The 57,671-nt window shown below is 51.2% G+C and carries 50 protein-coding genes and 1 tRNA gene (2 of these 51 only partly in view); 29 read left to right on the top strand and 22 right to left on the bottom strand.

The features are described from left to right. The 7 genes from ACM5QY_RS00535 to ACM5QY_RS00505 form a co-directional block, all read left to right on the top strand. Nucleotides 1–798: the 3' portion of a glycosyltransferase family 4 protein gene (locus ACM5QY_RS00535; RefSeq protein WP_416118774.1), read on the top strand. 186 nt of this gene lie to the left of the window's left edge; only the last 798 of its 984 coding nucleotides appear in the window; its start codon lies beyond the left edge, outside the window; it ends in the stop codon at nt 796–798. Nucleotides 799–887: 89 nt separating this feature from the next. Further along, nucleotides 888–2,405, top strand: coding sequence for an MATE family efflux transporter (locus ACM5QY_RS00530; RefSeq protein ID WP_416118773.1), 1,518 nt, complete (start codon nt 888–890; stop codon nt 2,403–2,405). A 35-nt stretch (nt 2,406–2,440) separates the two neighbouring features. Further along, nucleotides 2,441–3,421: a polysaccharide pyruvyl transferase family protein gene (locus ACM5QY_RS00525; RefSeq protein WP_416118772.1), complete on the top strand. Its 981-nt coding sequence runs from the start codon at nt 2,441–2,443 to the stop codon at nt 3,419–3,421. Nucleotides 3,422–3,541: 120 nt separating this feature from the next. Then, nucleotides 3,542–4,963, top strand: coding sequence for a mannose-1-phosphate guanylyltransferase/mannose-6-phosphate isomerase (locus ACM5QY_RS00520; protein WP_416118771.1), 1,422 nt, complete (start codon nt 3,542–3,544; stop codon nt 4,961–4,963). A 14-nt stretch (nt 4,964–4,977) separates the two neighbouring features. Further along, nucleotides 4,978–6,357, top strand: coding sequence for a phosphomannomutase CpsG (gene cpsG / locus ACM5QY_RS00515; protein WP_416118770.1), 1,380 nt, complete (start codon nt 4,978–4,980; stop codon nt 6,355–6,357). 145 nt (nt 6,358–6,502) lie between these two features. Then, nucleotides 6,503–7,657 (top strand): glycosyltransferase family 4 protein, encoded by a 1,155-nt coding sequence (locus ACM5QY_RS00510; protein ID WP_416122791.1) that lies wholly within the window; start codon nt 6,503–6,505, stop codon nt 7,655–7,657. Between the two features lie 144 nt (nt 7,658–7,801). Then, the gene (locus ACM5QY_RS00505) at nt 7,802–8,887 is read left to right on the top strand and encodes a GDP-mannose 4,6-dehydratase (protein ID WP_416118769.1); all 1,086 of its coding nucleotides are present in this window, start codon (nt 7,802–7,804) and stop codon (nt 8,885–8,887) included. Between the two features lie 183 nt (nt 8,888–9,070). Here ACM5QY_RS00505 and ACM5QY_RS00500 read toward each other — a convergent pair whose 3' ends face one another. Then, entirely contained in the window at nt 9,071–9,613 is a 543-nt protein-coding gene (locus ACM5QY_RS00500; protein WP_416118768.1) for a PadR family transcriptional regulator, read from the bottom strand. A 218-nt stretch (nt 9,614–9,831) separates the two neighbouring features. Between ACM5QY_RS00500 and ACM5QY_RS00495 the strand changes: the two genes are divergently transcribed. The 3 genes from ACM5QY_RS00495 to ACM5QY_RS00485 all read left to right on the top strand — a co-directional run bounded on the left by ACM5QY_RS00495 (nt 9,832) and on the right by ACM5QY_RS00485 (nt 14,125). Beyond that, complete coding sequence (locus ACM5QY_RS00495) at nt 9,832–11,073, top strand: L-lactate MFS transporter (RefSeq protein ID WP_416118767.1); 1,242 nt, start codon at nt 9,832–9,834, stop codon at nt 11,071–11,073. 19 nt (nt 11,074–11,092) lie between these two features. Beyond that, the gene (locus ACM5QY_RS00490) at nt 11,093–13,048 is read left to right on the top strand and encodes an NAD(P)/FAD-dependent oxidoreductase (RefSeq protein WP_416118766.1); all 1,956 of its coding nucleotides are present in this window, start codon (nt 11,093–11,095) and stop codon (nt 13,046–13,048) included. Between the two features lie 87 nt (nt 13,049–13,135). Then, complete coding sequence (locus ACM5QY_RS00485; RefSeq protein ID WP_416118765.1) at nt 13,136–14,125, top strand: alpha/beta hydrolase fold domain-containing protein; 990 nt, start codon at nt 13,136–13,138, stop codon at nt 14,123–14,125. Nucleotides 14,126–14,318: 193 nt separating this feature from the next. On the opposite strand, the gene ACM5QY_RS00480 is transcribed toward ACM5QY_RS00485, so the two are convergent. Further along, nucleotides 14,319–14,394: transfer RNA gene (locus tag ACM5QY_RS00480), tRNA-Phe, on the bottom strand. Between the two features lie 682 nt (nt 14,395–15,076). On the opposite strand from ACM5QY_RS00480, the gene speF reads away from it, so the two are divergent. Continuing rightward, nucleotides 15,077–17,239 carry an ornithine decarboxylase SpeF gene (speF, locus tag ACM5QY_RS00475; RefSeq protein WP_416118764.1) on the top strand — a complete coding sequence of 721 codons (2,163 nt, stop codon included), beginning with the start codon at nt 15,077–15,079 and terminating at the stop codon, nt 17,237–17,239. Nucleotides 17,240–17,313: 74 nt separating this feature from the next. Here speF and mltC read toward each other — a convergent pair whose 3' ends face one another. The 3 genes from mltC to mutY all read right to left on the bottom strand — a co-directional run bounded on the left by mltC (nt 17,314) and on the right by mutY (nt 19,823). Further along, nucleotides 17,314–18,393 carry a membrane-bound lytic murein transglycosylase MltC gene (gene mltC, locus ACM5QY_RS00470; RefSeq protein ID WP_416118763.1) on the bottom strand — a complete coding sequence of 360 codons (1,080 nt, stop codon included), beginning with the start codon at nt 18,391–18,393 and terminating at the stop codon, nt 17,314–17,316. Nucleotides 18,394–18,459: 66 nt separating this feature from the next. Beyond that, nucleotides 18,460–18,732 (bottom strand): oxidative damage protection protein, encoded by a 273-nt coding sequence (locus ACM5QY_RS00465; protein ID WP_104923222.1) that lies wholly within the window; start codon nt 18,730–18,732, stop codon nt 18,460–18,462. Further along, complete coding sequence (gene mutY, locus ACM5QY_RS00460) at nt 18,729–19,823, bottom strand: A/G-specific adenine glycosylase (RefSeq protein ID WP_416118762.1); 1,095 nt, start codon at nt 19,821–19,823, stop codon at nt 18,729–18,731. Before mutY ends, ACM5QY_RS00465 begins: the two co-directional genes overlap by 4 nt. A 219-nt stretch (nt 19,824–20,042) precedes the next feature. Here mutY and trmB point away from each other — a divergent pair, with 219 nt between their 5' ends. The 4 genes from trmB to ACM5QY_RS00440 all read left to right on the top strand — a co-directional run bounded on the left by trmB (nt 20,043) and on the right by ACM5QY_RS00440 (nt 22,849). Then, complete coding sequence (gene trmB, locus ACM5QY_RS00455; protein ID WP_416118761.1) at nt 20,043–20,762, top strand: tRNA (guanosine(46)-N7)-methyltransferase TrmB; 720 nt, start codon at nt 20,043–20,045, stop codon at nt 20,760–20,762. Next, a complete protein-coding gene (locus ACM5QY_RS00450; RefSeq protein ID WP_416118760.1) occupies nt 20,762–21,088 on the top strand; it encodes a YggL family protein in 327 nt (108 codons plus the stop codon). The genes trmB and ACM5QY_RS00450 overlap by 1 nt, the downstream gene beginning before the upstream one ends. A 75-nt stretch (nt 21,089–21,163) precedes the next feature. After that, nucleotides 21,164–22,090: a glutaminase B gene (gene glsB, locus ACM5QY_RS00445; protein ID WP_416118759.1), complete on the top strand. Its 927-nt coding sequence runs from the start codon at nt 21,164–21,166 to the stop codon at nt 22,088–22,090. Nucleotides 22,091–22,114: 24 nt separating this feature from the next. Continuing rightward, on the top strand, nt 22,115–22,849 hold the full coding sequence (locus ACM5QY_RS00440; RefSeq protein ID WP_416118758.1) for a YggN family protein: 735 nt from the start codon (nt 22,115–22,117) through the stop codon (nt 22,847–22,849). A gap of 571 nt (nt 22,850–23,420) precedes the next feature. Here the strand turns inward: ACM5QY_RS00440 and hemW are convergent. The 6 genes from hemW to ACM5QY_RS00410 form a co-directional block, all read right to left on the bottom strand. Beyond that, nucleotides 23,421–24,557: a radical SAM family heme chaperone HemW gene (hemW, locus tag ACM5QY_RS00435; RefSeq protein WP_416118757.1), complete on the bottom strand. Its 1,137-nt coding sequence runs from the start codon at nt 24,555–24,557 to the stop codon at nt 23,421–23,423. Further along, the gene (locus ACM5QY_RS00430; RefSeq protein ID WP_416118756.1) at nt 24,550–25,158 is read right to left on the bottom strand and encodes an XTP/dITP diphosphatase; all 609 of its coding nucleotides are present in this window, start codon (nt 25,156–25,158) and stop codon (nt 24,550–24,552) included. The genes hemW and ACM5QY_RS00430 overlap by 8 nt, the downstream gene beginning before the upstream one ends. Before the next feature lie 33 nt (nt 25,159–25,191). Continuing rightward, a complete protein-coding gene (gene yggU / locus ACM5QY_RS00425) occupies nt 25,192–25,497 on the bottom strand; it encodes a DUF167 family protein YggU (RefSeq protein WP_416118755.1) in 306 nt (101 codons plus the stop codon). Beyond that, nucleotides 25,482–26,036, bottom strand: a complete 555-nt coding sequence (locus ACM5QY_RS00420) for a YggT family protein (RefSeq protein ID WP_416118754.1) — start codon at nt 26,034–26,036, stop codon at nt 25,482–25,484. Before ACM5QY_RS00420 ends, yggU begins: the two co-directional genes overlap by 16 nt. Nucleotides 26,037–26,057: 21 nt before the next feature. Beyond that, nucleotides 26,058–26,879 carry a pyrroline-5-carboxylate reductase gene (gene proC / locus ACM5QY_RS00415; RefSeq protein WP_416118753.1) on the bottom strand — a complete coding sequence of 274 codons (822 nt, stop codon included), beginning with the start codon at nt 26,877–26,879 and terminating at the stop codon, nt 26,058–26,060. A 78-nt stretch (nt 26,880–26,957) separates the two neighbouring features. Then, nucleotides 26,958–27,677, bottom strand: coding sequence for a YggS family pyridoxal phosphate-dependent enzyme (locus tag ACM5QY_RS00410; protein WP_416118752.1), 720 nt, complete (start codon nt 27,675–27,677; stop codon nt 26,958–26,960). A gap of 22 nt (nt 27,678–27,699) precedes the next feature. Between ACM5QY_RS00410 and ACM5QY_RS00405 the strand changes: the two genes are divergently transcribed. After that, nucleotides 27,700–28,722 carry a type IV pilus twitching motility protein PilT gene (locus tag ACM5QY_RS00405; protein ID WP_416118751.1) on the top strand — a complete coding sequence of 341 codons (1,023 nt, stop codon included), beginning with the start codon at nt 27,700–27,702 and terminating at the stop codon, nt 28,720–28,722. On the opposite strand, the gene ruvX is transcribed toward ACM5QY_RS00405, so the two are convergent. The 8 genes from ruvX to metK all read right to left on the bottom strand — a co-directional run bounded on the left by ruvX (nt 28,713) and on the right by metK (nt 35,990). Then, the gene (ruvX, locus tag ACM5QY_RS00400; RefSeq protein WP_416118750.1) at nt 28,713–29,141 is read right to left on the bottom strand and encodes a Holliday junction resolvase RuvX; all 429 of its coding nucleotides are present in this window, start codon (nt 29,139–29,141) and stop codon (nt 28,713–28,715) included. The genes ACM5QY_RS00405 and ruvX overlap by 10 nt on opposite strands. Further along, a complete protein-coding gene (locus tag ACM5QY_RS00395; RefSeq protein ID WP_416118749.1) occupies nt 29,141–29,704 on the bottom strand; it encodes a YqgE/AlgH family protein in 564 nt (187 codons plus the stop codon). The genes ruvX and ACM5QY_RS00395 overlap by 1 nt, the downstream gene beginning before the upstream one ends. Before the next feature lie 126 nt (nt 29,705–29,830). Further along, nucleotides 29,831–30,781 (bottom strand): glutathione synthase, encoded by a 951-nt coding sequence (gene gshB / locus ACM5QY_RS00390; protein WP_416118748.1) that lies wholly within the window; start codon nt 30,779–30,781, stop codon nt 29,831–29,833. An 11-nt stretch (nt 30,782–30,792) separates the two neighbouring features. Next, nucleotides 30,793–31,524, bottom strand: coding sequence for a 16S rRNA (uracil(1498)-N(3))-methyltransferase (gene rsmE, locus ACM5QY_RS00385; protein ID WP_416118747.1), 732 nt, complete (start codon nt 31,522–31,524; stop codon nt 30,793–30,795). Nucleotides 31,525–31,623: 99 nt separating this feature from the next. Beyond that, the gene (gene endA, locus ACM5QY_RS00380) at nt 31,624–32,337 is read right to left on the bottom strand and encodes a deoxyribonuclease I (protein WP_416118746.1); all 714 of its coding nucleotides are present in this window, start codon (nt 32,335–32,337) and stop codon (nt 31,624–31,626) included. A 93-nt stretch (nt 32,338–32,430) separates the two neighbouring features. After that, nucleotides 32,431–32,952 carry a SprT family zinc-dependent metalloprotease gene (locus ACM5QY_RS00375; RefSeq protein WP_416122790.1) on the bottom strand — a complete coding sequence of 174 codons (522 nt, stop codon included), beginning with the start codon at nt 32,950–32,952 and terminating at the stop codon, nt 32,431–32,433. A gap of 75 nt (nt 32,953–33,027) precedes the next feature. After that, a complete protein-coding gene (locus ACM5QY_RS00370) occupies nt 33,028–34,422 on the bottom strand; it encodes a sugar porter family MFS transporter (RefSeq protein ID WP_416118745.1) in 1,395 nt (464 codons plus the stop codon). Nucleotides 34,423–34,835: 413 nt separating this feature from the next. Then, nucleotides 34,836–35,990 carry a methionine adenosyltransferase gene (gene metK, locus ACM5QY_RS00365; RefSeq protein WP_104923205.1) on the bottom strand — a complete coding sequence of 385 codons (1,155 nt, stop codon included), beginning with the start codon at nt 35,988–35,990 and terminating at the stop codon, nt 34,836–34,838. Between the two features lie 870 nt (nt 35,991–36,860). Between metK and speA the strand changes: the two genes are divergently transcribed. Then, nucleotides 36,861–38,840 carry a biosynthetic arginine decarboxylase gene (gene speA / locus ACM5QY_RS00360; protein ID WP_416118744.1) on the top strand — a complete coding sequence of 660 codons (1,980 nt, stop codon included), beginning with the start codon at nt 36,861–36,863 and terminating at the stop codon, nt 38,838–38,840. A gap of 108 nt (nt 38,841–38,948) precedes the next feature. Here the strand turns inward: speA and loiP (ACM5QY_RS00355) are convergent, their stop codons facing one another. Beyond that, nucleotides 38,949–39,707, bottom strand: a complete 759-nt coding sequence (loiP, locus tag ACM5QY_RS00355; protein WP_416118743.1) for a metalloprotease LoiP — start codon at nt 39,705–39,707, stop codon at nt 38,949–38,951. 215 nt (nt 39,708–39,922) lie between these two features. Then, nucleotides 39,923–40,675: a metalloprotease LoiP gene (loiP, locus tag ACM5QY_RS00350; RefSeq protein ID WP_416118742.1), complete on the bottom strand. Its 753-nt coding sequence runs from the start codon at nt 40,673–40,675 to the stop codon at nt 39,923–39,925. A 248-nt stretch (nt 40,676–40,923) separates the two neighbouring features. Between loiP (ACM5QY_RS00350) and tkt the strand changes: the two genes are divergently transcribed. The 10 genes from tkt (at nt 40,924) to ACM5QY_RS00300 (ending at nt 55,304) form a co-directional block, all read left to right on the top strand. Continuing rightward, the gene (gene tkt, locus ACM5QY_RS00345) at nt 40,924–42,918 is read left to right on the top strand and encodes a transketolase (RefSeq protein ID WP_416118741.1); all 1,995 of its coding nucleotides are present in this window, start codon (nt 40,924–40,926) and stop codon (nt 42,916–42,918) included. 495 nt (nt 42,919–43,413) lie between these two features. Further along, the gene (epd, locus tag ACM5QY_RS00340; RefSeq protein WP_416118740.1) at nt 43,414–44,430 is read left to right on the top strand and encodes an erythrose-4-phosphate dehydrogenase; all 1,017 of its coding nucleotides are present in this window, start codon (nt 43,414–43,416) and stop codon (nt 44,428–44,430) included. A gap of 72 nt (nt 44,431–44,502) precedes the next feature. After that, nucleotides 44,503–45,666 carry a phosphoglycerate kinase gene (gene pgk / locus ACM5QY_RS00335; protein WP_104923198.1) on the top strand — a complete coding sequence of 388 codons (1,164 nt, stop codon included), beginning with the start codon at nt 44,503–44,505 and terminating at the stop codon, nt 45,664–45,666. Between the two features lie 128 nt (nt 45,667–45,794). Then, complete coding sequence (gene fbaA, locus ACM5QY_RS00330) at nt 45,795–46,874, top strand: class II fructose-bisphosphate aldolase (protein WP_104923197.1); 1,080 nt, start codon at nt 45,795–45,797, stop codon at nt 46,872–46,874. 136 nt (nt 46,875–47,010) lie between these two features. Beyond that, nucleotides 47,011–48,093, top strand: coding sequence for a LacI family DNA-binding transcriptional regulator (locus ACM5QY_RS00325; protein WP_416118739.1), 1,083 nt, complete (start codon nt 47,011–47,013; stop codon nt 48,091–48,093). Nucleotides 48,094–48,229: 136 nt separating this feature from the next. Then, complete coding sequence (locus ACM5QY_RS00320; RefSeq protein WP_416118738.1) at nt 48,230–51,328, top strand: beta-galactosidase; 3,099 nt, start codon at nt 48,230–48,232, stop codon at nt 51,326–51,328. Nucleotides 51,329–51,388: 60 nt separating this feature from the next. Beyond that, entirely contained in the window at nt 51,389–52,657 is a 1,269-nt protein-coding gene (locus ACM5QY_RS00315) for an MFS transporter (protein WP_416118737.1), read from the top strand. A 135-nt stretch (nt 52,658–52,792) separates the two neighbouring features. Beyond that, on the top strand, nt 52,793–53,674 hold the full coding sequence (mscS, locus tag ACM5QY_RS00310) for a small-conductance mechanosensitive channel MscS (protein WP_416118736.1): 882 nt from the start codon (nt 52,793–52,795) through the stop codon (nt 53,672–53,674). A gap of 170 nt (nt 53,675–53,844) precedes the next feature. After that, nucleotides 53,845–54,462, top strand: coding sequence for an arginine exporter ArgO (gene argO / locus ACM5QY_RS00305; RefSeq protein WP_416118735.1), 618 nt, complete (start codon nt 53,845–53,847; stop codon nt 54,460–54,462). A gap of 122 nt (nt 54,463–54,584) precedes the next feature. After that, the gene (locus ACM5QY_RS00300) at nt 54,585–55,304 is read left to right on the top strand and encodes an oxidative stress defense protein (protein ID WP_416118734.1); all 720 of its coding nucleotides are present in this window, start codon (nt 54,585–54,587) and stop codon (nt 55,302–55,304) included. A 60-nt stretch (nt 55,305–55,364) separates the two neighbouring features. On the opposite strand, the gene ACM5QY_RS00295 is transcribed toward ACM5QY_RS00300, so the two are convergent. After that, nucleotides 55,365–56,267: a LysR family transcriptional regulator ArgP gene (locus ACM5QY_RS00295; RefSeq protein WP_056773177.1), complete on the bottom strand. Its 903-nt coding sequence runs from the start codon at nt 56,265–56,267 to the stop codon at nt 55,365–55,367. 215 nt (nt 56,268–56,482) lie between these two features. Here ACM5QY_RS00295 and rpiA point away from each other — a divergent pair, with 215 nt between their 5' ends. Both rpiA and serA read left to right on the top strand, forming a co-directional pair. Continuing rightward, nucleotides 56,483–57,145 (top strand): ribose-5-phosphate isomerase RpiA, encoded by a 663-nt coding sequence (rpiA, locus tag ACM5QY_RS00290; protein WP_152327761.1) that lies wholly within the window; start codon nt 56,483–56,485, stop codon nt 57,143–57,145. Between the two features lie 340 nt (nt 57,146–57,485). Then, nucleotides 57,486–57,671, top strand: the start of a protein-coding gene (serA, locus tag ACM5QY_RS00285; protein WP_416118733.1) for a phosphoglycerate dehydrogenase. The gene runs 1,053 nt beyond the window's last position; only the first 186 of its 1,239 coding nucleotides appear in the window; the start codon lies at nt 57,486–57,488; its stop codon lies off the right edge, out of view.

Raw genomic sequence — 57,671 nt, 5'->3', positions numbered from 1 at the left:
GGGTATATTCCTCCATTGTATTCCTGCTCTCCTTATGTAATTACTATTCATGATCTAAATCATCTCGACAGAGAAGATAATTCAAGTGTACTAAAAAAATTATTTTACAATACTATTATCCTTCGAGGATGCAAAAAAGCTAAATATATTTTTACGGTTTCAGAGTTTTCCAAAAAAAGGATAGTTGATTGGTCAGGCGTACCGAAGGAAAAGGTAATCAATGTAGGCAATGGTGTATCAAATGATTTTTCTCCTGAAGGAGAAGGAATAGGGTATCCTTTTGAGTACTTTCTTTGTGTAAGTAACAGGAAATCACATAAAAATGAGATTAGAACCTTGTTGGCATTTAGAGAATCAAAAATTCCAAGCACAATAAAACTTGTATTTACTGGTGAGGAAAATACTACCTTAAAGAATAAAATTGCAGAACTCGGGATGTCTGAAAGAGTTATTTTTTCGGGTTTTCTTAAGAAAGTTGATTTGCCAAAAATCTATAGAAGTGCCAAGGCTCTTGTCTTCGTATCCTTGTACGAAGGGTTTGGATTGCCAGTACTTGAGGCAATGGCGAGCGGCGTTCCTGTTATTACATCTTCGACAACCTCATTGGGTGAAATCGCTGGAAATGCTGCATATTTGGTTGATCCAGAAAATGTCGCTCAAATCGCAGAAGCGATTAATATCCTTAATCGAGATGAGTTTGTGAGGTCGGATTTAATTCATAAAGGATTATCCCATGTACAAAAATACTCTTGGGAAAAGGCAGCGAGTGAAATAAATTATCATTTGTCTTTAATATAAATATATTACCTTTTCCCATAAGCGTAATTTTTCGTATTTTCACGGTAATTAATATACAACTTAAGAGTTTTAGAATAAGAGAGAATTCCGTGGTTGATAAAAAACTAATGGCAAGAAATACTCTTATGCTTTATGCCAGAATGTTACTCATTATGTTTGTAACATTCTATACATCAAGGATGGTGTTGGAGGCGTTAGGTGTTTATGATTTTGGTTTATATAGTGTTGTTGGTAGTATTATTATCTTGTTTTCATTTATCCAAAACGTATCTGCTTTGGCGACTCAGAGATTCTTATCTGTTGGTTTAGGAAGGAACGACCATGCCTGGACTAATAAGGTTTTTAATACAAGTTTTTTAGTGCATTTAACTATCTGCGCGTTTGTTCTATTTTTTGCAGAAACAGCCGGGTTATGGTTTATTTCACATAAAATGAATATACCAGCAGGCAGAGTGTCTGATGTTTTTTGGGTATATCAAATATCAATAATTTCCCTTCTTTTCCAAATAATGCAAACGCCGTTTATGGCTGCTTTGATAGCTCTGGAAAAAATGGATGCCTTCGCGAAAATAGGTATTTTCGATGCTTTCCAGCGATGGTTTATGGTCTTTATATTTACGCTTTTTAACTTTAATCATAAAATAGTATACTATTCTTTATTTTTATTGATCGGTTATTTTCTTGTATTTATTTTATATTTCGTATTTTGTGTTAATAAATTGGATGTTTGTAAGATAAAACCAAAAATATCTGAAAGCAAAGACCTTTTTAAAGAAATACTATCATTCTCAAGTTGGTCCATGATTGGGTCATTGAGTGTTGTTGGTTTATCACAGGGTATAGCATTGCTAACCTATTTCTTTGTAGGTGTTGTTGCAAATGGCTCTGTCTGGCTAGCTGAACAAATAATGGTTGCCTTTAATAGAATTATAGGGACTCTTCAGACAGCATTTAACCCACAAATTATTAAGCAACAGTCGGTTTTACAAACTCAGGAGGTCTCCTCCTTAATTAAATTATGTTGCAAGCTGACAGCATGTATTGTACTGATCTCTGCAATTCCTGTTTTCGTAGATACTAAAGTAATTGTAAATTTATGGCTTTCTCAGGCGCCTCCATATTTGGAGGGCTTAATAAAAATAGTCGTTGTATACATACTTATAGATGCATTATCTGGACCATATATTACTGCAATATATGCAGTTGGAAGACTGCAAAAATATCAAGTTACCGTTTCTATAATCATGATTTTATCGCTGACTTTATCATTCGTGCTTTATTCGCTCGGGTTCTCTATTTATGTTGCTTACTCGGTTAGGGTAGTTTGTTCTTTTGCATTACTTTTATATAGAGTTTTGTTAGTTAGCCGCATTGCCAATGTGGGATATAAATCGTTTTTATATAATGACTTTCCCAGACTTGCTTGTGTTACAGTAATTTCTATTTTGTTTAGTGAATTTATAAATGGATATTTACCTAATGGTTTGAGTGGGTTGATATTCTTAGTGATTATTAATGCTTTATTTGTCCTTGTTATGCTTTCTATATTTTCTATAAATTCAACTGAAAGACGTTTTATCGTCAATTTGATAAAAAAACGTTTTTAATTTGGTGTTGCGCTTTCTGTTTATAAGGTGACGTTATGAATAATAAGTTTGGGGTTATGACATACGAGAGTGATATTTATATAAAAAGGAATTGGATTAATTTAGGTGACTATGTACAAAGTACTGCTGCAAAACAGTTTTTAAATTCCGTCGACTCATTTATTCCTCGCGACCACATGAATACTTATAGCGGGGATGCAGTAAAAATGATCATGAATGCTTGGTATATGGACATTCCAGATAATTTCCCCCCAGCAAGAAATATTGAGCCGTTATATGTTTCTATTCATATTAACTCTACTATCGTAGATGCTATTTTTTCTAAAGAAACCATACAACATTTCAAACAGCACGAACCAATTGGTTGTCGCGATTTCTATACGAGAGATTTATTAAATTCTAAAGGTATTGAAGCATATTATTCCGGTTGCATGACTCTTACACTTGGTGAAACCTATAAAAGGGACAATGTTACTGATGACGTTTACTTTATTGATGTAATGTATGATTCCATGACTATCCCAGAATTACTACGTAAACCCTTAAGATTGGGGAAGCGTATTTTAAATGGAAGGGCATTTGAATTTAACCATAGGAATCGGGTCCTAAATAAATACTTTGAACCCGACTTAATTAAAAACGCCAAGTTTGAAACTCAAATTATACCTTACGTGACTGCAAAAGAAGGTTTCAAACTTGCTGATGATTTTCTGAGGCGTTTAGCTAATGCCAAATTAGTTGTGACATCACGTATTCATACTGCTCTTCCATGTCTTGCTATGGGGACGCCAGTTATTTTTGTTAATGGCGGTTTTAAAAACAAAGTAGATAACTGTCGTTTTGATGGGCTGTTTGATTTCTTTAAAAGAATAGATGTTGATGCAAAGGGTGAATCTGTCGCTAATTTCAATTTTGCAGGTGATAAAATCGGCCTCAATACGAAGATTAAGAACTTGGACACCCACCTTGAGTATTCTCGTCAGCTTATTGATAAGTGTAATTCATTCGCGAGATAGATTATATAAACGCTCCTTGTATGGTTGTCATATCTTAACTTTATCAAGCTAAGCATTACCTAATGCCAAAGGACGTTAATCTTTCTTAGATTAACGTGGAATTATTACGTCGAGGTAATCATGATCCTTCCAGTAATCATGGCTGGCGGCACCGGTAGCCGTTTGTGGCCAATGTCTCGTGAGCTTTATCCAAAACAATTTCTTCGTCTGCATGGCGATAATTCCATGTTGCAGGAAACGGTCTCCCGTTTAAAAGGGCTGGACGTTTCTGCACCGCTGGTTATTTGTAATGAAGAGCATCGCTTTCTTGTTGCCGAACAATTACGGCAAATAAACCAGCTCTCCGACAATATTATTCTTGAGCCTGTCGGCCGCAATACGGCGCCTGCTATTACGCTGGCTGCGCTCAGTGCCATCGAAAACGGTTCTGATCCGTTACTGTTGGTGCTTGCTGCCGACCATGTTATCGAGTCTCCGGATGCCTTCCATCAGGCCGTGCAGAATGCTATTCCGTTCGCTGAGGAGGGGAAACTGGTCACGTTCGGTATCGTGCCAACAGGCCCTGAAACCGGTTACGGTTATATCCAGCGGGGAACAGAATTCAGCAGTGATGCCGATCCTGTTTTTCGGGTGCAGCGTTTTGTCGAGAAACCGAATCTTGAGACCGCACTGCAATATCTGGAAAGCGGCGAGTATTACTGGAACAGCGGTATGTTTTTGTTCCGCGCCAGACGTTTTCTTGAAGAGATGGCGAAATTCAGGCCGGACATACTCGAAGCCTGTCAGAAAGCGATTGAGACTTCGCATACTGATGAGCAGCAAGATTTTATCCGTGTAGATAAAGCGGCATTTATTTCCTGCCCGGATGAATCGGTTGATTATGCCGTAATGGAAAAAACCACGGATGCGATTGTTGTTCCGTTAGATGCGGGCTGGAATGATGTGGGTTCCTGGTCGGCGCTTTGGGACGTGAATGATAAAAACGCCGAAGGGAATGCCATCAATGGCGATGTATTTACCCATAATGCGAACAATTGTTATATCAACACCGATGAGAAATTGGTGGCCGCCATTGGTGTGGATAATCTGGTCATCGTAAATACGAAAGATGCCGTTTTAGTGATTGATAAAAACCAGGTGCAGGACGTTAAAAAAGTCGTCGAATATTTAAAAAATAATAAACGACGGGAATATCGTTTGCACCGCGAATCCTATCGCCCGTGGGGCCGTAACGATAATGTCGTGACTGCACCTCGTTATCATGTGAACCGCATCACCGTTAAACCGGGCGGACAGTTCTCATTACAAATGCACCATCACCGCGCGGAGCACTGGGTTATTCTGTCGGGCACCGCCAGAGTTATTCTCGAAGATAAAAATTATCTGCTCAGTGAAAATGAATCAACGTTTATCCCTATTGGGGCTCAGCATATGTTAGAGAACCCGGGAAAAATTCCTCTGGAACTTCTGGAAATTCAGTCGGGATCCTATCTGGAAGATGACGATATTATCCGTATAAAAGATCACTATGGTCGCTGCTAATTTGGGGATGAAATATGTCAGGTACATTAACTTGCTTTAAAGCTTACGATATCCGCGGTGAATTAGGCGTCGAATTAAATGAAGATATTGCCTATCGCATAGGGCGTGCTTACGGGGAATATTTAAAACCTAATAAAATGGTATTGGGGGGCGATGTACGTTTAACCAGCGAAGCATTAAAACTTGCGCTGGCGAAAGGTTTGCAGGATGCGGGAACGGACGTTGTTGATATCGGCGTGACCGGCACAGAAGAAATCTATTTTGCGACGTCTTATTTGTGTCTTGATGGCGGCATAGAAGTGACGGCCAGCCACAATCCGATGAACTACAACGGCATGAAACTGGTGCGTGAAGATTCCCGTCCGATCAGCGGCGATACAGGCTTACGTGATATTCAGGCGCTGGCGGAAGCTAATAATTTTCCACCGGTCGATCAGGCTAAGCGCGGCAGTTACGAGAAAGCCTCTGTGCTGGATGAGTATGTTGATAAGCTGCTCAGCTTTATCAATGTAGAGAACTTTACCCGCCCTTTAAAACTGGTGTTTAACTCCGGTAATGGTGCGGCGGGCCATGTTGTCGATGCCATTGAACAGCGGTTTATTGCAGCCGGTGTGCCGGTTGAATTTATCAAAGTTCACCATGAGGCAGACGGCACATTCCCGAACGGTATTCCTAACCCGTTATTGCCGGAGTGCCGTCAGGACACAACGGATGCCATCATTAAGCACAAAGCAGATATGGGGATCGCTTTTGACGGTGATTTTGACAGATGTTTTCTCTTTGATGATGCCGGTAATTTTATCGAAGGGTATTACATCGTCGGTCTGCTTGCCGATGCCTTCCTCGAAAAATATCCCAACTCAAGAATTATCCATGACCCGCGTCTGAGCTGGAATACCATTGATATTGTCACCGGTGCGGGCGGCGTGCCTGTTATGTCGAAAACCGGCCATGCTTTTATTAAAGAACGTATGCGTCAGGAAGATGCGGTCTATGGCGGTGAGATGAGCGCCCATCATTACTTCCGCGATTTCTATTATTGCGACAGTGGGATGATCCCCTGGCTGCTGGTCGCTGAATTATTGCATCTGAAAGGCAAGTCTCTGCGGCAACTGATTAATGACCGGATCACGGCCTATCCTGCGTCCGGCGAAATTAACAGCTATTTGCAGCAGCCTAAAGAATCCATCGCCCGTGTGCTGGCAGTTTATGAAGATGAAGCCATCAATGTGGACCATACGGACGGTATCAGCCTTGAGTTTGACGAATGGCGGTTTAATCTTCGCAGTTCAAATACCGAACCGGTAGTGCGTCTGAACGTGGAATCCAGGGCGAATTCCAAATTAATGCAGGAGCAGACCCGGAGGATCCTTTCTATTCTCCGCAGTATGTAATTTCTCATTAATAAATTTCTGGTGAGTAATAACCACTCACTGTTGAGTCCGTGTTACTCACTTTTATCATTCGGAAGACTTCACGTTCACCCTTAATTGTATTTGTTATCATCATACTAAAATAATAATTCATGAGGTTTTAATGATGTCACATGAAGTGAGTGTTGGGATTGTCGCTGACTGGTTAGTGACTTTTGCCGGGGCAGAAAAGGTTATTGCAGAATTTATCAAACTTTACCCTGAATCAGAACTTTACTCAGTTGTTGATTTTCTTTCTGATGAATCCAGAAAACAATTTTACGGTAAAGATGTCACGACTTCATTTATTCAACGCCTGCCGTTTGCAAAAACAAAGTACCAGCAATATTTACCGCTGATGCCTTTAGCTATCGAGCAGCTAGATGTCACAAAACATAATATTATTCTTTCCAGCAGCCATGCCGTGGCAAAAGGGGTTCTCACGGGGCCCGATCAGCTGCACATTAGTTATGTCCACTCTCCGATACGTTATGCCTGGGATTTTCAACATCAGTACCTCAGAGAGGCCGGATTAAATAAAGGGCTTAAGGGTAAACTTGCCCGCTGTTTTTTGCACAAAATACGAATCTGGGATTACCGTACAGCAAACGGTGTAAATCATTTTATTGCTAATTCACATTTCATCGCGAGAAGAATTAAAAAAGTCTACGGGCGTGATGCCGATGTTATTTACCCGCCGGTGAGCGTGGATCGCTTTACGTTGCAGGAAAATAAAGAGGACTTTTACTTTACTGCATCCCGCATGGTGCCCTACAAACGCATCGACATCATTGTGGAAGCTTTCAGCCTGATGCCGGACAAAAAACTGGTGGTCATTGGCGACGGTTCTGAGATGGCCAAAATAAAGGCGAAGGCGGGCAAGAATGTTAAGATTCTGGGTTATCAGCCTGACGATGTCATGGAGGACCACATGCGTCGCGCGAAGGCATTTGTCTTTGCTGCTGAAGAGGATTTTGGTATTACGCCGGTTGAAGCACAGGCCTGCGGGACGCCGGTCATTGCCTTTGGTAAAGGCGGTGTGCTGGAGTCGATTCGCCCCTATGGTGAAACCAATCCGACCGGTATTTTCTTTGCAGAGCAAACGGCAGAGTCCCTGATACGGGCTGTTTTGTTATTTGAGACCATACAAGATTCGTTCCTGCCGGTGAATTGCCGCAACAATGCATTACGGTTTTCTGAAGAACGTTTTCACAAAGAATTAGATGAGTACATCAAAACAAAATGGCAGGAGTTTAATGAAAGTAAGAAGGTTATTTATTAATTTTTACGAATTGACCCATGCTGTTTATTACCGGATTCTGCATCTTATCTCTGGTTCGCTATTCCTATTTCGGTGAATAACCTTACGATTATAATCGGGCATCAGCCATGATGCGTTTATTAAATTGTAATCAAAGGATCTTATATGTCTAAAGTCGCACTGATTACCCCTATAACCGGGCAGGATGGCTCTTATCTTGCCGAGCTTTTATTAAAGAAAGGTTATACTGTTCACGGTATCGGCGGAAATGTTATTCCGTTAAATACCGGGATTCCGGGCAGTAGTTTTCAAGATAAATCCTCTGATCTTCATATTTATGCCTATGCTGATATCAGTACGGGAACGGCCCGCGATTTGCTCGCTATTATCCGGCCAGACGAGATTTATAATCTGGGTGGTACGGGGCAGTCGTCTGAATTCTCTGATCCTACAGATGATCTGTTTTCCACGGGAGAATTCAGCGCTTTAAAAGTACTCGGGGCTATCCGTACTCTCGGGCTGGAAACGAAGACGCGTTATTATCATGCCTCACCTTCTGCGTTATGCGGGCTGGTGAATGGCATTGCGATTAATGAAATGGTGAGCCTGAATATTTATCCTTCCTGGTATGCCACTGGTATCTCTGATTTCTGGACGATTGTGAATTACCGCGAGACGTTCGGAGTCTATGCGTGCAGCGGGATTCTTTTTAATCATGAATCACCGCATCGCAGTGAAAATTTTGTCACGCGTAAAATTACCCGCTGTCTGGCCAATATTACGCAGGGGCTGGAGAAGTGCCTGCATCTGGGGAATCTGAATGCGCTGCGAGACTGGGGCCATGCCAGGGATTACGTCAAAATGCAGTGGCTGATGTTGCAGCAGGATACCCCTGAGGATTTTGTGGTTGCCACCGGCGTGCAATATACCGTTCGCCAGTTTGTGACGTTCGCTGCGCTGGAGCTGGGGATTAAGCTGCGCTTTACTGGCAAAGGTGTGGAAGAGAAGGGGATTATTACCGCGATTATCAGCCCGGTGGCGGCCGCCCTGAAAGTGGGGGATGTGATTGTCGCGGTCGATCCACGTTATATCCGGCCTGCCGAAGCGTGCGAGGTCAGCGCTAATCCTACCAAGGCGCGTCGCAAACTCGGCTGGGCACCGGAAACCTCTTTGCAGGATATGGTCATTGAGATGGTTCAGGCGGATCTTGCTTGCGCGAAGAAGGCTGCGCGGCTGAAATTGTACGGATAACGTTTCTCGGATACGCTGAATGCAGTAATCGTAAGGCCGGTGAATGAGATAAACATTCACCGGCCTTTTTTTATTGGCTTCTCAAAGTAAAAAAGAACCGTCACAGGAGATAAAAAATCAGTTTTGTATTTTCACCAATCGGGCGGGTTGGGAGGTATTTCATCCCTTGCCAGCCCCGATGCCTTACGTGTTCTGACTGCAATAGCCAATACATTTATCAACCCAGCATAGCAAACTCTCCTGACGGTAAATCGCCCCTTCCAGCACGATATAATCGCCAAATCGATCACTATCCAGCGGCGGGACTTGCGGATATTGCTCCATGGTTTTTTGCAGAGTCGTTAACCGCTCAAGATGCTGTCGGCGCTGGTTTTCCAGTAAGTGGATCCGCGTCGATAAATCCAGATAATTGGAGAAATACATCCGCACCCGAAAGACGTCTTTTGCTGTTTGTTCTATCGGTTCATCTTTGCAAAGCCACTTAAGCAACTCATTTCGCCCGATTTCGGTGAGGCTGTATTTTTTCTTTTCAAGGATCTCGCCACTAATTTCAATGTCATAGGTCACCAACCCGTCGTTAAACATGTTTTTCAGCTCACCGTAAATCTGGCTGTGCTTTGCATGCCAGAACTTCGCCAGTTCATGGTTAAACGCCTTGCTGATGTCATAACCCGTCATTGCAGTACGGTTGAGCAAACCAAGAATGGCATAGGTTAATGTTTTCATTGTACTTCGCCTGTTGATGTATCCCCGCGCAGTATATCACGCCCCCTCATCCCCTTATTGCCCTCCGGAACGTTGACAATCATTCCACATAAAACATGTAAACATTGACATGTTTGTTTGTGTGGTTTAGCGTCTTTGGAGAATATCTGACCAATGCGATTGTTAATAATATATTGATTTTGTTAAAAATAATTAAAATTCCGGGCTGAGGGGTAAAAATGGACTATTCAAGGAGACGGTGGCAAATCCTTATTGCGAGTTGTTTTATTAATCTCTGTGTCGGGTCGATGTATGCCTGGAGCGTTTTCGCCTCACCTATGGCGGATTACCTGTCGCAGCTTCATGGAACGACTGTCACGTCAGCCGATCTGGCCATTGTGTTTGTTATTTGTAACTCCGTCGGCCCTATCACTATGATCACCGGCGGGAAAATCAACGATACGCTGGGCCCGAGACTGGTCATTTTTGTCGGAGGATTGATGTTCGGTGGCGGGATGATACTCTGCGGTTTTGCGACACAAATTAGCCAATTAATCTGGGCTTACGGCATTTTTACCGGCCTGGGGCTGGGGATGGTTTATGGCGCAACCATCAGCACCTGTATCAAATTCTTCCCGGATAAGCGCGGTTTTGTCGGCGGTATCACCACGGCGCTGTTCGGTGTCAGCTCAGTCATTATTCCTCCCGTGGCGGCGCTCATTACCGCGCATGCGGGTATTTTGTCTGCCTTCAAAATCATCGGGCTGATTTTTGCCGTTATCGTCTGCGCGAGCGCTTTTATTATCGATAAGTGCCCCGATGGCTTTGCGCCTCAGGGGTGGCACCCCGCACAACCCCACCGGGCTGGCTCACCATCAGTGAATAAAAACTGGCGGCAGATGATGACGAGTCCCCACTTCTACATCATGTTGGTCATGCTGACCTGCGGTGCAGTCTCAGGGTTAATGTGCATCTCGCTGGCCGCGCCGCTGGCGAAAAACATGATTGGTATGTCGGCGGCGGCGGCGGCACTGGCGGTATCGGTTCTCGCGTTGTTCAACGTACTGGGGCGGATAATCGCGGGCATTATTTCGGACAAGATCGGCAGGATAAACACGCTGATGCTGGCCTGCATTCTCCCGATCCCGGGCCTCGGTATTCTCTACCTCGCAGGCATCGGCGATGTTGCCTTGTTTTATACCGGTATTTCCATTATTGGCCTCTGCTTTGGCGCTTTTATGGGCATCTTTCCCGGCTTTACGGCCGACCAGTTCGGCACTCAGCACAACAGTGTCAACTTCGGCATCATGTTTTGTGGCTTTGCCATCGCCGGCTATGTCGGGCCAACCCTCATGAGTTCAGCTTTCGCCAGCGCACAGAGTTATAAAAGCGCGTTTCCGGTCGGTATCGGTTTCAGTATCGCCGCGCTGGTGCTCACTCAGGTTTTCCGTCTGATGAGTAGAAATTCTCAATTTAAATAAATCTACCGGAGCAGAACGCATGTCTTTTACCAGAAAATATCCCCACCTTTGTCAGCCAATCAAAATTCGTAACGTCTATTTCAGAAATAGAATGTTCGGCGCCCCGATGGGAGGCACGGATATTACCGCTGACTGTACCATTGGCCCGGCATCCACCGCTTTTTATGAAAACCGTGCAAAAGGCGGCGTGGCGAATGTCACTGTCAGCGAACTGGTCGTGCATCCGCAGACGGAAGGGTCCCATATGTATCATCTCGACCTCCAGACGCCGGGTTCGCTTGCCAGCTTCACTTACACCGCAGATGCCATTCGCCGGCACGGTGCGATTGCCAGTGTCGAGTTATCCCATTCGGGGCAGTACGCCGGTACCTATCTGACGGATAAAAACAAGAAAGCAGACATGTTTCAGTGGGGGCCGAGTGAAGGGACTCGCCCGGATGGACGACAAGTCCATGAACTGACCCCCGGGCTTATCAAAGAGATCGTTGACGCCTACGGCGAAAAAGCCCTGCTGGCCAAAAGAGCCGGATTCGAAATGGTCATGGTTCACGGTGGTCACGGCTGGCTTATCAATCAGTTTCTTTCGCCGTGGTTTAACAAGCGTACCGACTGCTACGGCGGTTCGCGCGAAAACAGGGTGCGTTTCGCCATTGAAGTACTCGATAGCATACGCAAGGCGGTGGGGGAAAATTTCCCCATCGAATTTCGGCTGAGCGGCTCGGAGCTGTTTGACGGGGGGTATGATTTGCAGGAGGGCATTGAGATTGCCCGGCTGCTGGAAAGTCGCATCGACATCCTTCACGTCTCCGCGGGAACCTATCAGCGGGGGTTTGGCCTGACCCATCCTTCAATGTTTTTACCGCATGGCAGCAATGTCTATCTGGCTGCCGAAATTAAAAAACATGTCAGCGTGCCGGTTGCCACTGTCGGGGGATTGAACGATCCGCAGATGATGGAAGACATCATCGCCTCAGGCAAAGCCGACATTGTGGAAATGGCCCGCGCCTTACTGGCTGACCCGGAACTGCCTGACAAAGTGATGACCAACCACGACGATACCATCATTCATTGTTTGCGCTGTTTTACCTGTATGGCTGAGCGGGCAGAAACGTCAACGCGGCGCTGTACCGTCAATCCGATTATTGGCCGGGAGCTGGATGGTCTGGAAATTTTGCCCGCGCAGCAGAAAAAAAGAGTGCTGGTCGTCGGCGCTGGCCCTGGCGGTTTGCAGGCGGCCTGGACGGCGGCAAGGCGCGGGCACGACGTTATCTTGTGTGAAAAGAATGATGAAGTCGGTGGCATTCTGATTGGTGAACAGGCGATTCCATTCAAATACGAAATGTATCAACTGGGGGTGACGCTGGGAAAATTGTGTGTCCGGGCCGGGGTAGACATTCGTCTGAACACCTCCGTTACCCCTGCGTATGCAGATGAGATTCAGGCTGACGCACTGATTATCGCCGCTGGATCAGAGCCGAATGTCCCGCCCATTAAAGGGATCCGCAAGGATAACGTCATACTGATTAACGATTATCATCTGCAACAGGATCGCGTGCCGGATGATGTGATTGTTCTGGGGGGCGGCCTGGCAGGCTGCGAAATCGCGATTCATCTCGCAAACCTGAATAAACGCGTTAAGTTGGTCGAGATGAATGACCAGTTGGCTCCGGACGCCAATATTCGCCACCGGCCTCTGCTGCTGGCGGAGATCGCGAAGTCAGGTATTGAGGTTTACTGCCACTATCGGGCGCTTGAAATCACTGATGATGGGGTGGTGTGCAGCGATAATTCTGCAAATAGAGTGAAGCTAAGCGGCAAAGGGGTGATTTGTGCATTGGGACAGCGCGCGCGTTACGCGGTCATCGATGAGTTGCGTGACTGTGCGCCGCGTGTGGCGCAGGTTGGCGACTGTGTGAAGGTCTCGAGTATCACTACCGCAATCTATCAGGGCCATCATGCGGCAATCGGTATCTGAGAATCATTCTGTATTTCATCGTTATTTTAGTTTAGGGAGTCATCAAACATGCTGTTACGCAAATTATTATTAACAGGAGGGCTGTGTATGACGTTGGTATCTCACACCGTTTTATCAGCCACGACCTTGCCGGGCTACACGCAGGGCGCCGAAGTGATTAACGTCGATAAAACCCGTGGGCAGATTGATGCCATCAACGGAATAGTCTATAGCCAGATTATTCAGACGCGGACTGTGCGGGCATTACATATGTCGCTGCTGTTACCCCGTAATCACTCGCTGAAACCCGCTATTGTTTATTTCCCTGGCGGCGGCTTTACGTCAGCAGATTACGACAAATTTATTGAAATGCGGATGGCGCTGGCCGAAGCCGGATACGTTGTTGCGACCGCGGAATACCGCGTGATCCCTGACACTTTCCCCGCGCCGGTCATTGATGGTAAATCTGCGATTCGCTATCTGCGTCAGCACGCCAGCGAATACGGTATAGACCCATCCCGTATCGGTGTACTTGGCGATTCCGCCGGTGGCTGGATGGCTCAGATGCTCGGCACGACAGGGAGCGAAAAAGCCTTTGATAAAGGTGATTTTCTCAATCAGTCTTCGTCTGTTCAGGCTGTAGTCTCGCTGTATGGCATTTCAAATCTGCTGAATATCGGCGAAGGTTTTCCTGCCGCAACAGACAAGGTTCATCAGTCACCCGCTGCGACGGAAGCCTTGCTGGTAAACGGTGCTGCATTCCGTGATTTTGCGGGGGCATCGATTACCCATGATCCCAAAAAGGCACTCTACGCCAGCCCTGTAGGGCATCTGGACGGTAAGAAACCCCCGTTTCTGCTCATGCATGGCAGTGCAGACACGCTGGTCTCACCGCTGCAAAGTGCGCAGCTTTATCAGGCTCTGAATAAAGCGGGTGATCCGGTGGAGTATGTTCTGATTGAAGGTGCTGAACACGGTGATATTCACTGGTATCAGAAACCGGTAATCGACAGGGTGGTTAACTGGTTCACGGCAAAATTGGGTCAGCCGGTGGCACAGGAAAATAGCCGCGCTGGCTCTGCATCTGCAAATTTGTAATTGCTTATTTCCCGGATGATGAAAATTGTGCATTCAGCTCACCTGGCTGGTTTTTTCTTGCGGGGCCACAGGTGAGTTGAATACACCCAGGGTATTTATGGCGGGTCAAAAGTTGTGAGAGGGGTCATCATTCCCCGGCTTTTATAAACGCCAGAAAGCAAAAAACCAGCCATCAGGCTGGTTTCTTTAAATTTGGTGCCCGGACTCGGAATCGAACCAAGGACACAGGGATTTTCAATCCCTTGCTCTACCGACTGAGCTATCCGGGCAACGGGGCGCATTAAACCGTATTGGGCATGTGTCGTCAACGGCTTTTTGTCACATCGGTGGGGTTCGTCACCCGACTGATGCTTTTTACGGCATTTTGTCGATTTAACTTACAACACCGGGAAAGTGCCCGTCAAAACAGCCCGTGATGAGGGGGTTTTCGCGTTTTGGGATGTCGTATTCTGTAAGAATTTCCCGCAATTTTCAGGGTTGAACAGGGGGATAAAAGATGCCATTATTGCGCCGATTTATTAAACAACTCTGATCCCGTTTTCACGCGACAGCTCAAGAGGGTTGCGGCATGGCTGGTTTATCACATCGCGCTTTTCGTAGGTGCATAAAAAATCTGATGATGATCTCCGGGTGCTGTAAACACCACGATTTCAGTTTTCCTCTATTTGCAGATCCTTTCATGCGGTAAGGCTACCGTTTGCCTGCTGTTAGATATGAGTAAAAACAGAGCGTACCTCTGATTTTACTGTTGTCTATCAGACGTGGCTGGGCCTGAACGTCGATCGGTTAGCACTTTGCCCCTCGGGCATCGTTTCATCGCACTCGACACCGCGCTCAAGCCAACGTCATTTGCCGGGCTGGACTCTGCGCACTAACCCTTTTAAGACGTCAGAACCAGCTCATTGCCGTGCCCTGTGGCACACCCTCTTACTTAACCGTTTGAGAGTCTGAATGAAACACTTAAAACTTGCAGCAAGCGCTTCTGTCGCACCTTATCTCCAGACGTCCCGCCTGGTCGTTGATCTGCGTCGTGCCGATTATGCCGACGTCGCGGCCATCATTATTTCTGTCGGGGATTTGAACCACGGCAGGCTGGCGGAGATAGAAACGCTGGGGTTCGGGATCCCCGCGTTTGTTGCAGTGCAGGGAACGGAGCATATTTCGCCGGAATTTTTACCGTCGCTGAAAGGCGTGATTACCTTGTCCGATGCTAATCAGGCGTTCTATGCGGCGCAGATTGAATCGGCTGCGGAGACCTATGAAGAAGCCTTGTTCCCGCCATTTTTCGACACGCTGAAAAAGTATGTCGAGATGGAGAACGCGACGTTTGCCTGCCCGGGGCATCAGGGCGGTGAGTTTTTCCGTCGCCATCCGGCAGGGCGTCAGTTCTATGATTTTTACGGCCCGAACATTTTCCGTTCCGACATGTGTAATGCCGACGTCAAGCTGGGCGATTTGCTGATCCACGAAGGTTCGGCGAAAGACGCGCAAAAGTATGCGGCGAAAGTCTTCAGCGCAGATAAAACCTATTTTGTGCTCAACGGCACTTCTGCGGCGAACAAAGTCGTGACCAACGCGCTGCTGACGCGCGACGATCTGGTGCTGTTCGACCGCAACAACCATAAGTCCAATCACCACGGCGCACTGCTTCAGGCAGGCGCGACGCCGGTGTATCTCGAAACTGCGCGCAACCCGTTTGGTTTTATCGGTGGAATCGACGCGGCCTGTTTCGATGAAGCCTATCTGCGCAAACAAATCAAAGAAGTGGCTCCGCAAAGGGCTGTGGAAAAACGTCCGTTCCGTCTGGCAATCATCCAGCTCGGCACGTATGACGGCACCGTGTATAACGCGCGTCAGGTGGTCGATAAAATCGGACATCTGTGTGACTACATTCTGTTTGATTCTGCATGGGTCGGTTACGAGCAATTTATCCCGATGATGAAAGAGTGCTCGCCGCTGTTGCTGGAACTCAACGAAAATGATCCGGGCATTATCGTCACGCAGTCCGTGCATAAGCAGCAGGCCGGGTTCTCGCAGACGTCGCAGATCCACAAAAAAGACAATCACATCAAAGGCCAGAAGCGTCATTGCAGCCATAAGAAGCTGAATAACGCGTTCATGATGCACGCCTCGACCAGCCCGTTTTACCCGCTCTTTGCCGCGCTTGACGTCAACGCGCGTATTCACGCGGGGGGCAGCGGCAAGCATATGTGGATGGAGTGCGTGAAGCTGGGCATCGAAACCCGCAAAATGTTGCTCGATCAGTGCTCGATGATTCTGCCGTTTGTTCCGCCGACGGTGGGCGGGAAGCTCTGGCAGGATCATGAAACCGCTGAGATGGCCAACGATGTGCGTTTCTTCGATTTTGTGCCGGGCGAGCGCTGGCACGCGTTCTCGGGTTATGCGGAAAAACAGTATTTCGTTGACCCGTGCAAGCTGCTGCTGACCACGCCGGGCATTGATGCGTCCAGCGGGAAATATACCGGGTTCGGTATTCCCGCAACCATTCTGGCGAACTACCTGCGCGAAAACGGCATCGTGCCGGAGAAATGCGATCTTAACTCGATCCTGTTCCTGCTGACGCCAGCCGAAACGCCGGCCAAAATGCAGCTGCTGGTGGAAGAACTGGTTCGCTTCGAGCAGTACATCGAAGAAGACGCGCCGCTGAGCGAAGTGTTGCCGACCGTTTACCGTAAAAACGAAGACAGATACCGCAACTACACCATCCGTCAGCTGTGTCAGGAAATGCATAACCTGTACGTCAGTTTTGATGTGAAAGAACTGCAAAAAGAGATGTTCCGCGAGAAGGGTTTCCCGAAAGTGATGATGAATGCGCAGGACGCTCATAACGAGTTTATCCGCGACAACATCGAGCTGGTGCCCATCGGTGAAGCCGAAGGGCGTATCGCGGCAGAAGGCGCGTTGCCGTACCCGCCTGGCGTTCTTTGCGTCGTGCCGGGCGAGTTGTGGGGCGGCGCTGTGCAGCGTTACTTCATGGCGCTGGAAGAGGGGATTAACCTGTTGCCGGGCTTCTCGCCTGAACTGCAGGGTGTTTACATTGAGAAAAAACCTGTCGGCTGGAAGCGCATTATGGGCTACGTCGTCGCGGAGTAATCTGCACGCTTTTACGCACACGCAGATATGAAAACGGAGGCCAGCTGGCCTCCGTTTTTTTTACCGCAATAACATTAATCTACACGGCGATAACCGCGCTGCGTGTTGTTCACTTTGTACAGATAGCGGCGTGATTCGGCTGACGGATGTCTGGTGGTCAGCGTGGTGTAGACATCGCCTGGTGCCATGTTGTTGATGATGTTGAACGCCTGCGTTTTGTTCTGAGAGAACACGCGCAGCACGCTGCCTGCACCGCCATTGTACGCCGTGATCACCGCGTAACGGCGTGACGTCGGGTTGCTGATGTTTCCCAGATACGTCGTTTGCAGCATCGCCAGATAGGCGGTGCCGGTATTGATATTGTTTTTCGGATCAAACAGATAGCTGCGGCTCGGTTTGCCCCATTTGCCTTCGGATTTAAATACGTCAACCCCGGCGGAATGCTGCACAACCTGCATCAGGCCGAGTGCGTCGGCGTTACTGACCGCATACGGGTTAAAGGCGGATTCGGTTTGCATGATCGCCAGGATCAGCGACTGATCGACGCCGTATCTGGCGGACGCTTCGCGGATCATCGGCAGATATTTATGCGCACGCTGATTCAGGTGGTTCGGCACCATCTGGATCGTGACGGAATAAATGATGTGCATGCCGGACTGACGGCGCATCAGTTTGTTTTGTATCAGATAATCGGCAAAGCTTGCGGCGCGGCCTTCCCAGCGGATCGGCTGGCCGGTGTTGTCGAGAACCTGTCCGTAAAGCATCGGCTCACGGCTGATCTGAATATCGTTGGCGTCAGAATAGAGGTCAACATTGCCCGGATCATCGCCGACCAGCAACGTGCTGATAATCGCCTGACGCAGGCTGGCGGCCGGATCGGTGCCGGAAATGGTTTCAAGGGTGATGGTACCCGCATCAAAGTTGATGTGGCTGCGGGTGTAATACTGATCGCTATACTTTACGTAGTCCTTCGGACCCGCGATCAGCACTTCATTCATGCCCCAGATATTTTCGATGTTATGGGCAAACTGCCCCATCAAAATATCGAATGCGTTGGTGTCTTTAACGAAAGCTTCGTTGAACTGGTCTTTCTTACTGCCGGAGCAGGAAATCAGCATCGGTGCGATAACCAGCAAAGCTAAAATTTTCTTCATCTTAAAACCATTTCTGGTGAAAAAAGCAGGCCGCGCACGAACCTGCCTGAATGTCTGTGCTGAGCGTTATTTTGAAGGCGGAGTATAGCCTTCAATATGAACATCCTGACCTTCAAACAGGAAGTTAACCATTTCCTGTTCCAGCAGTTTGCGGTCTTCCGGATTCATCATGCTGAGTTTCTTTTCGTTGATCAGCATGGTTTGTTTGGTCATCCACTGCGACCAGGCCTCTTTCGAAATTTCGTTGAAAATACGTTTGCCGATCTCGCCCGGATACAGCTGGAAGTCCTGTCCTTCGGCATCGCGTTTCAGGAAAGTACAAAAAATCGTTCTGCTCATGCTAATTCCTTATGATCGTTCTGTTGGGACGGTTTTTTGCCATCGGTCTGTTTTGCCAAAGCCGTCAGCAAGCGCTCGACCGGCGCGGCCAGCCCGACCTGTTGTGGTTGCGCTAAGTTATACCAGAGACCCGCACCTTCATCCATGCAACCCGCTGTCGTTCGCAGATTTAACCACATCGGGACGATATCCAGATGGAAATGGCTGAAAGTGTGGCGAAAAGCGGTCTGCTGCTGCAACTGATTTTGCGTAACACCGTATTTTTGAAGCCCCACTGCAAGCTCGTCTTCGGTCGCAAATTGCGGAAAACAGAATAAACCGCCCCACAGGCCTACCGGCGGACGCTGCTCCAGCCAGACTTTATCGTCATGCTGAATCATCAGCATAAAGGCAGTTTTTTCCGGCAGCGTTGTCTTGGGTTTTTTACCCGGATATTTTGCCCAGCTGTGATGCGCGTAGGCTTCGCAGCCGGATTTCACCGGGCACAGTTCGCATTTGGGTTTGCTGCGGGTGCAGACCATTGCGCCTAAATCCATCATCGCCTGATTAAACTGTGCGACGCCTTCGGCGGGCGTGACGTCTTCGCTTATCTTCCACAAACGGTTTTCGGTTTTCTTCTCGCCCGGCCAGCCGTCAACGGCATAACACCGGGCCAGCACGCGCTTCACGTTACCGTCTAAAATGGGATAGTGCTGGTTTAACGCCAGCGACAGCACCGCGCCTGCGGTAGAACGACCAATGCCCGGCAGCGCGAGAATTTCATCAAAGGTGGTCGGAAACGCGCCATTGTGCTGAGTGGCAATAGTCTGCGCCGCTTTATGCAAGTTACGCGCGCGGGCGTAATAGCCCAGACCGGTCCACAAATGCAGCACTTCATCAAGCGGCGCGGCGGCGAGATCGGACACCGTCGGGAAGCGTTCCATAAACCGTTCGAAATAAGGAATAACGGTCGCGACCTGCGTTTGCTGCAACATCACTTCTGAAAGCCAGACTTTATAAGGTGTTTTGGCGATTTGCCACGGCAGCGTTTTACGGCCATAGCGCTGATACCAGTCGAGCACCAGCGGCGAAAAAGTGGGGGCTTCCATCATGGGTGAATTACAGTCCGGCAGGGTTAAAAGACGGGGCTGATCACATCACAGTTCCCGTCGGGCTGTAAACCGGAACTTTCCGCACTGTATTGACGGATTTCCTGCCCGCAAACCTTGCTAATCGGGAGTAAGTTTGGATAATGCGCCATTCTTAACAGTTAATGACCAAATTACAGCAGTGACCGAATACCGCGTCTTGCGTAACGGAGTGGAAACACCATGAAAAACGACGTCATTTCTCCGGAGTTCGATGAGAACGGTCGCGCGATGCGCCGTATCCGCAGCTTTGTCCGCCGTCAGGGCCGTCTGACCAAAGGTCAGCAATTTGCGCTGGATAACTTCTGGCCGTTGATGGGCGTGGAGTTTCAGCCGGAAGCTCTGGCAATTGATACCTTATTCGGTCGCTCCGCCCCTGTCGTGCTGGAAATCGGTTTCGGGATGGGGACTTCGCTGGTCACCATGGCGCAGCAGAATCCGGATCAGAACTTTATCGGCATTGAAGTACACTCACCGGGCGTCGGTGCCTGTCTGGCGACCGCGCACGAAGAGGGCGTCAGCAACCTGCGCGTGATGTGTCACGATGCAGTAGAAGTGCTGGAAAAAATGATTCCGGATGGCTCGCTCGACATGGTGCAGCTATTCTTTCCTGACCCGTGGCACAAAGCGCGTCATAATAAGCGCCGAATCGTGCAGCCGGAGTTCGTTGAGAAGCTGCGTATGAAACTGAAAGTGGGCGGTGTATTCCACATGGCAACCGACTGGGAGCCGTATGCGGAGCACATGCTTGAGGTGATGACCCGTCTTGAAAACTGGGCAAACCTGTCGCAGGAAAACAATTATGTACCGCGCCCGGAATCGCGCCCGGTCACCAAGTTCGAAATGCGTGGCCAGCGTTTAGGCCACGGCGTATGGGATCTGATGTTTGAGAGGAAGCAATAATGGCTACAAATCGCAGTCGTCGTTTACGTAAGAAGTTACACATTGCCGAGTTCCAGGAACTGGGCTTCTCTGTAAAATGGCGTTTCCCGGAAGGTACCGCGGTAGAAACCATTGACGCATCACTGGATAAATTCATTGACGGTGTGATCGAGCCAAACAAGCTGGCCTTCGACGGCAGTGGCTATCTGCAATGGGAAGGTCTGGTTTGCCGTCAGGATATCGGTCATTGCACCGATGACCATCGCGCGCAGGTCAAAAAATGGTTGGAAGACCAGAAAATGGAAGACGTTGAAGTCAGCGATTTATTTGATATCTGGTGGGACTGAATTCCACAGATTCATAATTATCGTTGAAATTAAAGGTGCCTTCCCGGCACCTTTGTTACATCTGGAGGAAGGACATTGGGTACCGAGCTCGATAACAGTTTGCTGGAAGATATTCTTGCGCAGGTCAGGCCGCTGATTGGCCGTGGCAAAGTTGCCGACTATATTCCCGCGCTGGCAGAAGTCAGCCCTGATCATCTGGGGATTGCCGTGTGTACCACGAAAGGGGAGATCTTTCGTGCCGGTGATGCCAATACCCGGTTCTCAATCCAGTCGATTTCTAAAGTGCTCAGCCTGACGCTGGCGCTGACCCGCTATCAGGAAAGCGAAATCTGGCAACGCGTAGGTAAAGAACCTTCCGGTCAGCCGTTTAACTCGCTGGTTCAGCTTGAGCTGGAGCAGGGGAAGCCGCGCAATCCGTTTATCAACCCCGGTGCGCTGGTGGTTTGCGACATGCTGCAAACCCGCCTGTCCGCGCCGAAGCAAAGAATGCTCGAAGTGGTACGTCAGCTGGCTGGTTCGGCCGATCTCAACTACGATCGGCACGTCGCGCGCTCTGAGTTCGATCATTCCGATCGCAACGCCGCTATCGCTTACCTGATGAAATCTTTCGGTAACTTCGATAATGACGTCATCACCGTGCTGCAAACCTATTTCCACTATTGTGCGTTGCGCATGAGTTGTGAGGAACTGGCGCGAACGTTCGTTTATCTTGCGAACAAGGGACATCCGCTGGGCAATGAGCAGCCGCTGATTGATGCCCGCCAGGCGCGCCAGATTAACGCAATGATGGTGACCAGCGGCATGTACGACGGTGCCGGCGAATTTGCTTACCGCGTCGGAATGCCAGGCAAGTCCGGTGTCGGTGGCGGCATTATTGCTATCGTGCCGGGAGAGATGTGTATCGCAGTCTGGTCGCCGGAACTGGATGCGGCGGGGAACTCTTTGGCAGGTATTGCTGCCTTAGAATTACTGGCGCAACGTATTGGCCGTTCAATTTTTTGAGTTTGCTGTCTTAAGGGAGAGTACATGTTAGTAAAAACTGGAGTTGTTAAAGCATCGGTAGCGGCCTTGCTGGCGCTGACGGCGTGGAGTGCGCAGGCGGATTATCAGTGCGCCGTGCAGCCGAAAGAGGATGTGATCATCAAACCGCAGACCGTGCAGGTTGTGGGCAGCAGCAGTGATTTACTGATCACGCCAAACGGCAATGTGACTCTCAATGGAAAAGACCTCACCCTGAGCGCAAAACAGCGTCAGGAAGCGATCGATTATCAGGCCTCGCTGCGCCGAGATTTGCCGTGGATTGATCAGGGTGCCACCGCACATCTGGAAAAAGGCCGCGTCGCCGTGGACCGTGTGATCGTGAACAAACTCGGCACCGACAGTAATGTGCGTAACCGTCTGGTAAATCTCGACAAACAGCTTAAAGAGCAGATGAATCTCATCATCGAGCATCGCCCCGATGGCCTGACGTTCCACCATAAAGCCGTGGATCAGGTGAAACAGAACGGTCAGAAGCTGATGGAACAAACCATGGGCGGCGTGATGCAAGACAGCATCAATGAGATGGGCCTGAAACAAGCGGCGAGCGGCGGTAACCCGCTGCAGGCGATGATGGGTAATCTTGGTGGCTTGCAACAGGCGGTGCAGGAAGAATGGAACAAACAGGAAAAAGAATTCAAAGCCTTTGGCGATGATGTTTGTAAACGCGTCACCGCGCTGGATACTCAGCACAAAACCTTGCTGACGGATTTGAAGCAGTAATTTCCTTCCTCAAAATTCATAAACAAAAAAACCGCAATTAAGCGGTTTTTTTGTTGGGAAAAGCAGTTAGCGCTACATCTCCCAGGATTCTACTTTCGTGAATATCGCGAAAGCCAGCACTCCAACAGCGGCGATATTATACCCAATTTAGCCTCGCTGCAATCCGAAACATAGGTTGATTCTTCGGCACTAGTATAAATATTTCATGCGATACAATTAAGTTACGAAATGATATTTCAGGTGATAATATCCTGGCGGGACTAATTCGTTCGTTTAGCGACGGAACACCGGGCTCAGGGATTAGAACTGTCACACCGCGAAAGTCAGTACTCCAACAAATGCTGGCTATTTGCCACGTTATCCCGGCGTGATTTGGTGAAACGCGGTTTCTTCAGGAAACTGCAAATATGAAGAAGTGCATTTATGCGCTACTCATAGTGCTCGGTTCTATGATGACGTCTGGCGGAGATGGGTTGAACGTTAACGTTTCACATGTCAATTTCAGCGTCAATATAGGCCAGTACTGAGCACTTCAGGAGCCGCCCTTCTGGGCGGCTTTTTGCTATCCGATTTACTCACCCAAAAACAATTCCAGCAGTGAATTCAGGAACAGTTTGCCTTTGCGGGTGATCTGCCAGTGGGTTTCGGTTTCCAGCAGATATTCTTTGCTGATGGCTTCATCGAGCTGCGCGCGGATAACCGATTCATCCAGCCCGGTATACAACCCAAACTCTTCGCGCGGCGCGGCTTCAAGCAGACGGAAACGGTTCATGAAGAATTCAAACGGCAAATCTTCGGTTTCCACCGGATGCTGTTTGTCCATGTAACGTCCCTGCATATAACCACGCGGATGCTTGGTTTTGACCGTGCGCAGGATTTGCCCGTCGGGCTGTGTCAGCTTGCCGTGCGCACCGCAACCGATGCCGAGATAATCCCCGAAGCGCCAGTAGTTGAGATTGTGCTGGCACTGATAGCCGGGTTTTGCGTAGGCAGACGTTTCGTATTGCTGATAACCCGCGGCCGTCAGCAACTGATCGCCTTGCTCAAAGATATCCCACAGCGCGTCGTCATCCGGCAACGTTGGCGGACGCGAGGCATACAGCGTATTAGGCTCGATGGTCAGCTGATACCAGGACAAATGTGGCGGATTCAGTGCAATGGCCTGACGCAAATCGTCCAGCGCTTCTTCCAGCGTCTGATCCGGTAAACCGTGCATCAGATCCAGATTGAAGCTGCGCAGGTTAAGGCCGGTGGCCAGATGCGCGGCGCGTTTAGCTTCTTCCGGCCCGTGAATACGCCCCAGACGCTCCAGTTTCTGCGCATCGAAACTTTGTACACCAATCGAAATACGGTTCACACCGGCGCGCTGGTAAGCACTGAAGCGGTCGGCTTCGACGGTACCGGGGTTGGCTTCCATCGTGATTTCAGCCCCGGCATCAAGCGGCAAACGTGCCCGCACGCCGTCGAGCAGGTCTTGCATCGCTTTGCTGCTCAGCAGGCTTGGCGTTCCGCCGCCGATGAAAATCGTCCCTACGCTGCGATCGCCCACCAGATGCAGATCCGCATCCAGATCCGCCAGCACATGCGCGACATAATCGTCGTGCGGCACTTCACCCTTTAACGCGTGCGAGTTGAAATCGCAGTAGGGGCATTTTTGCACGCACCACGGAATATGAATGTAGAGACTCAGCGGCGGCAACTTACGCATTCTTCTGTACAGCCTCTTTCATCGCCGCCAGCAGCAGTTTCAGCGCCTGACCACGGTGCGACACCGCGCTTTTTTCTTCACGCGTCAGCTCTGCGGCTGTTTTGCCCAGTTCAGGAACGAAGAAAATCGGGTCGTAGCCAAAACCGCCTTCACCGGCTTGCGCAAACGCAATTTCACCCGGCCATCTGCCGTGGCACACCAGCGGCGTCGGGTCTTCTGCGTGGCGCATATAGACCAGAACACAATGGAATTGCGCGTTGCGCTGGCCCTGCGGCACGTCTTTTAACGCGACGAGCAGTTTGTCGAGATTTTGCTGATCGCTGGCGTCTCCACCGGCATAACGTGCGGAATAAATCCCCGGCGCGCCGCCCAGAAAATCAACGGCCAGGCCGGAGTCATCGGCCACAGCCGGTAAACCGGTTTCTGCCGCCGCGTGGCGGGCTTTAAGAATGGCGTTCTCAATGAACGTCAGGCCGGTTTCTTCAGCGGATTCAACGCCGAGTTCAGTTTGCGCGACGACGTCCAGCCCAAAGTCGGCCAGAAGATGTGCGAGCTCACGGACTTTACCGGCGTTGCCGGTAGCCAATACGACTTTTTGCATAAAATAACGTCCTGAAGACCATCTGAAATGAGTTTATTCAGCGAGCAGTACCGCGACCTCGGTCGGGATATTTTGCGGATTCGTAATGCGGACTTGTTTATGGCGGCCCAGCTCGCCCTTTTCAATGCTTATCTGACTTTTGGCGACTTTAAACTGTTTGGCGAGAAATTTCACCAGATGTGTGTTGGCCTGACCGTCCACGGGTGGCGCGGTGATGGCGACTTTGAATTCGTCGCCATGCAAACCGACCAGGCTGTCGCGGCTGGCTTTGGGCTGAATAATCAGCCGCAAAACCAGCGCATCGGACTGCCAGCTCACGGGAGTTACGGCAGTTGCCATAATGTCCCGATGTAATTTAAGTTCGCGAAGAAATTATCGAGAATATAAAGAATAATCACGATAATCATGCCTGAAAAATCGATGCCACCCAGCGCAGGTAAGATGCGGCGAATTGGTCCCATCAGCGGCTCGGTTAACTGCATCAGCAGGTAATCCATCGGGCCACGGCCTTGCGTCACCCAGCTCAGCAGGGAGCGGATAATCACGACCCAGAAAATCAGCGAGCCTGCGGTTTTGATTAACGAAACCAGACCTGCCAGCAAATTCACCAGGCTCAGTGAGATCCCGCCGCTGATAATCAGCTCCATCAGCGGGTATTTGAGCGTCAGCAGCAGGAACGCAATCAGCAATGATGCGCTGTCAACCGGCCCCAGCGGCGGGATCACCCGGCGAAGCGGGCGGATAACCGGCTGCGTCACTTTCACGACAAACTGGGATAACGGATTATAAAAGTCTGTTCGCGCCCACTGCATCCAGATGCGCAGCAGCAAAATCATTGCGTAAGTATTAATTACCATGACTAACAAATTGGTCAGCATAAATTGCCTTATCTAAGTATGTTAAAACTGTTTTTCCATTTCCTGTGCGCGGGTAATGGCGGCCTGCATGGCTTCGGAGACAATCTCCGGTAATTTACGATCGGTGAAAACTTTCAGTGCTTCAAACGTCGTGCCGCCTTTGGACGTCACATTCTCACGAAGTTGTGACAATGGCGTGTCTGGGTTGGCGGCGACCAGGGCGGTAGCCCCGCTTGCAGCCTGTTCGACCAGCATCCGCGCGGCTTCTGCACTAAAGCCTAAACGCTGCGCTTCGGCCTGCATCGCTTCCATAAACAGGAAGAAATACGCCGGCGCACTGCCTGCGGCAGCAATTATATGGTTGATGCCTTCTTCTGTATCGACCCAGCACACTTTGCCGACGGCGGTCACCAGTTGGCCGCTGTAATCGCGGTCAGCCTGAGAAACCTGTTCTGGCGCGAACAAACCGCTCATGCCTTTTCCGACCAGAGACGGCGTGTTAGGCATAATACGCACAATGTTCAGATTATCGCCCAGCAGCTCGCAGAAACGCGCCACGCTGACGCCTGCGGCAATCGACAGTACCAGCTTGCCGCTAAAATCCACGTCTTTTTGCAGTGCTTTACATACATCGGCCATCATTTGTGGTTTTACAGAAAGTACCACCACATCAGCGTCTTTTGCGCAGCCGCTGTTATCGCTGCTGCTTTTCACGCCATATTTTTCAGCCAGCGCGTCGCGGTGCGTGGTGGAAGGGGCACAAACGCTGACCAGATTTGCCGGATAGCCGCTTTCGACCAGACCCGCAATAATCGCGCCTGCCATGTTACCGGCGCCGATAAAACAGAGTTTACGATGTTGCATTGGTGCTCCTTGCTGTCAGAACAGGGGATAAGTTAGTCATTTATTGATGATTTAAAACAGTTTACTGCATCACGGCGGTTACGGTTTGGCGCTGTAATCGCGGGCACCGAAAATCGCCGTACCGATGCGCACCATCGTGCTGCCCGCCGCAATGGCTGCCGGCATATCGTCAGTCATGCCCATCGAAAGCGTATCCGCCTGCGGGCAAATGGCCTGCAATGTTTTCAGCGCGTCACGCATCTGGCTGAAAACCTCGAGCTGCCTTGCGTAATCAGTTTCTGCCGCCGGAATTGCCATCAGGCCGCGCAGATTCAGGTTAGGCATCGCCATGATTTGCGCCGCCAGCGCCGAGACATCTTCCAGCGCAATGCCGGATTTGCTGGCTTCATCGCTGATATTCACCTGAATTAAAACCTGCAATGGCGCCAGATCAGCCGGGCGTTGTTCATTGAGGCGTTGGGCGATTTTGAGGCGATCAATCGTATGGCACCAGTCGAAATTCTCGGCAACCAGACGGCTTTTGTTTGATTGCAATGGCCCGATGAAGTGCCAGGTGAGCGCAGGCTGATGCCCGGCAAAGTGGGCAATTTTATCCACGCCTTCCTGCACGTAGTTTTCACCGAAGGCAAACTGCCCGGCGGCGATAGCTTCTTCGACAGCGCTCGCAGGTTTCGTTTTGCTGACTGCAAGCAAAGCAACTTCTTCTGGAGACCTGCCGCAAAGCTGTGCAGCGGCTGCGATTTTTTCGCGGACATTCTGTAAGTTCTGCTCAATAGCGTTTTGCTGACTCAGGCTCATAAGGACTCGGGAGGATTTCAACATGGATATTGATGGATTAGTGGGGCGTAGTGTAAAGCAAAATGCCTCTGATCTGCACCTTTGTACCGGCTATCCGCCAATGTTACGCATTGATGGTGAATTATGCCGCTGTGAGGATCTGCCGGTGGTGAAGGCATCGACGATGCAGGAACTCAGCCTCCAGTGGCTGGATACCGCGCAACTTGCCTGTCTGCATCAGGCCGGACAGGTGGATAAAGCGCTCACGCTGGGCGCGGGCGTGAGGATGCGGCTCAACCTTTTTCAGCAATGGCACGGGCTTTCCGCGGCGCTGCGACCCATTCCGGCGCATTGCCCTGATCTGGTTACGCTTGACGCGCCTGACGTTTTGCAGCGACTCATTATGCAGGAAGACGGCTTGATTCTGGTCACCGGCGCGACAGGCAGCGGGAAATCCACCACGCTGGCGGCGCTGATTGATCATCTCAACCGGCAGACGGCGCGGCATATCATTACGCTTGAGGATCCTATTGAACTGATTCACATCAGCCAGCGTTGCCTGATCCAGCAGCGTGAACTGGGGCAGCATACGCGGTCTTTCGCTGAGGCCGTGCGCGGTGCCCTGCGTGAGGATCCGGATGTGTTGTTGCTGGGTGAACTGCGCGACACCGACAGCATCCGGCTGGCGCTGACCGCGGCAGAAACCGGGCATCTGGTGCTGGCGACCTTGCACACGCGCAATGCCACGCAGGCGATTGACCGGCTGGTCGATGTTTTTCCCGCAGAAGAAAAGGCGTTTGTGCGTGCACAGCTGGCAGGAAGTTTACGGGCGGTGATTGCCCAAAAGCTGGTGGTAACGAAAGCGACGGAGGAACAGCAGGGTGGAAGGGTGGCATTGTTTGAAGTGCTGACATCCACACCGGGCGTGGGCAATCTGATCCGTGAGGGGAAAACACATCAGCTGGCGGACGTGCTGCAAACCGGTGCACAGGCCGGAATGCAGACATTTGCGCAAAGCCGCCAGCAGCGGCAAAGCGCAGGGTTACTGGCTGCGGATCAGGACTGACTCCATTGTTTCTCGAACCAGCTTTCCAGAATGATGACTGCCGAAGCCGCGTCCACGCTGCCTTTATCCAGCGCGCGAAAACCGCCACGGTCAAACAAATCTGCGCGGGCTTCAACGGTGCTCAGGCGTTCGTCATGCAGCTCCACCTGAACGCCAAAACGGCCATGCAGACGGTTGGCAAACTTACGCGCACGTGCCGTCAGCGGCTGTTCGGTGCCGTCCATGTTCAGCGGCAGGCCAACCACGACCACATCCGGAAGCCATTCTTTCAGCAGCTTTTCGATCTTCTGCCAGTCCGGCGTGCCGTCCTGCGCTTTAAACGACGTCAGAGGCCGTGCTGTGCCGGTGACTTCCTGACCGATCGCAAGGCCGATGCTTTTGGTGCCGAAGTCGAAGGCGAAAACTGTACGGTTACCCATTATGCGTGCCCTGCGTGGGTGGCAAGCTGGCTGACATCCACGCCGATCATTTTCGCGGCTTCACGCCAGCGGTCTGCAATCGGTGTGTGGAACAGAATGTCGCTGCTCGCTTCAATGGTTAGCCATGAATTTTCCAGCAGTTCCCGTTCAAGCTGTCCCTGTTCCCAGGCTGCATACCCAAGTGCTACCAGCACATTTTTCGGCTGGTCAGGCGTGCCCAGCGTTTCGAGAACGTCTTTGGACGTGGTGATCATGGTGCAGTCTGAAATCCGGATACTGGAACCAAAACCTTCACGCGGCGTATGCAAAATAAAACCGCGATCGTCTGCCAGAGGGCCGCCGGAAAACACTGGACGGTCGAGGCGGATCGCCGGATCGCGTGGCTCAGGGCTGATATCGAGTTTATCGAGCATATTTTCGACGGTGAAATCTTCGACCAGTTTATTAATCACCAGACCCATTGCGCCGTCTTCATTATGTTCGCAGATATACACGACCGAACGTTTGAACTGGGGTTCGTCCAGTCCGGGCATCGCAATAAGAAAGTGATGTTGTAGATTCATGGTATGTAGGATGTTTAACCTCAAAATAGAAACAAAATCAGACAAGCCAGTTTATTACGGCAGCGTCATCTAAAAAAGCGGGCTACCCGGCAGTGCGGATAACCCGTTAATGACGGTATTTCGTGATTAGCGTGCAGCCAGACGCTTTTCGATAGCGTCCATCAGCATACCGGTGATGGAAATCGGGAATGCTGCTTCGATTTCACGCGCACAGGTCGGGCTGGTGACGTTAATTTCGGTCAGGCGATCACCGATGATATCCAGACCGACAAAAATCAGGCCTTTTTGCTTGAGGATCGGCGCAACGGTGCGGGCAATCGCCCAGTCGCTTTCACTTAGCGGACGTGCTTCACCGCGGCCACCGGCAGCCAGATTGCCACGGGTTTCGCCCTGCGCAGGAATACGCGCCAGGCAGTAAGGCACCGGCTCACCGTCGACAACCAGAACGCGTTTGTCACCGTCTTTAATGGCAGGCAGATAGTTCTGCGCCATACAGAAACGGCTGCCGTGTTCGGTCAGCGTTTCGATGACAACAGAAACGTTCGCGTCTTCCGGTTTCAGGCGGAAGATTGATGCGCCGCCCATGCCGTCGAGCGGCTTGAGGATCACATCGGTATGTTCTTTATGGAACGCTTTTAACTGAGCTGAGTTGCGTGTCACCAGCGTGTCCGGCGTCAGTTCGGGGAACCAGGCAGTGAACAGCTTTTCGTTACAGTCGCGCAGGCTCTGCGGTTTGTTGACGATCAGCGTGCCTTTTTCTTCAGCGCGTTCAAGGATGTAAGTGGCATAAATGAATTCCGTATCGAATGGCGGATCTTTACGCATCAGGATCACGTCGAGTTCCTGCAGGGCGATATCCTGTTCGGTGCCGAATTCATACCAGCCGTCGTAATCTTGCTTCACGTTGAGCTTTTTGGTGGTTGCACGGCCTTCGCCGCCACGCAGATACAGGGAATTCATTTCCATGTAATGCAGCTCGTAGCCACGACTCTGCGCTTCGAGCAACATCGCGAAACTGGTGTCTTTTTTAATGTTGATGGATGAAATCGGGTCCATCACGATGCCAAGCTTGATCATTTGGTCTCCTCTTAACCCAGATCGCCGAAACGAACCTGTAAGGCCGTTATCGCGGTGAGTGCTGTAGTTTCTGTACGCAGAACACGGGGTCCCAGCAGGATATCAGTAAATCCGTAGCCGGAGGTCATTGCAATTTCGTCGGCGGATAAACCGCCTTCCGGGCCGATCAGCAGGCGAACATGATTCACCGGCAGCGGCAGGGTATTGATACTGTGGCTGGCGCGCGGGTGCAGATTCAGCTTCAGGCTGTCGTCCTGCTCGGCAGACCAGGCTTCAAGCTGCATGACCGGACGAATTTCCGGAATACGGTTGCGGCCGCACTGCTCGCAGGCGGCAATGGCGATTTTTTGCCACTGCTGCAATTTCTTTTCCAGCCGTTCGCCGTCAAGTTTCACGCCACAGCGTTCGGAAAACAGCGGCGTAATGGTATTCACGCCCAGTTCAATGGATTTCTGAATAGTGAATTCCATTTTCTCGCCGCGTGAAATCACCTGGCCGAGATGCAAATTCAGCGGGGATTCATTGTCTGACAGCACACCGTCGCCCAGGCTGACGCGCACATTTTTCTTATCCACCTGCGTAATGCTGGCGTCGAAGACGTGATTACTGCCGTCAAATAACTGAATGACCTGACCAGGTTGCATGCGCAGAACGCGCCCGACGTGATTCGCGGCATCTTCACTGAGCGCAATTTCGCTGTGCGCGGTTAACGGTTCAGGGTGATAAATGCGGGGTATGCGCATGTGAGGCTGCTGTCCTTAAAGTCTTGAGAGGGGTTATTTTGGCGACATTAGTCCGCATTGTCGCGAACTAATGTGCTCTGACGATGAGTTAATACTAAGTTAGCTTTTTCTTTGTGCGCAAGCCTGCTGAACGTACGGATTATGATTTCCCTGCACATTCGCAATGCGGTTGTCGCGTTCGCATTCCCTGGCGGTGACCGGATACTGGCGATCCCAGGCGGTAAACAGCTGAGTCTGCTGGCGGGACAGATTGAGTTTGTACTGGTCGCGCATGTAGAAATAGGTGCGGGCGATGGCGCCACGCGCCCGGGCTGGCGGCTCGGCGGCTTTGGCTTTGAAGTCGATTTTCATCTCGCACTTCCCGTACTGGCCTTCACCACCATTCCACTGGCTGTACATGAAGTTGTTGCGGTCGCCGTTCACCTCGCCGATGGCCGGTTCAAGGTTATGCAAATCCGTTTCAATCTGACGGTAGTCTGCGCTTTTCGCACAGTTTTTGCGTCCGCCATCCTGCCAGCATTGCATCTGGTGGCCGAACTGCCATGCAGGCACGACGTGTTCCCATTCAATCCGGTTGGCGCGCTGTGCACTTTTGCGGACTTCATAGCCGCAGGATTTCAGATCAGGCGTGCCTTTTTTTCCCTGCCAGCTGATGTTACAGCCGCAGTAGAACGTCGGCGCGCCCTGATTGATTTTGACCGCTGCCGCTTTGGCCTGGGTGAAATTATTGATGGCGTTGCCGGACTGGCTGAAGGCGCTCAGCGGTGCCAGAATGCCGATAAACAGAAAGGATAAAAGTGTTTTATGAAACATATTTCCGAATAACCCGAGTGTAAAAGGTCGCAAGGTTAACGGATGCGAAGCGGTGTGACAATCAGACAATATAGCTATTTAGTGTTTGAAAAATCAGCAATTAGTGGAGCCTTTAGCGTTAAACTGTAACAGTTCGCCACAATGACGGCAGCGGTATTCTGACTCTTTGCGCATCACTTTATTGTGGCGACGAACCGTCAGATGATGGTCACGGCAGGCGCACAGATACGGGTAGGTTTTGCTCTGCACCGACACCACTTCGAACTTGTGCGTCCGGCTGGCGGAAACGCCCAGTACATGTTCCATTATCCAGCGCCATTCTTTGCCGTGCGGAGCGGGCGCCCGCCCGAAACGCCGGTATACCAGTAAATGCGCCAGCTCGTGGGGAACCACTTCATCAATAAATGGTTGCTGGTTTTCCATCAGTAAAACGGGATTAAGACGGATTTGCCAGTGCTGGAGGTACGCGCTGCCCGCGCTGGTGCCGCGTTGCTGATAAGTGATTTCCGGCTCCGTGTAATCGGTGCCAAAAAACTGATTTGCCATCTGGAGTTTTTCCCGCAAGCAGCGCATGACGGCTTGTTGCAGGGCGATGGGGAGACGTGAGGTTTTCATCTGGCGAAGGATAAATCTGCGGGAAGCGAGATGCAATATTGAATTCCTCCCCTTTGCAGGGGAGGAATGGCGTGCTTACTTACCGATGTCGCGCAGTGCTTCGCCTTTCATCAGGTTGCGTTCGATGTGTTCCAGGGACACGTTCTTGGTCTCAGGGATCAGCGCAATGGTGATGAAAATGAATACAACGTTCAGCGCCGCGTACACCCAGAAGGTGTTGGCGTTGCCGAGGCTGTCGAGCATGGTCAGGAAGGTTGCGCCCACGATCATGTTGGCAATCCAGTTGGTCGTGGTGGACACGGTGATACCGAAATCACGGCCTTTCAGCGGCTGGATTTCAGAACACAGCACCCAAATCAGCGGACCGGCACTCATCGCAAAACCTACGATGAACATCAGCAGCATCGCGATAGAGAAGTATTTCGCGGCATCTGATTCCACACCAATGTGCAGCATCGTACCGAGGATGCCCATACCGACGGCCATGACCAGGAAGCCCAGTTTCAGCGTAGGTTTACGGCCCCAGCGGTCAACCAGACCAATGGCGATGAAGGTCGCCAGAACGTTCACCAGTCCGACAATTACCGTGCCCCACATCTGCTGAGAGGTGCTGGCGAAACCGGCGATGCCGAAGATTTTCGGTGCGTAATACATGATGACGTTCATACCGGTGAACTGTTGCATCACCTGCAGCAGGATGCCGAGATAAACCGCACGACGGAAGTTTTTGTTGTTGGTGAACAAACCCCAGCCGCTTTGTTTTACTTTCAGGCTTTCACGGATTTCATCCAGCTCGTGTTTCGCCTGTTCGCTGGAATCGCGCAGTTTTTCCAGAACGCGACGCGCTTTGCCGTCGTCACCGCGTGCAGCCAGCCAGCGCGGGCTGTCCGGCAGGAAGAACACGCCAACCAGCAGCAGCAGTGCCGGGATCGTGATCACACCCAGCATCCAGCGCCATGCGCCGGTGTAGCTAAACGCAGTATCTGAGAGGTACGCCGCCAGAATACCTATGGTGATCATCAGCTGATACATGGAAATCATGCTGCCGCGAATTTTCTCCGGCGCGATTTCAGACAGGTAGATTGGCGCAGTGTAAGAGGCCACGCCGACTGCCAGGCCCAGCAGAACGCGGGCAATAATCAGGATTTCCGTGTTTGGCGCGAAGGCGGAGCACAGGGAACCGGCAACGAACAGGATCGCGCCAATCATCAGGCTGTATTTACGGCCAATGCGGAAGTTCATCCAGCCACTGCCGAGAGCACCGACGGCGGCACCAAACATCATGGAGCTGACCACCCATTCCTGCTGGTGGCTGGTAATTTGAAAATCATGGCTGATAAACGGAAGGGCACCAGCGATGACGCCGATATCTAAACCGAACAGCAGTCCGGCCAGCGCAGCGAGAAAACACACAAAGAAAGTCACGCTTTTGTTCGAGCGTTTTCCTTTGGTTGAAGTTGAGTTGTTCATCCGGTCTCCAAAATAATGCAATCGTTTTGAGTTTGTAATAATGCTTAGGCTGTTATGTTATTTACCCTGCGCACAGCTTAACGTGAGCCCGGTCACAGTGTTGTAATCGTTTACACTAATAGGTGTTATCGGGAATGTTGTTCGGTAAGGGTTTCAAAGAGATATGCAGCAGGGAAGGGGCTTTCATGCAAAGTAATAGCCCATAAATTGATTTATATCAATCAAAATTATGTGACACATTTTTAATCATTAAAATAATATATTAATTTATAACAAGTTATTGTCTGTAACCGCTTTCATTGGCACTCAAAAATCAGACTCCATCCCTATTTCTTCTCCCCTCATTCCCAAAATCCGGGCAATAAAAAACCCCGCCGCAAGGGCAGGGCTTGGTGCAGAACAGTCTGAAAAACTTATTTAAGACCGGCCGCTTCGCGTAACTGAGCCGCTTTGTCGGTTTTTTCCCAAGGGAAATGTTCACGACCAAAGTGACCGTATGCCGCGGTTTCTTTGTAGATCGGGTGCAGCAGATCCATCATCTGAATCAGACCGTATGGACGCAGATCGAAGAACTCGCGAACCAGCAGGGTCAGTTGTTCGTTAGAAACTTTACCGGTACCGAAGGTTTCCACCATGATGGACGTCGGTTCCGCCACGCCAATCGCGTATGACACCTGGATTTCACAACGGTCAGCCAGACCAGCAGCCACGATGTTTTTCGCAACATAACGTGCAGCGTAAGCGGCAGAACGGTCAACTTTAGACGGATCTTTACCTGAGAATGCACCGCCGCCGTGACGCGCCATCCCGCCGTAGGTATCCACGATGATTTTACGTCCGGTCAGACCGCAGTCGCCCATCGGGCCACCGATAACGAAACGGCCTGTCGGGTTGATGTGGTATTTGGTGCCGGCGTTCAGCCATTCTGCTGGCAGTACAGGTTTGATGATTTCTTCCATCACCGCTTCCTGCAGATCTTTCAGCGCAATGTCTTCTGAATGCTGAGTGGACAGTACTACCGCATCGATGCCGACGATTTTGCCTTCGTCATACTGGAAAGTGACCTGGCTTTTCGCATCAGGACGCAGCCATGGCAGGGTGCCTGATTTGCGAACTTCAGCCTGACGCTGCACCAGACGGTGTGCGTAAGTGATCGGCGCTGGCATCAGTACGCTGGTTTCGTTGGTGGCATAACCAAACATCAGGCCCTGGTCGCCCGCGCCTTGTTCCAGCGGGTCAGTACGGTCAACGCCCTGATTGATATCCGGAGATTGCTTACCAATAGCGCTCAGAACGGCACAAGAATTGGCATCGAAACCCATGTCAGAATGGATATAGCCAATTTCGCGAACGGTCTGACGCGTGATTTCTTCAACGTCGACCCATGCGCTGGTGGTGATTTCACCGCCAACCAGAACCATGCCGGTTTTGACATAAGTTTCACATGCAACACGTGCTTTCGGGTCTTGCTCTAAAATTGCGTCCAGCACTGCGTCAGAAATTTGGTCTGCAATTTTATCAGGATGTCCTTCTGAAACAGATTCGGATGTGAAGAGGTGTTTAGCCATTATGTTCTTTACCTTACATACGACGGGTGAGATATCACTGCATAGCACCGGGGAGACGGGCAGATGATGAGCATCGCTCGTCATTGTCACAATGCGTCCTGCATGTCCCCATTAGGCAAAGCCTTAAAGCAGTTTGCGCATTAATCCCTAAAATTGCTACGGACGGATTAACATCTGGACGGCTATTTTAGGATAGCATCTGTGCTGAAAGCCAGTCATTTTTGTGACGAACATGGCGTTATTGTGCGGGTTTGCAGTGATATTCACGCTTAGAAACAATCCGGACGTCATTTTCATTTTGCAATTTCAGCAGGTTGCCGGTATAAACGGCGCGCGCTGTACACATTTCTAGAGGCCGTAGAATCCAGCGTATCCCAGTGATTACTGTTTTCTCAGCTCGAATGCCCGCGGGTGATGCGTGGCACGTGTGGAGGTGGTTAGGTTAATGACCCACTTTTTACCGGTTGTTACATTTCAACAGCATCCCCTGCAGCCTTTAATGCGCCTTGCAGCACTTCTTTCAGCGGACTTTTTCTCAGAGAAACGTCTGCCCTCTCTGCGATGTTACAGACAGCCTGAGTACAGACAGGCCAGTCGCCGACATCTGTACGCTACTCAGTAAAACCGGGATCGCATTTCCGACATATAACTGAAGTAGCCTGCAACCTCGGGACATTTCTCCCTGATTTATTCCGACTCGTTACACGGAGTCTAAAAACGTGTTTTACAATGATATGAGTGAAAAACAGTCCGATGGCTGTGGCTCGCAGGGTTTTATCCTGTCTGAAAGCCGGCCTTGCGGGTTGTTCTCACCTGTTGTTACTGCGATAGTGGCTGGCCATGTTGTCAGTATAGAAAGAGGATTTACCTATGTCTGATGACATTCAGTCCCATCGTCCGTCACAACCGGGCGATACTGTTTCTTTGCGCTCCATGCAGGAGGTTGCCGTGAACGATCGTGATGCCAGCAAAATGCTGCGCACTTACAACGTTGCCTATTGGGGTAACAACTATTTTGACGTCAATGAACTGGGCCACATCAGTGTTTGCCCGGATCCAGACGAGCCTTCTGCCCGTGTCGATTTGGCGCAACTGGTAAAAGATATGCGTGAGCAGGACGGTCAGCGTTTGCCAGCCTTGTTCTGTTTCCCACAAATTTTGCAACACCGTCTGCGTTCGATTAACGCTGCGTTCAAACGTGCGCGTGAATCGTTCGGTTATGAGGGTGATTATTTCCTGGTGTATCCGATCAAGGTTAACCAGCATCGCCGCGTGATTGAATCTCTGGTCGAGTCCGGCGAACCGCTGGGCCTGGAAGCCGGTTCAAAAGCGGAACTGATGGCGGTTCTGGCTCACGCCGGAATGACCCGTTCAGTGATCGTCTGTAACGGTTATAAAGACCGTGAATACATTCGTCTGGCGCTGATCGGTGAGAAACTCGGTCACAAGGTTTATCTGGTTATTGAGAAAATGACCGAGATTAAGCTGGTGCTGGAAGAAGCCGAACGTCTGAACGTCGTCCCGCGTCTGGGCGTGCGTGCGCGTCTGTCTTCGCAGGGGTCGGGCAAATGGCAGTCCAGCGGTGGCGAAAAGTCCAAATTTGGTCTGGCGGCTTCTCAGGTTCTGCAACTGGTCGAAATGCTGCGTGAAGCAGGGCGTCTGGACAGCCTGCAACTTCTGCATTTCCACCTCGGCTCGCAGCTGTCGAATATTCGTGATATCTCAACCGGTGTGCGTGAATCTGCGCGCTTCTACGTTGAGCTGCACAAACTGGGTGTCAATATTCAGTGCTTCGACGTGGGCGGCGGTCTGGGCGTAGATTACGAAGGGACGCGTTCTCAGTCCGATTGCTCCGTGAACTACGGCCTGAACGAATATGCCAACAACGTGATCTGGGGCATTGGCGATGCCTGTAATGAGCACGGTCTTCCGCACCCGACGGTCATCACCGAATCGGGTCGCGCTGTCACCGCTCACCACACCGTACTGGTGTCTAACGTGATCGGCGTTGAGCGCAACGAGTTCAAACCCCCTGTTGCACCTGAAGAGGATGCACCACGCGCCCTCGGCAGCATGTGGGACACCTGGAATGAAATGCACGATCCGGAAAACCGTCGCTCACTGCGCGAATGGCTGCACGACAGCCAGATGGATCTGCACGACGTCCATTCGCAATATGCGCACGGCATTCTGGATCTGACTCAGCGCGCGTGGGCGGAAGATATCTACCTGAATATCTGTAATAAAATTCAGGATCAGCTGGATCCAAGCAACCGCGCGCACCGTCCGATTATCGACGAACTGCAAGAGCGCATGGCCGATAAGCTTTACGTGAACTTCTCACTGTTCCAGTCAATGCCGGATGCCTGGGGTATCGATCAGTTGTTCCCGGTTCTGCCGCTGGAGGGTTTGGATAAACCGCCGGTTGGCCGTGCGGTGCTGCTGGACATAACCTGTGATTCTGACGGGACTATCGATCACTATATCGACGGTGACGGCGTGGCGACCACAATGCCGATGCCTCCGTATGATCCTGAAAACCCGCCAATGCTGGGCTTCTTCATGGTCGGCGCATATCAGGAAATTCTCGGTAACATGCACAACCTGTTCGGTGATACCGCCGCCGTGGACGTGTTTGTGTTCCCTGACGGCAGCATTGAAGTGCAGCAGTCTGACGAAGGCGATACCGTGGCTGATATGCTCGAATACGTGCAGCTTGACCCGAATGTGTTGCTGGCCCGTTTCCGCGACCAGGTAAAAGAAACCGATCTGGATGCGGAATTGCAGGCGCAGTTTGTGGAAGAGTTTGAATCCGGTTTATACGGTTATACGTATCTGGAAGACGAATAATTCCCGGCGTACATGACGGATAAAATAAAGGCACCTTCGGGTGCCTTTATTATTTAGGTTGTGAATGTTTTATTTTTTAAAATATAAATAACGAATTTGTTTTCGTGACTATTTATCTTCGGCGATACGCTTTTTAATATTATCTGCGCGTTCCTGAGAAGGCGGATGGGAACTGAATAAACTTTTTTCACTGCCACCGCTCATTTTTGCCAGTTTCTCAAAGGCTGTGACCAGCCCTTTGGTCGGCAGACCGCGTTTTTTCAGCAGGTCGTAGGAATAATCGTCAGCGTCTGATTCCTGTTTCTGAGAGAACTGCGCATTAACCAGCTCTTCACCCAAATCGGCCAGTTGTGTGCTGGAAAGTTGACCAGCAATGCCACCGGCCGCGCCTGCTGCGCTGTGCGCGGCGGAAGCGCTGTACGCCACCTGCATGGCTTTTTTGGTGTGACCGAGTGCGACGTGGCCCATTTCGTGGCCCAGTACGCCTTCGACTTCATCATCGGTCATCATGTCCATCAGGCCGCTGTAGACGCGGATACAGCCGTTCGCCATCGCCCAGGCGTTGACGTCGCTGGTGAGGTAGACTTTATAATTCGCCGGTCTGCCGTTGATATCATTGCCGAGGTTTTTGGCAATTTTGTCCAGACGCTTAGAGTATTTGCTTTTTGATGAGGCAATTTTAGATTCAACATCCAGGGCTTTACAGGAACCCTCTGTCATATTGATGACATCCTGATCCGTCAGCGTGGCCGCTTTGTAGGCGTCTGAGCCAGATTTCATTAAGGCATCGGTATTGAGCGCACCGTTCTGACAACCACTTAATAATACGGTGATCCCCAACGCAATTGCAGTTATACGAAAATTCATAATCCATCTTCCTTTGATAGTTAAATTAAATAAAACGCAGGAAGAATAACCAATCAATATCACTTAGCGAGAAAAAGAACTGATGGCAGGTTATTTTCAGATTTTGTGCGGAAATATTTTCTGAATAATGGATGTTTTAATAATATTACGAAAGTAAAGTCACTCAGCTTAATAAGCAGATGCGCCATTTAACTGGCGCATCTGTATGAGGGAAATTATTTCCCGGCAGCGATTCGATCGCGGATATGTTTCGCGCGCGCTTCGGATGACGGATGATCATCAAACCAGCCAATGCTGCTTCCTTTATCCAGTTTAGCCAGCTTCTCAAAACTGGTGGCCAGCCCGGTCGGATCAATCCCGCGTTTCTTCAGCAGATCGAAAGAGTAATCGTCAGCTTCGGATTCCTGTTTCTGCGAGAACTGCGCGTTAACGTATTTTTCACCGAGATCGGCCAGCTGCGACTGCGAAAGCGTGGTGCTGACGCCGCCCAGTGAGGCCACCGCCGTCCGCGCCGCCGTGGCGCTGTAAGCAACCTGCATCGCTTTGCGGGTATGCCCCAGTGCGACGTGACCCATTTCGTGGCCGAGTACGCCTTCAACTTCGTTGTCGTTCATCATGTCCATCAGGCCGCTGTACACGCGGATACAGCCGTTCGCCATCGCCCAGGCGTTGACGTCCTTGGTCAGGTACACCTTGTAGTTGGCCGGCGTGCCGTTGATGTTGTCCCCGAGCGCGGCCGAGATTTTTTTCAGACGTTGCGCATATTCGCTGCTTTCTGGTGCTATTTGCGCTTTTTTATCCATTTCTTCACAGGACTGCACGCTCAGGGTTTTTACATCGGCGTCGCTCAGTGTATAAGCCTGATAAGCCTGCGCGCCGGATTGCATTAAGGTATCGGTATTTAGGGTTGAACAACCGCTGACCAGCGCGGCCGCGCAAAGACTCAGCAAAACGGGGTGGAATTTCATCAGTTTGGGCTCCCGGAGAACGTTAAAAAAAAAGTCAGTACAGCCTGAAAAAGGCTCTGATTGTAAGAATAGCGTTAAGATAGGTTTTTAGGATTGCCCGATCTATAGTGTAAGTCTGAAAAAACGCACTGATTTAAAAGCGAATTCTGTGAACTTAATCACGAGAGTGATTAAGGATTGCCGTTTTAATGCCGAGTCTGAGAAAATGACTTTCTTGACCGCTTTTTTAATCCGACCTGGAGTAGAACATGTCCTCTCGTAAAGAGCTTGCGAACGCTATCCGCGCACTTAGTATGGACGCCGTGCAGAAAGCGAATTCCGGCCACCCTGGCGCCCCTATGGGCATGGCAGACATTGCCGAAGTCTTGTGGCGCGATTACCTGAACCACAACCCGACAAACCCGCACTGGGCTGACCGTGACCGCTTCGTGCTGTCCAATGGTCATGGCTCCATGCTGATTTACAGCCTGCTGCACCTCACAGGCTATGATCTGCCAATCAGCGAACTGGCGAACTTCCGTCAGCTGCATTCCAGAACGCCGGGTCACCCGGAATACGGTTATACACCAGGCGTAGAAACCACTACGGGCCCGCTGGGTCAGGGCATCGCGAACGCGGTGGGTATGGCGATTGCTGAACGTACACTGGGTGCGCAGTTCAACAAACCCGGTCACGACATCGTTGATCACCAGACTTACACTTTCCTGGGCGACGGCTGCATGATGGAAGGCATTTCTCACGAAGTGTGTTCTCTGGCCGGTACCATGAAACTCGGTAAACTGACCGCGTTTTATGATGACAACGGTATCTCCATCGACGGCCACGTAGAAGGCTGGTTCACTGATGATACTGCTGCCCGTTTCGAAGCTTACGGCTGGCATGTTGTGCGTCACGTTGACGGTCACAACCCTGATTCCATCAAAGCGGCTATCGAAGAAGCGCATAAAGTCACCGACAAACCTTCCCTGCTGATGTGCAAAACCGTGATCGGTTTCGGTTCTCCGAACAAAGCCGGTACTCACGATGTGCATGGCGCAGCGCTGGGCGCAGCCGAAGTGGCCGCTACCCGCGAAGCACTGGGCTGGAAATATGCTGCGTTTGAAATCCCGCAGGATATCTACGCGCAGTGGGATGCGAAAGAAGCCGGCAAAGCGAAAGAATCCGCATGGGATGAGAAATTCGCCGCTTACGCCAAAGCGCACCCTGAACTGGCAAAAGAGTTCAAACGTCGTATCAACGGCGAACTGCCCGCTAACTGGGAAACCGACGCTCAGAAATTTATCGAAGAGTTGCAGGCAAAACCTGCCAACATCGCCAGCCGTAAAGCGTCGCAGAATGCGCTGGAAGCGTTCGGTAAAGTGTTGCCAGAATTCCTGGGCGGCTCCGCTGACCTGGCACCGAGCAACCTGACTATGTGGTCTGGTTCCAAGTCTATCGGCGACGATCAGGCGGGTAACTACATCCATTACGGCGTGCGTGAATTCGGTATGACTGCGATCACTAACGGTATCGCGCTGCACGGTGGTTTCCTGCCGTACTCTGCAACCTTCCTGATGTTCGTTGAATATGCACGTAACGCCGTGCGTATGGCCGCGCTGATGAAGATCCGTAACGTGTTCGTTTACACCCATGACTCCATCGGTCTGGGCGAAGACGGCCCGACGCACCAGCCGGTTGAGCAAATTGCCAGCCTGCGCGTGACGCCAAACATGAGCACATGGCGTCCGGCTGACCAGGTCGAATCTGCAGTGGCGTGGAAATACGCCATCGAACGTAACGACGGCCCGGTTACCCTGATCTTCTCCCGTCAGAACCTGACCCAGCAACCGCGTACCGCTGAGCAACTGGCGAACGTGGCGCGTGGCGGTTATGTCCTGAAAGATTGCGACGGCACGCCAGAAGTGATTCTGATCGCGACCGGCTCTGAAGTGGGCATCACTGTTGAAGCCGCAGATAAACTGGCTGCAGCGGGCACCAAAGTGCGCGTAGTTTCCATGCCGTCCACCGACGCCTTCGACAAACAGGACGCGGCTTACCGTGAATCCGTCTTGCCGAAAGCCGTTTCTGCACGTGTTGCGGTTGAAGCGGGCATCGCGGATTACTGGTTCAAATACGTGGGTCTGAACGGCGCTATCGTGGGTATGCACAGCTTCGGCGAATCTGCTCCGGCAGACCTGCTGTTCAAAGAGTTCGGTTTCACTGTTGATAACGTGGTTGCTCAGGCACAGGCGTTACTGAAGTAATCGGGCTCAAACGTCATCATAAAAGCACCTTCGGGTGCTTTTTTTTCGCCCCGCATTCACCCCGGTTCTGAGTTTTCGCGTGAAATGACGCAGGTCAAACCCTTTTGCGGCAGTCTCCGCTACACTCCTGCATTCTGAAACTGTTTCATTTCGTCAGTTTTTGAGAAACTTGACTGTCGAAAAGGTGATGGAAAAGTAAAATCACTGTAAACACACGGAATTTACTGGTGTTTTTTTCAGCGATCGGCGAGATTAACGCGTCGAAATTCCGGGAATTATTCCTTTTATTCATCGTTTGGTTTATTCTCAGCTGAACCGTTTCAGTCAGGCTATTTGAGCTTAACATCGTCACCAGGTTGTTAACGTGCCGCAAACTGAAATTTTTCTACTGCACTGAACGTGCGGGCAGATGACGATGGTGATTCACCGTAAACGCACGCTGCATTACTATAGGTGTTACTGAAATTGAGTAACAACCGTGTAACAGGGAGAAGTATGCCAATACGTATTGCAATTAATGGCTTTGGTCGCATTGGCCGTAGCGTATTGCGCGCGTTATACGAATCCGGGCGTCGGGCGGAAATCTCCGTCATTGCCATCAATGAAATTGCCAGCCCTGAAGGCATGGCCCATCTGCTCAAATATGACTCCAGCCACGGGCGCTTTGCCTGGGATGTCCGCCAGGAAGGTGAGAACCTTTACGTCGGCGATGACTCCATCCGTTTATTCCATCAGCCTGATGCCAGCCAGTTGCCCTGGGGCGAACTGAGCATTGACGTGGTGCTTGATTGTACCGGCGTTTACGGCAGCCGTGCAGACGGTGAAACGCAGCTCGCGGCGGGCGCCAAAAAGATTCTGTTCGCGCATCCGGGTGGGCATGATTTAGATGCCACGGTGGTTTACGGTGTGAACCACGACTTGCTCGAACGCCAGCACCGCATTGTGTCCAATGCGTCCTGCACCACCAACTGTATTATCCCTGTGATTAAGCTGCTCGACGATGCCTTTGGCATTGAGTCCGGCACGGTAACGACCATCCATTCTTCAATGAATGACCAGCCGGTCATCGACGCCTACCATGCGGATTTACGCCGCACGCGCGCGGCCAGCCAGTCCATTATTCCGGTCGATACCAAGCTCGCCGCAGGGATCACGCGCATCATGCCAAAGTTCTGCGATCGCTTTGAAGCGATCTCCGTACGGGTGCCCACCATCAATGTCACCGCCATTGATCTGAGCGTGTTTGTCGAGGGTTCTGTGACCGTAGACGAGGTGAACCAGCTGCTGCAAAAGGCCGCAATGGGCGCTTTTCGTGGTATAGTTGACTATACCGAACTACCATTAGTCTCGACAGATTTTAACCATGATCCTCACAGCGCCATCGTAGATGGAACGCAGACGAGGGTCAGTGGAAAGCACCTGATAAAAACACTGGTCTGGTGCGATAACGAGTGGGGTTTTGCCAACCGAATGTTGGATACAACATTGGCAATGTCCGCGAGCGGTTTCTAGTACGGCTGTTGCGGCCTTCTGGCCGAAACTGCCTTCAAGCAACTTTAAAGAGAATCAACGAGAGGATTCACCATGTCTGTTATTAAGATGAGCGATCTGGATTTAGCGGGTAAACGCGTACTGATCCGTGCCGATCTGAATGTGCCAGTTAAAGATGGCAAAGTAACGTCAGATGCACGTATCCGCGCTTCTTTACCCACCATCGAAATTGCCCTGAAACAAGGCGCACGCGTGATGGTGACCTCGCATCTGGGTCGTCCGACTGAAGGCGAATATAACGAAGAGTTTTCTCTGCTGCCGGTTGTTAACTACCTGAAAGAACATCTGAAATCTCCAGTGCGTCTGGCTAAAGATTATCTGGATGGCGTTGAAGTTGCCGAAGGCGAACTGGTTGTTCTGGAAAACGTTCGCTTCAACAAAGGCGAGAAGAAAGACGACGAAGCCCTGTCAAAAAAATATGCTGCCCTGTGTGACATCTATGTGATGGACGCATTCGGTACTGCGCACCGCGCGCAAGCCTCTACCCACGGCGTCGGCAAATTTGCCCCTATCGCCTGTGCCGGTCCGCTGCTGTCTGCAGAACTGGAAGCACTGGGTAAAGCACTGGGTAACCCGGCGCGTCCGATGGTTGCCATCGTCGGCGGTTCTAAAGTTTCGACCAAACTGACCGTGCTGGATTCCCTGTCCAAAATCGCTGACCAGCTGATCGTTGGCGGTGGTATCGCGAACACCTTCGTTGCGGCTCAAGGCAACAACGTCGGTAAATCTTTGTACGAAGCAGACCTGGTCGGCACCGCAAGCAAACTGCTGGAAACGTGCGACATTCCTGTCCCAACTGATGTTCGCGTTGCTACCGAGTTCTCTGAAACTGCGGTTGCTACCGTGAAGTCTGTTAAAGACATCAAAGATGACGAACAAATTCTCGACATGGGCGATGAGTCTGCTTACCGCCTGGCTGAGATCATTAAAAACGCTAAAACCATTCTGTGGAATGGCCCGGTAGGCGTGTTCGAGTTCCCTAACTTCCGCAGAGGAACCGAAATTGTGGCGCAGGCCATTGCTGATAGCGAAGGTTTCTCTATCGCAGGCGGCGGCGACACATTGGCGGCTATCGACCTGTTCGGTATCGCTGACAAAATTTCCTATATCTCCACTGGCGGTGGCGCATTCCTCGAGTTCGTTGAAGGGAAAGCACTGCCAGCGGTTGTGATGCTGGAAGAGCGTGCTAAGAAGTAATGAACCCTGAGCAGGAAACATAGGGTTTCCTGTTCTTCTTTGCCGCGCGAGGGGCTGCACAGTGGAACTCGCGCGACATAGCAAACCGATTCAATCCATCTACGGCCGACGAAACAGGACAAAGAACTATGTCTAAAATTTTTGATTTCGTAAAACCAGGCGTTATCACTGGTGATGATGTACAGAAAGTTTTCGCTATTGCTAAAGAAAACAAATTTGCACTGCCAGCGGTTAACTGCGTAGGCACCGACTCTATCAACGCCGTTCTCGAAGCTGCTGCGAAAGTCCGTTCACCGGTTATCGTTCAGTTCTCTAACGGTGGCGCTGCGTTCATCGCGGGTAAAGGCCTGAAAACTGACGTGCCACAAGGCGCGGCAATCCTGGGTGCAATCTCTGGCGCACACCATGTGCATCAGATGGCAGAACATTACGGCGTGCCAGTTATCCTGCACACCGACCATTGCGCGAAGAAACTGCTGCCTTGGATCGACGGTCTGCTGGACGCGGGTGAAGCTCACTTCGCGAAAACCGGTAAACCTCTGTTCTCTTCACACATGATCGACCTGTCTGAAGAATCTCTGGAAGAAAACATCGAAATTTGCAGCAAGTACTTAGCTCGCATGGCAAAACTCGACATGACTCTGGAAATTGAACTGGGTTGTACTGGTGGTGAAGAAGATGGCGTGGACAACAGCCACATGGACGCATCTGCTCTGTACACTCAGCCACAAGACGTTGATTACGCATACGAAAAACTGAACGCAATCAGCCCGCGTTTCACTATCGCTGCGTCATTCGGTAACGTACACGGCGTGTACAAACCAGGTAACGTTAAACTGACTCCAACGATTCTGCGCGATTCCCAAGAATACGTGTGCAAGAAACACAACCTGCCACACAACAGCCTGAACTTCGTGTTCCACGGCGGTTCCGGTTCTACTGCAGCAGAAATCAAAGAATCTGTAGGCTACGGTGTTATCAAAATGAACATCGATACCGACACCCAATGGGCAAACTGGGACGGTATCCTGCAGTTCTACAAGAAAAACGAAGCTTACCTGCAAGGTCAGTTGGGTAACCCGGAAGGCGCGGACAAACCTAACAAGAAATTCTATGACCCGCGCGTATGGCTGCGTTCTGCACAGGCTTCCATGGTGACTCGCCTGGAACTGGCATTCAAAGAACTGAACGCAATCGACGTACTGTAATTCTTATCCTTCCGGTGCTTGACCACCGGAATGTGAGGATCATAACCAAAGGGGCTTCGGCCCCTTTTTTATTGTCTGATTTCCGGCCACAATAGCCCGTCCGGCACATTCCCGCATGAATCCCCAAGAGAAAGCCATGAAGCCAAAATCTGTCACCCTCGATGACGTCGCACGTCACGCGGGCGTTTCTTATCAGACCGTTTCGCGCGTACTGAATCAGGCGGCGCACGTCTCCGCAAAGACGCGGGATAAAGTCGAACAGGCCATGACTGCGCTGAACTACGTGCCGAATCGCGTCGCACAGCAGCTGGCCGGAAAACAGAGTTATACGCTGGGGCTGGCGACGACCGAACTTGCGCTTCATGCGCCCTCACAAATTGCTTCTGCAATGAAAACCCGCGCCAATCAGTTAGGTTTTAACGTCGTTATTTCGATGATTGATAATCTGAGCCTTCCGGCCTGCCGCACGGCGGTGAATGAGCTGATGTCGCAGCGCGTTGATGGCGTGCTGATTAATGTGCCGCTGTCGAATGAGGATGCCTGTGCCATTGCGCAGTTATGTGGCGATTTACCGGTGCTGTTTCTGGATGTCGATCCACAGGCGGATGTTTTTAAAATCCTTTTTGATCCGCATTGCGGGGCAGAGCAGGGCGTGGAACATCTTCTGGCGCTGGGGCATCAGAAAATTGCCGTGCTGACCGGCCCGCTGGAATCTATCTCCGCGCGACTGCGTTACGAAGGCTGGCTGAATACGCTGGCGAAGCATCAGATTACGCCCTGTGCGGTGCAGCACGGCGACTGGAGCGCGGCTTCCGGTTACCAGCAGGCCTTATTGCTGCTCAACCAGCCTGTGCGGCCTACGGCCATTCTGATTGCCAATGATCAGATGGCGCTGGGCGTACTGCGGGCGGTTCATGAATTCGGCCTGCGCGTGCCGGAGCAGATTTCTGTTATCGGTTACGACGACACCGAAGACAGCGCGTTTTTCTTCCCGCCGCTGACCACCATTAAGCAAGATTTCCGCCTCCTCGGGCATGAAAGCGTCAACCGGCTGGTCGATCATCTGCATATTCATGGCGATAAACAGCAATCGTCGCTGTTGTTGCCGACGTCTCTGGTAGAACGCCACACAACGTCGAAACCCGGTGAGTCCGCCGTTTCTCAGGAAGCACTGTCGCAGGAACTTCTCCGCATCGCCCGGCAGCTCAGCCCGCGCTGATTCACTTTTCCTGCTTCTCCGGCGCGGAATCTGTGATCCGCGTCCCTTTCCCGCACTCCCTTGCTTTACTTCATCGTCCCCGTTACGCATGTTTATATTATTGTGAGCGCATAACAATTTTTGCGAGGGGATCTTTATGACACTATCAGTGGATGAAAAATTGTCGTCACTGGCCACCGTTCTGGGGCGTCGTGATTGGGAAAAACCGTCGTCGACGCAATTTAACCGTCTTGCGGCGCACCCGCCTTTTAACAGCTGGCGGGAAAGTGAAAAAGCCAGAGATAATCAGGTTTATGCTCATGTTCGTTCCCTGAACGGGGAATGGTATTTCAGCTATTTCAACCGCCCGGAAGCCGTGCCTGAGCAATGGCTGGAAGGCGATCTCGCGGATGCAGACAAAGTTCAGGTGCCCTCAAACTGGCAACTGGCAGGCTACGATGCGCCGATTTATACCAACGTTCAGTATCCGATCCCGGTCAATCCGCCGTTTGTGCCGGAAGAAAACCCAACAGGTTGTTACTCGCTCACAGTTAATGTAGATAAAGACTGGCTGAGCAGTGGCCAGACGCGCATTGTGTTCAATGGCGTCAATTCTGCGTTCTATTTGTGGTGCAACGGCAAATGGATCGGTTATTCCCAGGACAGCCGTTTACCGGCGGAATTCGATCTCAGCGACGTGCTGCACGCGGGTGAAAACCGGCTGGCGGTGATGGTCTTGCGCTGGAGTGACGGCAGTTATCTGGAAGATCAGGACATGTGGCGCATGAGCGGGATTTTCCGCGACGTCACGTTGCTGCACAAAACGGCGGAGCAAATCTCGGATTATCAGGTTCGCACGCATCTGTTCCACGGTTTCACGCAGGCTGAACTGGAAGTGCAGGTCAGCGCCGCCGTGCCGCAGGAAAGTGCCGCAGATTATCAGGTTCGCGTACAGCTCTGGCAGGGCGATAAGCCGGTTGCAGAACATCAGCAGCCGCTGGGCAGTGAAATCATTGATGAACGCGGCAATGCGTTTGATAAAACCACGCTACGGTTGCCGGTCAGCCAGCCGGAATTGTGGAGCGCCGAACAGCCCGCGTTGTACCGCGCAGTGATTTCCCTGATCTCTCCGCAGGGCCAGCTGATTGAAGCCGAAGCCTGCGATGTCGGGTTCCGTCAGGTGGAAATCAGCAACGGGCTGCTGAAAGTTAACGGCCAGCCGGTGTTGATCCGCGGAACCAACCGTCACGAACATCACCCGGAAAACGGTCAGGTGATGGATGAAGCGACGATGCGCCGCGACATCGTGCTGATGAAACAACACAACTTCAACGCGGTGCGCTGCTCGCATTATCCGAATCATCCGCTGTGGTACACACTTTGCGATCAGTATGGTCTGTACGTGGTCGATGAAGCCAATATCGAAACTCACGGTATGCAACCGATGAACCGCTTATCGGACGATCCCGTCTGGTTCAACGCTTTCAGCGAACGTGTCACCCGCATGGTTCAGCGCGACCGCAACCATCCGTGCATCATCATCTGGTCACTGGGCAATGAATCCGGTCACGGCGCCAATCACGACGCGATGTACCGCTGGATCAAATCTGTCGATCCGACGCGTCCGGTGCAGTACGAAGGCGGCGGCGCTAACAGCGCCGCGACCGACATTATCTGCCCGATGTATTCCCGCGTGGAACAGGATCAGCCCTTCCCGGCTGTACCGAAATGGTCTATCAAAAAATGGATCAGTATGCCGGATGAAACGCGTCCGCTGATCCTCTGCGAATACGCTCATGCGATGGGCAACAGCTTTGGCGGCTTCGACAAATACTGGAAAGCCTTCCGTCAGTTCCCGCGCTTGCAGGGCGGTTTTGTCTGGGACTGGGTGGACCAAAGCCTGCTGAAAACGGGCGAAAACGGCGAGCGTCATATGGCCTACGGCGGTGATTTTGGCGATACGCCAAACGACCGTCAGTTCTGCATGAACGGTCTGGTCTTTGCCGACCGCACGCCGCATCCGTCGTTGTTTGAAGCGCAGCGCGCCCAGCAGTTCTTCCAGTTTTCACTGGTCAGCACATCGCCTCTTACATTGGAAATTCAAAGCGAATATCTGTTCCGCCGCAGCGATAACGAACAGCTGGTGTGGCGTATCGAACGCGATGGCGAAGTGATTGCGCAGGGCGAAGCAGCGCTGAATATTGCGCCGAACGGCGTGCAGAAACTTGAGCTGGGTTCGATCCCGAAAGCTGACGGCGACTTGTGGCTGAACGTCGCTGTACATCAGCCGCAGGCGACGGCGTGGTCGCAAGCAGGTCACCGCAGCGCATGGGATCAGTGGCCGTTACCGCAGGCGCTGAGCCTGCCGGAGCCGGAAAAAATTTCCGCCGCCGCGCCGGTTCTGGAAATTCAGGGCGGGAATATTTCCGTGGTTCACGGCGCACAACGCTGGCAGTTTAACCAGAAGAGCGGCCTGCTGGAACAGTGGTTTGATGGCAAAACGCCGCGCCTGCTTTCGGCGCTTCGCGACCAGTTTGTCCGCGCGCCGGTTGATAACGATATCGGTGTCAGCGAAGTCACGCGCATTGATCCGAATGCGTGGGTGGAGCGCTGGAAAGCCGCCGGAATGTATCAGCTGGAATCCCGCACGTTAAGCGTGATTGCCGATCAATTACAAGATCGCGTGGTTATTGTCGCTTCACATGCTTTCCTCGCTGGCGATGAAACGCGCGTACTGAGCCGGAAAGTTTATCGCATCGACAATCAGGGCGAACTGCATATCGATGTGGATGTGCGCATTGCTTCCAATGTCCCGTCGCCGGGGCGTATCGGCATGACCTGCCAGCTGGCCGACACTGCTGAGAACGTCCGCTGGCTGGGGCTGGGACCGCATGAAAACTACCCGGATCGCCGTCTGGCTGCACAACACGGTCGCTGGACATTGCCACTTGGCGAACTCTATACGCCTTACGTTTTCCCGACCGAGAGCGGTTTGCGCGGCGAGACTCGCGAGCTGGAATACGCCGGATGGACGTTGCGGGGCAATTTCCACTTTGGGCTGAGCCGCTACAGCTTGCGACAGCTGATGGACACCAGCCACCGTCACTTATTACGTGAAGAAGAAGGGACGTGGCTGAATATCGACGGCTTCCATATGGGCGTCGGTGGTGATGATTCGTGGAGCCCAAGCGTCAGCCCGGATTTCCTGCTGACTGCCGGTCAGTATCATTATTCGTTCACCTGGAAACGTGCCTGACATCCCGCGCCGTGGCGTTAACCCGCTGCGACGCAGTTTTCAGTCGTAAGGAAAGTGCATATGTATTACCTGAAAAATACTAACTTTTGGATGTTCGGGCTGTTCTTCTTCTTTTACTTTTTCATCATGGGGGCGTATTTCCCGTTCTTCCCGATCTGGCTTCACGACATCAATCAGATCAGCAAAAGTGACACCGGCATAATATTTGCCAGCATCTCGCTGTTCTCCCTGTTATTCCAACCGGTCTTTGGATTGCTGGCCGATAAACTGGGACTGAAAAAGCACTTGCTGTGGGTGATCACCGGTACGCTGGTTCTGTTTGCGCCGTTCTTTATTTATGTATTCGGCCCGCTGCTGAAAATGAATATCTATCTGGGGTCGGTGGTCGGCGGGATTTATCTCGGCCTGATTTACAACGCCGGTGCGCCTGCGATCGAAGCGTATATCGAAAAAGTCAGCCGCCGCAGCAGCTTTGAATTTGGCCGTGCGCGGATGTTCGGTTGTGTCGGCTGGGCGGTATGCGCGTCGGTGGTCGGCATTATGTTCACCATCAACAATGAATTTGTTTTCTGGCTCGGTTCCGGTTGTGCAGTAGTTCTGGCGATCCTTTTGCTGATCGCCAAGCCGGAAGTGACATCCACCGCGCGGGTGGTGAACGAACTGGGGGCAAACACCAAACCCTTCAGCCTGAAGATTGCGCTTGAGCTGCTCAAAGATCGCAAACTGTGGTTCCTGGCGCTGTACGTGATCGGCGTGTCCTGCACGTACGACGTCTTCGACCAGCAGTTCGCCAACTTCTTTACCTCGTTCTTTGATTCGTCATCCGAAGGTACGCGCATTTTCGGCTACGTCACCACCCTGGGTGAACTGCTGAATGCCTGCATCATGTTCTTCGCGCCGCTTATCGTTAACCGTATTGGCGGGAAAAATGCACTGCTGCTGGCCGGGACGATTATGTCGATCCGCATCATCGGCTCGTCGTTTGCCTCATCGCCGCTCGAAGTGGTGGTGCTGAAAACGCTGCACATGTTTGAAGTGCCGTTCCTGATTGTCGGTTGCTTCAAATACATCACGTCAGTGTTTGAAGTGCGCTTCTCTGCAACGATCTATCTGGTGACGTTCTGCTTCTTCAAACAGGTGGCGATCATGTTCATGTCCGTTTTTGCCGGGAATATGTATGACCGTATCGGCTTTCACGGCACGTATCTGATCCTCGGATTAGTGGCGCTGACGTTCACGGTAATTTCGGCCTTTACGCTGAGCGGAAGAGGACCACTTCAGGCCTTCAAAACGCCGGAACGGTTGAAAAATAGCCGCGTAAATTCCTAATCTGATGACCTTTTTCATCCGGTGGTTGGCACTTCATCGCATTGTTCGTTAACCTTAAAGAACACTTGCTGCCCGTTTTATCGGGCAGCTTTGGTTTCTTTCAGCCCGTCAGGGTTTTATTTTGGGGTACGCTAAATGGATGATTTGAACGTTGTGGATGGTATTAACAGTGCCGGCAACTGGTTGGTGAGAAACCAGGCTCTACTGCTTCATTATGCTGTGAATATTGTGGCAGCCATCTTTATTCTGATTGTGGGGCTGATTGTTGCCCGTATTGTCTCCGGTGCCGTCAGCCGGGTTCTGAAAATTCGTGGTATTGACCTGACCGTTTCCGATTTCCTGTCGGCTATGGTGCGTTATGCGATCATTGCGTTCACGCTGATTGCAGTTCTGGGGCGAATTGGCGTGCAAACCACGTCGGTGATTGCCGTTATCGGTGCCGCCGGTTTGGCCGTGGGTCTGGCGTTGCAGGGCTCGCTGTCTAACTTTGCTGCCGGTGTGTTGCTGGTGATCTTCCGTCCGTTCCGCGCGGGCGAATATGTGGATCTGGGTGGCGTGGCCGGTACGGTGACGCAGGTGCAGATTTTCTCCACCACACTGCTGACCCCGGATGACAAAATGATCGTCGTGCCGAACGGTAAAATCATCGCCGGTAACATCATCAATACCTCACGTGAGCCGAACCGCCGTACCGAAATCATCGTGGGCGTCGGTTATGATTCTGATATCGATTCGGTGAAAAAAGTGTTGGGCGATATTATTGCCGCTGACAAGCGTATTCAGCACGAGAGAGGGGTGACCATTCGCCTGAACGAAATGGGCGCATCAACGCTGAATTTTGTGGTGCGCGTCTGGAGCACCAACGGCGATGCTCAGGAAGTGTATTGGGATTTGCTGGAAGCGTTCAAACGCGCGCTGGATGCCAACAATATCAACATTGCGTATCCGCAAATGGATGTTCATTTGTACCCGGCGACTCCGGTCGTCGTGGATAAAAACGCACAGCCAGCGCAATAACGTCGCGGCTTTTCAACCGGCGCCTGCGGGCGCCTTTTTTGTACCTGAAAATCGGGTTTCTCAATAATAAGCAAGGCTAATGACCGATTAGAAATATCCATTTCCTCTAATGACATCAAAGCCCTTACACTGCGCGCAATCTCTGTTACTGACTCTTTAAGGATATTCACGTGCTGGCTATTTTCCTGCAAGGACTGGCGATGAGCGCCGCAATGATTTTACCCATCGGGCCGCAGAATGCGTTTGTAATGAACCAGGGTATTCGCCGCCAGTATCATTTAATGATCGCGTCTTTATGCGCGCTGAGTGATATCGCGCTGATTTGTGGCGGCATATTTGGCGGCAGTGCGTTGCTGAGCCAATCCCCGACGCTGCTGGCGCTGGTGAGCTGGGGCGGCGTGGCATTTCTGATCTGGTATGGTTGGGGCGCATTCCGAACGGCGTTCAGCAAAAATCCTGAACTGGCGCAGGCCGAAGTGGCAAAGCAAAGCAGGTGGAAAATTATCGTCAGTATGCTGGCGGTGACCTGGCTCAATCCGCACGTTTATCTCGATACGTTCGTCGTGTTAGGCAGTCTGGGGGGAAGCCTGAGCCACGATGAACGTTCGTGGTTTGCGCTGGGCGCGGTCAGTGCGTCAGTTCTGTGGTTCTTCGGGCTGGCGATCCTCGCGGCATTGCTGGCACCATGGCTGAACACCGGGAAAGTGCAGCGGATCATCAACTTTATCGTCGGCACCATCATGTGGGGGATCGCCATTCAGCTGGCGCGTCAGACCGGCGTATTTTGAGTTTTTGCCCGTAAACCGGTTTTTGTCACTAATCTTAGTTTCAGTTGTAACGGTTTATGCTACGGTTTTGCGGATTGACTGAACTATCTATTGCCAGATCTTTAATGATTAATGGAGGCACTGTGAAACTGAAAGCATTAGCTGTAGCAGCGATGTTGGGATTAGGGACTTTACCTTTGGCGTTGCACGCGGCAGAAGTTCCTGCTGGGCCGCACGTGGTGACATCAGGAACGGCAAGTGTTGACGCCACACCGGATATCGCGACGCTGGTGATTGAAGTGAGCGTATCGGCAAAAGACTCCGCGAGCGCCAAGAAACAGGCCGATGATCGTGTGGCGGAATATTTTGGTTTCCTGCAGAAAAACGGAATTGAAAAGAAAGACATCAATGCCGCCAACCTCAGCACGCAGCCGGAATATAACTACCTGAAAGACGGTAGCTCAGAACTGAAAGGCTACCGTGCAGTACGTCAGGTTCAGGTGACATTACGCCAGCTGGATAAACTGAACGACCTGCTGGATGGCGCGTTAAAATCCGGCCTGAATGAAATCCGTTCCATTGAACTGGGCGTTGCGGATCCTGCTCGTTTCCGTGACGAAGCGCGTCAGAAAGCGATTGATAATGCCACGCAGCAGGCGAAATCGCTGGCAGAAGGTTTCCACAGCAAACTGGGGCCGGTTTACAGCATTCGTTATCACGTCGCCAACTACCAGCCAATGCCAGTCGCACGGATGTTTAAAGCCGCCGCCGCGCCGATGCAAAATGATGCCGCTGAAACTTACGAACAGCAAAGCATTCACTTTGATGATCAGGTGGATGTGGTATTTGAGTTACAACGTTAATATCTTTCATGATGAAAAAAACCGCCTCGGCGGTTTTTTTGTTTTCTGCTGCGGGTGAAATCAGTCCTGACGCAAAACCTGATGACCGTGTGCCAGCAGGGCGTCGGTGACTTTACGCATCATGCGGCTTTCCGGTGCAAAGCGATGCCAGTACAGCATACGACGCTGGAACAGGCCGGGCGTCAGGTCGATAAGTTCGCCGCTTTCCAGCTCTTTCTCGATTTGCAGATGCGGGATCATACAGCAGGTGGTGCCCTGTCGGGCCAGTTGCACGAAGGCTTCCGACGAGTTAACGATGTGACACGGCACGCTGCCCGGTGACAAATCGAAGTTCTGTTGCAGGAACGCCTGATGCATATCGTCGAGATGATCAAACGCCACCGCCGGGGCTTTCAGCAGGGCGGAACGTGTGACGCCGTTCGGGAAATAACGGTCGGCAAAAGGTTTAGAGCCAACAAACAGATAATCCAGCGCACCGAGTTGATCGACCAGACAACTCGGCAGCGGCTGCGGCTGAATACTCACCGCGCCGACCACTTCACCGCGACGCAAACGTTCCTGCGTCCGGGTTTCATCTTCGACCTGCAAATTCAGGCGGATAGGCGAATCGACCAGCACAGATTTCAGTGCCGGTAACAGCCAGGTTGCCAGACTGTCGGCGTTGACCGCCAGCGAAAGCAGCAGCGGCGTATCATTACTGTCGCTGTTACTGTCACTGCCGAGCCACTCTTCTTCCAGCAATTCCACCTGATGCAACAAGGCCAGCAATTTTTGCCCCTGTTCCGTCGGACGAGGTGGCACCGTCCGCACCAGCAGAGGCTGGCCGAACAAATTTTCCAGTTGCTTGATGCGCTGAGAGACCGCCGATTGGGTGATGCAAAGCTTTTGTGCCGCGCGCTCAAAACCGCGCTCACGGATCACCGCGTCCAGTGCCTGTAGTGTTCTATAGTCCGGGCGTTTCATCGGAGTACTGTCCCTTAGATTTAATTTTATCCCGACACTATGCCACAGATTGTCAGGTTTTGTGGTGGGTAAAATCGGGGTGTTTACAGTCCAATTGCACTTAATAAGTGTGATCTGGTCACGCTCTTGTCTGCCCAATCTGCCGGGACATGCTTTATAATCACCGACACTTTTCCGTATTCACGCCACTTACGTTATCAGACAGAGAAGCCATTATGACGCAGGAAGAATTGAAAAAAGCAGTCGGCTGGGCCGCACTGGATTACGTGACACCGGGAACCATCGTCGGTGTCGGGACCGGATCCACCGCCGCTCATTTCATCGATGCACTGGGGTCGATCAAAGGCCAGATTGAAGGCGCTGTTTCCAGCTCCGACGCTTCAACGGCAAAACTGAAAAGCTTGGGCATTCACGTTTTCGACAGCAACGAAGTGGACTCGCTGGACGTTTACGTTGACGGCGCGGATGAAATCAACGGCTTCATGCAGATGATCAAAGGCGGCGGCGCGGCGCTGACCCGCGAAAAAATCATTGCCGCGATCGCCAAAAAATTTGTCTGTATTGTGGATGCATCCAAACAAGTTGATGTGCTGGGTAAATTCCCGCTGCCGGTAGAAGTCATCCCGATGGCGCGTTCTTACGTTGCGCGCGAACTGGTGAAACTCGGCGGCTTGCCGGAATACCGCCAGAACGTACTGACCGACAACGGCAATATCATCCTCGATGTCCATAATCTGAGCATTCTCGATGCGGTCGCGATGGAAAATAAGATCAATGGAATTGCCGGCGTGGTGACGGTAGGCCTGTTTGCGAACCGTGGCGCTGATGTTGCCCTGGTGGGCACTTCTGAAGGCGTAAAAACTGTCACGCTGAAGTAACGCATCGATAAGCAGAAGATCTGGCTGCTTTCGCTGAATGCAGCCAGTCATCCCCCTGTCATAACACAATGTTATGAAGATGATAATTTTCTGACTGAATCATCTTTTCTTTAAAAGCCTGAATTTGGTGACTTATGTCACGTTTCTGACCGGTACCTCCAGAACGTCTTGCTCTGCAAAATCTAACCAGCAGGAAATGCTGAAAACCAACAGGCGCGGTGAGCCTTCTGCTGTCTGGCAGGCAATCGTTTGTATTGATGATGGCGTATTTTTTGTTATGTTGACTGTGAGCAGTCACCTAGCAGTTCGAATTCAGCCAGAAAAAATATAGGGTCGGGAAATGGCAAAAGTATCACTTGAGAAAGACAAGATTAAATTTTTGTTAGTGGAAGGCGTCCACCAAAGTGCGGTTGATACACTCCGCGCAGCGGGTTACACCAATATTGAATTTCACAAAGGTGCTTTAGATACGGAATCGCTGAAAGAATCGATCCGTGATGCGCACTTTGTTGGACTCCGATCGCGT

The organism is Rahnella sp. PCH160, assembly GCF_047784855.1.
In the GTDB taxonomy this organism is placed as follows: domain Bacteria; phylum Pseudomonadota; class Gammaproteobacteria; order Enterobacterales; family Enterobacteriaceae; genus Rahnella.
The sequence above is the reverse complement of the archived record's forward strand: the minus strand, read 5'-3'. Positions and strand labels throughout refer to the sequence as shown.

Excerpts from the sequence above, each read along its gene's own strand:
- ACM5QY_RS00525 (WP_416118772.1), top strand. The coding sequence starts at position 2,441 with ATGAATAATAAGTTTGGGGTTATGACATACGAGAGTGATATTTATATA.
- ACM5QY_RS00520 (WP_416118771.1), top strand. The coding sequence starts at position 3,542 with ATGATCCTTCCAGTAATCATGGCTGGCGGCACCGGTAGCCGTTTGTGG.
- cpsG (WP_416118770.1), top strand. The coding sequence starts at position 4,978 with ATGTCAGGTACATTAACTTGCTTTAAAGCTTACGATATCCGCGGTGAA.
- ACM5QY_RS00510 (WP_416122791.1), top strand. The coding sequence starts at position 6,503 with ATGTCACATGAAGTGAGTGTTGGGATTGTCGCTGACTGGTTAGTGACT.
- ACM5QY_RS00505 (WP_416118769.1), top strand. The coding sequence starts at position 7,802 with ATGTCTAAAGTCGCACTGATTACCCCTATAACCGGGCAGGATGGCTCT.
- ACM5QY_RS00500 (WP_416118768.1), bottom strand. The coding sequence starts at position 9,613 with ATGAAAACATTAACCTATGCCATTCTTGGTTTGCTCAACCGTACTGCA.
- ACM5QY_RS00495 (WP_416118767.1), top strand. The coding sequence starts at position 9,832 with ATGGACTATTCAAGGAGACGGTGGCAAATCCTTATTGCGAGTTGTTTT.
- ACM5QY_RS00490 (WP_416118766.1), top strand. The coding sequence starts at position 11,093 with ATGTCTTTTACCAGAAAATATCCCCACCTTTGTCAGCCAATCAAAATT.
- ACM5QY_RS00485 (WP_416118765.1), top strand. The coding sequence starts at position 13,136 with ATGACGTTGGTATCTCACACCGTTTTATCAGCCACGACCTTGCCGGGC.
- speF (WP_416118764.1), top strand. The coding sequence starts at position 15,077 with ATGAAACACTTAAAACTTGCAGCAAGCGCTTCTGTCGCACCTTATCTC.
- mltC (WP_416118763.1), bottom strand. The coding sequence starts at position 18,393 with ATGAAGAAAATTTTAGCTTTGCTGGTTATCGCACCGATGCTGATTTCC.
- ACM5QY_RS00465 (WP_104923222.1), bottom strand. The coding sequence starts at position 18,732 with ATGAGCAGAACGATTTTTTGTACTTTCCTGAAACGCGATGCCGAAGGA.
- mutY (WP_416118762.1), bottom strand. The coding sequence starts at position 19,823 with ATGATGGAAGCCCCCACTTTTTCGCCGCTGGTGCTCGACTGGTATCAG.
- trmB (WP_416118761.1), top strand. The coding sequence starts at position 20,043 with ATGAAAAACGACGTCATTTCTCCGGAGTTCGATGAGAACGGTCGCGCG.
- ACM5QY_RS00450 (WP_416118760.1), top strand. The coding sequence starts at position 20,762 with ATGGCTACAAATCGCAGTCGTCGTTTACGTAAGAAGTTACACATTGCC.
- ACM5QY_RS00440 (WP_416118758.1), top strand. The coding sequence starts at position 22,115 with ATGTTAGTAAAAACTGGAGTTGTTAAAGCATCGGTAGCGGCCTTGCTG.
- hemW (WP_416118757.1), bottom strand. The coding sequence starts at position 24,557 with ATGCGTAAGTTGCCGCCGCTGAGTCTCTACATTCATATTCCGTGGTGC.
- ACM5QY_RS00430 (WP_416118756.1), bottom strand. The coding sequence starts at position 25,158 with ATGCAAAAAGTCGTATTGGCTACCGGCAACGCCGGTAAAGTCCGTGAG.
- yggU (WP_416118755.1), bottom strand. The coding sequence starts at position 25,497 with ATGGCAACTGCCGTAACTCCCGTGAGCTGGCAGTCCGATGCGCTGGTT.
- ACM5QY_RS00420 (WP_416118754.1), bottom strand. The coding sequence starts at position 26,036 with ATGCTGACCAATTTGTTAGTCATGGTAATTAATACTTACGCAATGATT.
- proC (WP_416118753.1), bottom strand. The coding sequence starts at position 26,879 with ATGCAACATCGTAAACTCTGTTTTATCGGCGCCGGTAACATGGCAGGC.
- ACM5QY_RS00410 (WP_416118752.1), bottom strand. The coding sequence starts at position 27,677 with ATGAGCCTGAGTCAGCAAAACGCTATTGAGCAGAACTTACAGAATGTC.
- ACM5QY_RS00405 (WP_416118751.1), top strand. The coding sequence starts at position 27,700 with ATGGATATTGATGGATTAGTGGGGCGTAGTGTAAAGCAAAATGCCTCT.
- ruvX (WP_416118750.1), bottom strand. The coding sequence starts at position 29,141 with ATGGGTAACCGTACAGTTTTCGCCTTCGACTTCGGCACCAAAAGCATC.
- ACM5QY_RS00395 (WP_416118749.1), bottom strand. The coding sequence starts at position 29,704 with ATGAATCTACAACATCACTTTCTTATTGCGATGCCCGGACTGGACGAA.
- gshB (WP_416118748.1), bottom strand. The coding sequence starts at position 30,781 with ATGATCAAGCTTGGCATCGTGATGGACCCGATTTCATCCATCAACATT.
- rsmE (WP_416118747.1), bottom strand. The coding sequence starts at position 31,524 with ATGCGCATACCCCGCATTTATCACCCTGAACCGTTAACCGCGCACAGC.
- endA (WP_416118746.1), bottom strand. The coding sequence starts at position 32,337 with ATGTTTCATAAAACACTTTTATCCTTTCTGTTTATCGGCATTCTGGCA.
- ACM5QY_RS00375 (WP_416122790.1), bottom strand. The coding sequence starts at position 32,952 with ATGAAAACCTCACGTCTCCCCATCGCCCTGCAACAAGCCGTCATGCGC.
- ACM5QY_RS00370 (WP_416118745.1), bottom strand. The coding sequence starts at position 34,422 with ATGAACAACTCAACTTCAACCAAAGGAAAACGCTCGAACAAAAGCGTG.
- metK (WP_104923205.1), bottom strand. The coding sequence starts at position 35,990 with ATGGCTAAACACCTCTTCACATCCGAATCTGTTTCAGAAGGACATCCT.
- speA (WP_416118744.1), top strand. The coding sequence starts at position 36,861 with ATGTCTGATGACATTCAGTCCCATCGTCCGTCACAACCGGGCGATACT.
- loiP (WP_416118743.1), bottom strand. The coding sequence starts at position 39,707 with ATGAATTTTCGTATAACTGCAATTGCGTTGGGGATCACCGTATTATTA.
- loiP (WP_416118742.1), bottom strand. The coding sequence starts at position 40,675 with ATGAAATTCCACCCCGTTTTGCTGAGTCTTTGCGCGGCCGCGCTGGTC.
- tkt (WP_416118741.1), top strand. The coding sequence starts at position 40,924 with ATGTCCTCTCGTAAAGAGCTTGCGAACGCTATCCGCGCACTTAGTATG.
- epd (WP_416118740.1), top strand. The coding sequence starts at position 43,414 with ATGCCAATACGTATTGCAATTAATGGCTTTGGTCGCATTGGCCGTAGC.
- pgk (WP_104923198.1), top strand. The coding sequence starts at position 44,503 with ATGTCTGTTATTAAGATGAGCGATCTGGATTTAGCGGGTAAACGCGTA.
- fbaA (WP_104923197.1), top strand. The coding sequence starts at position 45,795 with ATGTCTAAAATTTTTGATTTCGTAAAACCAGGCGTTATCACTGGTGAT.
- ACM5QY_RS00325 (WP_416118739.1), top strand. The coding sequence starts at position 47,011 with ATGAAGCCAAAATCTGTCACCCTCGATGACGTCGCACGTCACGCGGGC.
- ACM5QY_RS00320 (WP_416118738.1), top strand. The coding sequence starts at position 48,230 with ATGACACTATCAGTGGATGAAAAATTGTCGTCACTGGCCACCGTTCTG.
- ACM5QY_RS00315 (WP_416118737.1), top strand. The coding sequence starts at position 51,389 with ATGTATTACCTGAAAAATACTAACTTTTGGATGTTCGGGCTGTTCTTC.
- mscS (WP_416118736.1), top strand. The coding sequence starts at position 52,793 with ATGGATGATTTGAACGTTGTGGATGGTATTAACAGTGCCGGCAACTGG.
- ACM5QY_RS00295 (WP_056773177.1), bottom strand. The coding sequence starts at position 56,267 with ATGAAACGCCCGGACTATAGAACACTACAGGCACTGGACGCGGTGATC.
- rpiA (WP_152327761.1), top strand. The coding sequence starts at position 56,483 with ATGACGCAGGAAGAATTGAAAAAAGCAGTCGGCTGGGCCGCACTGGAT.